At 41.2% G+C, this 57671-nt stretch carries 52 protein-coding genes and 1 other annotated feature (2 of these 53 cut by a window edge); of the genes, 13 read left to right on the top strand and 39 right to left on the bottom strand.

The window, feature by feature from the left end; genetic code table 11:
• The 10 genes from coaE to citZ form a co-directional block, all read right to left on the bottom strand.
• Positions 1 to 125, bottom strand: the start of a protein-coding gene (gene coaE, locus B5354_RS19740) for a dephospho-CoA kinase (RefSeq protein WP_079530493.1). It extends 478 nt beyond the left edge of the window; the window shows 125 of its 603 coding nt (coding positions 1–125); its start codon is at positions 123 to 125; its stop codon lies off the left edge, out of view.
• Positions 126 to 138: 13 nt separating this feature from the next.
• A complete protein-coding gene (locus B5354_RS19745) occupies positions 139 to 741 on the bottom strand; it encodes a manganese efflux pump (RefSeq protein ID WP_079530494.1) in 603 nt (200 codons plus the stop codon).
• Positions 742 to 802: 61 nt separating this feature from the next.
• Entirely contained in the window at positions 803 to 1627 is an 825-nt protein-coding gene (gene mutM, locus B5354_RS19750; protein WP_079530495.1) for a DNA-formamidopyrimidine glycosylase, read from the bottom strand.
• A 14-nt stretch (positions 1628 to 1641) separates the two neighbouring features.
• Complete coding sequence (polA, locus tag B5354_RS19755; RefSeq protein ID WP_079530496.1) at positions 1642 to 4290, bottom strand: DNA polymerase I; 2649 nt, start codon at positions 4288 to 4290, stop codon at positions 1642 to 1644.
• 228 nt (positions 4291 to 4518) lie between these two features.
• The gene (gene pnpS / locus B5354_RS19760) at positions 4519 to 6273 is read right to left on the bottom strand and encodes a two-component system histidine kinase PnpS (RefSeq protein ID WP_079530497.1); all 1755 of its coding nucleotides are present in this window, start codon (positions 6271 to 6273) and stop codon (positions 4519 to 4521) included.
• The gene (locus B5354_RS19765) at positions 6274 to 6969 is read right to left on the bottom strand and encodes a response regulator transcription factor (RefSeq protein WP_079530498.1); all 696 of its coding nucleotides are present in this window, start codon (positions 6967 to 6969) and stop codon (positions 6274 to 6276) included. It abuts the gene before it with no gap.
• A 183-nt stretch (positions 6970 to 7152) separates the two neighbouring features.
• On the bottom strand, positions 7153 to 7629 hold the full coding sequence (locus B5354_RS19770; protein ID WP_079530499.1) for a MaoC family dehydratase: 477 nt from the start codon (positions 7627 to 7629) through the stop codon (positions 7153 to 7155).
• A 75-nt stretch (positions 7630 to 7704) separates the two neighbouring features.
• A complete protein-coding gene (mdh, locus tag B5354_RS19775) occupies positions 7705 to 8643 on the bottom strand; it encodes a malate dehydrogenase (RefSeq protein ID WP_079530500.1) in 939 nt (312 codons plus the stop codon).
• Between the two features lie 14 nt (positions 8644 to 8657).
• A complete protein-coding gene (gene icd, locus B5354_RS19780; RefSeq protein ID WP_079530501.1) occupies positions 8658 to 9932 on the bottom strand; it encodes an NADP-dependent isocitrate dehydrogenase in 1275 nt (424 codons plus the stop codon).
• Positions 9933 to 10156: 224 nt separating this feature from the next.
• Positions 10157 to 11272, bottom strand: coding sequence for a citrate synthase (gene citZ / locus B5354_RS19785; protein ID WP_079530502.1), 1116 nt, complete (start codon positions 11270 to 11272; stop codon positions 10157 to 10159).
• A 237-nt stretch (positions 11273 to 11509) separates the two neighbouring features.
• Here citZ and ytvI point away from each other — a divergent pair, with 237 nt between their 5' ends.
• Entirely contained in the window at positions 11510 to 12622 is a 1113-nt protein-coding gene (ytvI, locus tag B5354_RS19790; RefSeq protein WP_176142541.1) for a sporulation integral membrane protein YtvI, read from the top strand.
• 37 nt (positions 12623 to 12659) lie between these two features.
• On the opposite strand, the gene B5354_RS19795 is transcribed toward ytvI, so the two are convergent.
• The 8 genes from B5354_RS19795 to dnaE form a co-directional block, all read right to left on the bottom strand.
• Entirely contained in the window at positions 12660 to 13052 is a 393-nt protein-coding gene (locus tag B5354_RS19795; protein ID WP_079530504.1) for an FxsA family protein, read from the bottom strand.
• Between the two features lie 102 nt (positions 13053 to 13154).
• On the bottom strand, positions 13155 to 14915 hold the full coding sequence (pyk, locus tag B5354_RS19800) for a pyruvate kinase (protein ID WP_176142555.1): 1761 nt from the start codon (positions 14913 to 14915) through the stop codon (positions 13155 to 13157).
• A 36-nt stretch (positions 14916 to 14951) separates the two neighbouring features.
• Positions 14952 to 15911, bottom strand: a complete 960-nt coding sequence (gene pfkA, locus B5354_RS19805) for a 6-phosphofructokinase (RefSeq protein WP_079530506.1) — start codon at positions 15909 to 15911, stop codon at positions 14952 to 14954.
• 243 nt (positions 15912 to 16154) lie between these two features.
• Complete coding sequence (gene accA / locus B5354_RS19810) at positions 16155 to 17117, bottom strand: acetyl-CoA carboxylase carboxyl transferase subunit alpha (RefSeq protein ID WP_079530507.1); 963 nt, start codon at positions 17115 to 17117, stop codon at positions 16155 to 16157.
• Positions 17114 to 17974: an acetyl-CoA carboxylase, carboxyltransferase subunit beta gene (gene accD, locus B5354_RS19815; RefSeq protein WP_079530508.1), complete on the bottom strand. Its 861-nt coding sequence runs from the start codon at positions 17972 to 17974 to the stop codon at positions 17114 to 17116. Before accD ends, accA begins: the two co-directional genes overlap by 4 nt.
• Before the next feature lie 96 nt (positions 17975 to 18070).
• On the bottom strand, positions 18071 to 18673 hold the full coding sequence (locus tag B5354_RS19820; protein WP_079530509.1) for a FadR/GntR family transcriptional regulator: 603 nt from the start codon (positions 18671 to 18673) through the stop codon (positions 18071 to 18073).
• A gap of 128 nt (positions 18674 to 18801) precedes the next feature.
• Positions 18802 to 20040, bottom strand: coding sequence for an NADP-dependent malic enzyme (gene ystJ, locus B5354_RS19825; RefSeq protein WP_079530510.1), 1239 nt, complete (start codon positions 20038 to 20040; stop codon positions 18802 to 18804).
• 188 nt (positions 20041 to 20228) lie between these two features.
• Positions 20229 to 23558, bottom strand: coding sequence for a DNA polymerase III subunit alpha (gene dnaE, locus B5354_RS19830; protein WP_079530511.1), 3330 nt, complete (start codon positions 23556 to 23558; stop codon positions 20229 to 20231).
• A gap of 522 nt (positions 23559 to 24080) precedes the next feature.
• Here dnaE and ytrH point away from each other — a divergent pair.
• Together ytrH and ytrI are read left to right on the top strand one after the other, a co-directional pair.
• Complete coding sequence (gene ytrH / locus B5354_RS19835; RefSeq protein WP_079530512.1) at positions 24081 to 24416, top strand: sporulation membrane protein YtrH; 336 nt, start codon at positions 24081 to 24083, stop codon at positions 24414 to 24416.
• Positions 24416 to 24919 (top strand): sporulation membrane protein YtrI, encoded by a 504-nt coding sequence (gene ytrI / locus B5354_RS19840; RefSeq protein WP_079530513.1) that lies wholly within the window; start codon positions 24416 to 24418, stop codon positions 24917 to 24919. Before ytrH ends, ytrI begins: the two co-directional genes overlap by 1 nt.
• A gap of 34 nt (positions 24920 to 24953) precedes the next feature.
• Here the strand turns inward: ytrI and B5354_RS19845 are convergent, their stop codons facing one another.
• Positions 24954 to 25904: a DHH family phosphoesterase gene (locus B5354_RS19845; RefSeq protein WP_079530650.1), complete on the bottom strand. Its 951-nt coding sequence runs from the start codon at positions 25902 to 25904 to the stop codon at positions 24954 to 24956.
• 127 nt (positions 25905 to 26031) lie between these two features.
• Here B5354_RS19845 and B5354_RS19850 point away from each other — a divergent pair, with 127 nt between their 5' ends.
• Complete coding sequence (locus B5354_RS19850; RefSeq protein ID WP_079530514.1) at positions 26032 to 26328, top strand: YtpI family protein; 297 nt, start codon at positions 26032 to 26034, stop codon at positions 26326 to 26328.
• A 70-nt stretch (positions 26329 to 26398) separates the two neighbouring features.
• On the opposite strand, the gene B5354_RS19855 is transcribed toward B5354_RS19850, so the two are convergent.
• From B5354_RS19855 to B5354_RS19895, 9 genes are all read right to left on the bottom strand, one after another.
• The gene (locus tag B5354_RS19855) at positions 26399 to 27712 is read right to left on the bottom strand and encodes a DRTGG domain-containing protein (protein WP_079530515.1); all 1314 of its coding nucleotides are present in this window, start codon (positions 27710 to 27712) and stop codon (positions 26399 to 26401) included.
• 220 nt (positions 27713 to 27932) lie between these two features.
• Positions 27933 to 28613 carry a metal-dependent hydrolase gene (locus B5354_RS19860; RefSeq protein ID WP_079530516.1) on the bottom strand — a complete coding sequence of 227 codons (681 nt, stop codon included), beginning with the start codon at positions 28611 to 28613 and terminating at the stop codon, positions 27933 to 27935.
• A gap of 30 nt (positions 28614 to 28643) precedes the next feature.
• Positions 28644 to 30194, bottom strand: coding sequence for a polyamine aminopropyltransferase (locus B5354_RS19865; protein WP_079530517.1), 1551 nt, complete (start codon positions 30192 to 30194; stop codon positions 28644 to 28646).
• Positions 30195 to 30306: 112 nt separating this feature from the next.
• Complete coding sequence (locus B5354_RS19870; protein WP_079530518.1) at positions 30307 to 30702, bottom strand: DUF350 domain-containing protein; 396 nt, start codon at positions 30700 to 30702, stop codon at positions 30307 to 30309.
• A 12-nt stretch (positions 30703 to 30714) separates the two neighbouring features.
• Positions 30715 to 31386 (bottom strand): DUF4247 domain-containing protein, encoded by a 672-nt coding sequence (locus B5354_RS19875; protein WP_079530519.1) that lies wholly within the window; start codon positions 31384 to 31386, stop codon positions 30715 to 30717.
• Positions 31387 to 31459: 73 nt separating this feature from the next.
• Entirely contained in the window at positions 31460 to 32131 is a 672-nt protein-coding gene (locus B5354_RS19880; protein ID WP_079530520.1) for a PspA/IM30 family protein, read from the bottom strand.
• Between the two features lie 15 nt (positions 32132 to 32146).
• A complete protein-coding gene (locus B5354_RS19885) occupies positions 32147 to 32656 on the bottom strand; it encodes a DUF4178 domain-containing protein (protein ID WP_079530521.1) in 510 nt (169 codons plus the stop codon).
• 127 nt (positions 32657 to 32783) lie between these two features.
• Positions 32784 to 33902, bottom strand: coding sequence for an alanine dehydrogenase (ald, locus tag B5354_RS19890; RefSeq protein WP_079530522.1), 1119 nt, complete (start codon positions 33900 to 33902; stop codon positions 32784 to 32786).
• A 167-nt stretch (positions 33903 to 34069) separates the two neighbouring features.
• Positions 34070 to 34828 (bottom strand): SDR family oxidoreductase, encoded by a 759-nt coding sequence (locus B5354_RS19895; protein ID WP_079530523.1) that lies wholly within the window; start codon positions 34826 to 34828, stop codon positions 34070 to 34072.
• Between the two features lie 283 nt (positions 34829 to 35111).
• Between B5354_RS19895 and B5354_RS19900 the strand changes: the two genes are divergently transcribed.
• Complete coding sequence (locus B5354_RS19900; RefSeq protein WP_079530524.1) at positions 35112 to 35567, top strand: universal stress protein; 456 nt, start codon at positions 35112 to 35114, stop codon at positions 35565 to 35567.
• A gap of 105 nt (positions 35568 to 35672) precedes the next feature.
• On the opposite strand, the gene B5354_RS19905 is transcribed toward B5354_RS19900, so the two are convergent.
• From B5354_RS19905 to B5354_RS19920, 4 genes are all read right to left on the bottom strand, one after another.
• Entirely contained in the window at positions 35673 to 36185 is a 513-nt protein-coding gene (locus tag B5354_RS19905; protein WP_079530525.1) for a MogA/MoaB family molybdenum cofactor biosynthesis protein, read from the bottom strand.
• Positions 36186 to 36188: 3 nt separating this feature from the next.
• Positions 36189 to 37013, bottom strand: coding sequence for an EcsC family protein (locus B5354_RS19910; RefSeq protein ID WP_245804829.1), 825 nt, complete (start codon positions 37011 to 37013; stop codon positions 36189 to 36191).
• A 209-nt stretch (positions 37014 to 37222) separates the two neighbouring features.
• A complete protein-coding gene (locus B5354_RS19915; protein ID WP_079530527.1) occupies positions 37223 to 38410 on the bottom strand; it encodes an acetate kinase in 1188 nt (395 codons plus the stop codon).
• 122 nt (positions 38411 to 38532) lie between these two features.
• A complete protein-coding gene (locus tag B5354_RS19920; RefSeq protein ID WP_079530528.1) occupies positions 38533 to 39525 on the bottom strand; it encodes a class I SAM-dependent methyltransferase in 993 nt (330 codons plus the stop codon).
• A gap of 242 nt (positions 39526 to 39767) precedes the next feature.
• Between B5354_RS19920 and B5354_RS19925 the strand changes: the two genes are divergently transcribed.
• Positions 39768 to 40571 carry an NAD kinase gene (locus B5354_RS19925; protein WP_079530529.1) on the top strand — a complete coding sequence of 268 codons (804 nt, stop codon included), beginning with the start codon at positions 39768 to 39770 and terminating at the stop codon, positions 40569 to 40571.
• Between the two features lie 171 nt (positions 40572 to 40742).
• Here B5354_RS19925 and B5354_RS19930 read toward each other — a convergent pair whose 3' ends face one another.
• From B5354_RS19930 to ezrA, 4 genes are all read right to left on the bottom strand, one after another.
• Positions 40743 to 42332, bottom strand: a complete 1590-nt coding sequence (locus B5354_RS19930; RefSeq protein ID WP_079530530.1) for an amidohydrolase — start codon at positions 42330 to 42332, stop codon at positions 40743 to 40745.
• 165 nt (positions 42333 to 42497) lie between these two features.
• The gene (gene thiI, locus B5354_RS19935) at positions 42498 to 43700 is read right to left on the bottom strand and encodes a tRNA uracil 4-sulfurtransferase ThiI (protein ID WP_079530531.1); all 1203 of its coding nucleotides are present in this window, start codon (positions 43698 to 43700) and stop codon (positions 42498 to 42500) included.
• Between the two features lie 2 nt (positions 43701 to 43702).
• Positions 43703 to 44845 carry a cysteine desulfurase family protein gene (locus B5354_RS19940; RefSeq protein WP_079530532.1) on the bottom strand — a complete coding sequence of 381 codons (1143 nt, stop codon included), beginning with the start codon at positions 44843 to 44845 and terminating at the stop codon, positions 43703 to 43705.
• 133 nt (positions 44846 to 44978) lie between these two features.
• Positions 44979 to 46670: a septation ring formation regulator EzrA gene (gene ezrA, locus B5354_RS19945; protein ID WP_079530533.1), complete on the bottom strand. Its 1692-nt coding sequence runs from the start codon at positions 46668 to 46670 to the stop codon at positions 44979 to 44981.
• Positions 46671 to 46828: 158 nt separating this feature from the next.
• On the opposite strand from ezrA, the gene hisJ reads away from it, so the two are divergent.
• Positions 46829 to 47629, top strand: a complete 801-nt coding sequence (hisJ, locus tag B5354_RS19950) for a histidinol-phosphatase HisJ (RefSeq protein WP_079530534.1) — start codon at positions 46829 to 46831, stop codon at positions 47627 to 47629.
• Here the strand turns inward: hisJ and refZ are convergent.
• The gene (gene refZ / locus B5354_RS19955) at positions 47619 to 48227 is read right to left on the bottom strand and encodes a forespore capture DNA-binding protein RefZ (protein WP_245804830.1); all 609 of its coding nucleotides are present in this window, start codon (positions 48225 to 48227) and stop codon (positions 47619 to 47621) included. The genes hisJ and refZ overlap by 11 nt on opposite strands.
• Before the next feature lie 121 nt (positions 48228 to 48348).
• Here refZ and B5354_RS19960 point away from each other — a divergent pair, with 121 nt between their 5' ends.
• Positions 48349 to 48828, top strand: coding sequence for a GAF domain-containing protein (locus tag B5354_RS19960; protein WP_079530535.1), 480 nt, complete (start codon positions 48349 to 48351; stop codon positions 48826 to 48828).
• Positions 48829 to 49160: 332 nt separating this feature from the next.
• The gene (rpsD, locus tag B5354_RS19970; protein ID WP_079530536.1) at positions 49161 to 49763 is read left to right on the top strand and encodes a 30S ribosomal protein S4; all 603 of its coding nucleotides are present in this window, start codon (positions 49161 to 49163) and stop codon (positions 49761 to 49763) included.
• A gap of 173 nt (positions 49764 to 49936) precedes the next feature.
• Here rpsD and tyrS read toward each other — a convergent pair whose 3' ends face one another.
• Complete coding sequence (tyrS, locus tag B5354_RS19975; protein ID WP_079530537.1) at positions 49937 to 51205, bottom strand: tyrosine--tRNA ligase; 1269 nt, start codon at positions 51203 to 51205, stop codon at positions 49937 to 49939.
• Between the two features lie 57 nt (positions 51206 to 51262).
• Positions 51263 to 51470 (bottom strand) — a binding site (T-box leader).
• 125 nt (positions 51471 to 51595) lie between these two features.
• Between tyrS and B5354_RS19980 the strand changes: the two genes are divergently transcribed.
• From B5354_RS19980 to B5354_RS19995, 4 genes are all read left to right on the top strand, one after another.
• Positions 51596 to 54601: a transglycosylase domain-containing protein gene (locus B5354_RS19980; RefSeq protein WP_079530538.1), complete on the top strand. Its 3006-nt coding sequence runs from the start codon at positions 51596 to 51598 to the stop codon at positions 54599 to 54601.
• 133 nt (positions 54602 to 54734) lie between these two features.
• Complete coding sequence (locus B5354_RS19985; protein ID WP_079530539.1) at positions 54735 to 55385, top strand: GNAT family N-acetyltransferase; 651 nt, start codon at positions 54735 to 54737, stop codon at positions 55383 to 55385.
• Between the two features lie 2 nt (positions 55386 to 55387).
• The gene (locus B5354_RS19990) at positions 55388 to 56035 is read left to right on the top strand and encodes an acetoin utilization AcuB family protein (RefSeq protein ID WP_079530540.1); all 648 of its coding nucleotides are present in this window, start codon (positions 55388 to 55390) and stop codon (positions 56033 to 56035) included.
• Positions 56032 to 57201, top strand: coding sequence for an acetoin utilization protein AcuC (locus B5354_RS19995; RefSeq protein WP_079530541.1), 1170 nt, complete (start codon positions 56032 to 56034; stop codon positions 57199 to 57201). Before B5354_RS19990 ends, B5354_RS19995 begins: the two co-directional genes overlap by 4 nt.
• A 26-nt stretch (positions 57202 to 57227) precedes the next feature.
• Here B5354_RS19995 and motS read toward each other — a convergent pair whose 3' ends face one another.
• Positions 57228 to 57671 carry the 3' portion of a flagellar motor protein MotS gene (gene motS / locus B5354_RS20000; protein WP_079530542.1) on the bottom strand. Its footprint extends 273 nt past the window's final position, so 444 of the gene's 717 nt are visible here — the last part of the coding sequence; its start codon lies off the right edge, out of view; it ends in the stop codon at positions 57228 to 57230.

A 57671-nucleotide genomic window follows, 5' to 3' on the forward strand; every position in this document is an offset into this window, starting at 1 on the left:
GGATCAACTACTTCTCTGGAAATGATATCTGCATCTACTACAGGGATCTTGAAGTTATGAAACATTTCAGAAATTGTACTTTTACCACTGGCTATACTTCCAGTTAATCCAATTACAACTGTCATATAGTACCCCTCCTCACACAAGCTTAATCAGTCCAATAATGATGAGCAGCATTCCTGGAAGCATTGAAATATTGTTGATCTTCTTGCTAAGTTTCGCTCCACTCTTCACACCTGCTAACAACATAAAGATCGTCATGATAACGATCAAGCATGCCGTTAAGATAGGATTTATTCCTATGAATGAACCACTGAACCCTGCTGCAAAAGTATCTAATGAGAGGGCAAGACTAAGAAGCAAAAGCTCCCTGCCTTTTATTTGACCTGACCTGTCTAGATCGGCAGCTTCAGGTGATTGTAAAACCTTTGCGGGCTGTGCCCAGACATTAACCTCTTGATTTGGTTTCTCAGGCTTTCTTAAACAATGGAAAAGAAAAAACAGCCCAATTACGATCAGTGCTATGGCCCCAAGTCTTTCAGCGTAAGCTTGATCCATGAACGGTTTGATCCACTCCCCTAAGGAGGCAGACAACAGATAGCAGCATCCTGATAATAAGGCAATGGCACAAATTCCTTTTTTCGAAATACCAATTCTTTTTAAACCAATCATACAGCCGATCCCAAAGCTATCCACGGTAACAGCCAGGCCGAAAAGAAAAGTGAATAGAACGATGCCCAATACGGTTCACCTCTTAAACATCAAATGTGTGACATAGTATATGGACTCTCATTACGACCTGTTACTTCTGACAAGCTGGGCAGACATGGGTGCCTCGACCACTTACTTTTAACTTCACAATTGGAGAACCACAGCGCAGGCAATCCGTATCCTGCTTTCCGTAAACTCGTAATTTCTGCTGAAACATCCCCATCTGTCCCTGACTGTTCAGGTAAGACCGTATGGTCGTGCCTCCCTGTTCTACTGCTTCTGTGATGGTCTCAATACTTGCCTGCCTCACCCGTGCAGCTTCCTCTTTAGAAAGCTGGTTCGCTAATCGTTCGGGATGAATACCGCTGCGATAAAGTGCCTCATCTACATAAATATTGCCTAATCCTGCTACGATCGTCTGGTCCAGCAGCACAGCTTTCATATTTCGCATTGTTTTATTAATTCTTTCGTAAAAATATTCGATTGTAAAAGCGGGATCGAATGGATCAGGACCCAATTGATTAAGCGGCTTCTGATCCCATTCTGTTCCTTTTTCAAACAAATGCATCGTGCCAAATTTTCGAACATCGTTATACCGGAGTTCAGTTCCATCAGTAAAGTGAAAAATGACATGGGTATGTTTCGGCTTCTCGACCGAAGCATCGTACATACCAAACTTTCCTTCCATTCGCAAGTGGGAGACCATTGAAATATCATCCATTTTGAAAATGAGGAACTTCCCTTTTCTTTCAATATCACGAATCGTTTGAAACTGCAACCATTGCTTAAAATCATTTGGATCTTGCGGGCGTTTAATAATATTTCCCCAATATATTGAAACGTCTTCAATTTTCTTATTTAAAACGAGCTGCTTTAATGTTTGTCTGGCCGTTTCCACTTCAGGTAGTTCCGGCATGTTGTTCCCCTCACTTACTTCGCGTCATACCAAGTTGGTCCATAAGAATAATCCACCTCTAGAGGCACTTCTAATTGCACTGTATTCTCCATGACCTCTGCTACAACATCTTTTAATTTTTCGATTTCGTCTTCTGGTACTTCTAAGATCAGTTCATCGTGTACTTGAAGTAACATTCGGGCCTTGTAACCATCTGTCTTCAAACGATTAAATAAATCGATCATTGCCTTTTTAATAATATCTGCTGCGCTTCCTTGAATAGGTGTGTTCATAGCTGTACGTTCAGCAAAACTTCGCTTATTAAAGTTACGGCTCGTTATATCAGGCAAGTATCTTCGACGTTGCATAAATGTCGTCACATAGCCTAACTGTTTCGCTTCTCGAACAGACTCGTCCATGTATTCTTTTACGCCAGGATAACTATTTAAATATTTCTCAATAAAGGTCTTTGCTTCTTTACGGGAGATCCCTAAACTCTGAGATAAACCGTAATCACTAATGCCATACACGATCCCGAAATTGACCGCCTTAGCTTGACGTCTCATTTCGCTTGTAACTTCATTACCGGGCACATCAAATACTTCACTGGCTGTCTGAGTATGAATATCTTTTCCTTCCCTAAAAGCCGTGATTAACTTTTCATCTTGAGCAATATGAGCTAAAACTCGCAGTTCGATTTGAGAATAATCACTTGAAAACATAAGCCAACCTTCTTCAGACGGTACAAAAGCCTGTCTGATCTTTCTTCCCTCTTCTAGACGAATAGGTATGTTTTGCAAGTTAGGCTCAATGGAACTTAAACGCCCTGTTTGAGCAAGTGCCTGATTAAAACGCGTATGAATCATATTAGTCGAGCCATCCACGACCTTCAGTAATCCTTCGAGATAAGTAGATTGAAGCTTACTCAACTGCCTGTACAACAGAATCTTTGGAATGATCGGATGCTGATCTTCAAGTTGTTCCAGGATGTCTGCTGACGTTGAATAACCTGTTTTTGTCTTTTTAATGACTGGTAGTTGAAGATCTTCAAACAGCACTGGTCCAAGTTGTTTAGGGGAATTCAAATTAAACGATTTCCCTGCCAATTCATAGATTTCTGCTTTGAGTGTTTCAAGCCTTTCTTCAAGCTCACCTCTCATCTGCTGAAGGCGTTCCACATCAACCTTTACCCCCTGATGCTCCATTTCTGCTAAAATCAAAGCTAATGGCATCTCTAGGTTTTTATATAAGTCCACCTGTTCGTTTTGTTCTAATTTATCTTCCATAAGATCTTTAAGTTTATATAACATAGTTGCTTTACGGACAAGATGCTTATGGAAAACCTCCTCAGAATCCGGGAGTTTCACTTTAGCTCCCTTTCCATAAACTTCCTCATCATACTGCACTGCATTTTCATTCATTCGATGACTAATTGATGGGATATCATGATTATTCTCCGAAGGATTAAGTAAATAAGAGGCGAGCAGTAAATCAAAACTAATACCTTTCACTTCAATTCCGTGGCGTTTTAAAGCCACTACTGTTTGCTTTGCATCAAAGACCCATTTTTCTTTCGTTTCATCCATCATCCATGCTTTAAAACCTGCGGACTTTTCAGCATCATCCATCGAAATAAAGTAATGATTGTGCTCATTAACAAAAGCAATCCCTTCAACCGGAGCTTGGTGATAGTTATCCGAAAGCATTTCGACAATTAAAGCTTCTTGTCCAGATAACAATTCCTCGTCAACTTCTGTTATGACCGTAACCTTTATTTCCGGCCAGTCTTCATTTTGTTCGATCGGTGTAGAAGTTCCCTCAGGTGAAGCTACACGATCCATAAGCGACTGAAAGCCGAGGTTGCGGAACAAAGCACTTACATTGTTACTTTCATATCCCCCATAACGGATGTCTTCAAGACTGATTTCAATAGGGGCGTTTCTCTCAATGGTAACAAGCTGTTTACTCATAAACGCTTCTTCCTTATTAAGCTCCAGCTTTTCTTTCAACTTTTTCCCGCTAACTTCTCCCAAGTTGTCATACACATTCTCAAGTTTATCGAACTGATTTAGAAGTTTCACAGCAGTCTTCTCGCCCACGCCCGGAACACCTGGGATATTATCTGAACTGTCTCCCATCAGCGCCTTTAGGTCGATGATTTGATCTGGACGAACCCCCATTTTTTCTTGCATAAAAGCGGGATCATAAGCATCAACAGTTGTAATCCCTTTCTTAGTCAGGCTAACTTGAATACGATCTGAAACAAGCTGCAATAAATCCTTGTCTCCTGAAATAACTTTCACTTCAAGGTTGCCTTCGCCAGCTTGAGTGGCTAGTGTTCCGATGATGTCATCAGCCTCATAATTTTCAAGCTGGTAATATGGAATAGCAAACGCGTCTAATAGTTCTTTGATAACTGGAAACTGTTCAGACAGTTCAGAAGGCGTCTTTTGCCTGCCGCCTTTATAATCCGAATACGTCTTGTGACGAAATGTAGTTTTACCAGCATCAAATGCGACCAATAAACGATCGGGCTTATCCTCTTCTAAGATTCTTAGCAGCATTGTCGTAAAACCATAAACTGCGTTCGTATAAACTCCCTTATCGTTATTCAATAGAGGCAGCGCAAAAAATGCTCGATACGCTATACTGTTTCCATCTATTAGTACGACCTTTTCCGCCATTCGCTCAACTCCTCAAGTATATGTACGTCTTTGCTCTATTCTACCACGTTTACTGTCAGGAATAAAAAAACAAAAGCGTAAGCAGACACGACAGCGGAAGTTCGGTTAAGAACGTAAAAAAAGAGCAGAAGCACGGATCGCTTCTGCCCAATAAGAGAAAACACCTTGGATGAAAGGGTTTCATTGGTAATCGTACCAAAACTTTATAAAGGATACTTTAAAAAAATATTAATCATTTGTAAATTTCTTCGGCAAAGTAATAGCAAAGGTTGTACCTTCGTTCACTTCACTTTCAACCTTTATAGATCCATGGTGAGCTTCAACAATGTGCTTTACAATCGCAAGACCGAGCCCAGTGCCCCCTGAATTACGACTTCGCGCCTTGTCCACTCTGTAAAATCTCTCAAATATCCTGGAGATTTCTTCTTCAGGAATTCCTACCCCATTGTCATTGATGGAAATTGTTACGGAATCTCCATGATCTTGCAGAGATACTTGCACCAACCCTGTTTCCCCTGTATAGTTAACAGCATTTGTAAGCAAGTTAAGAAACACTTGCTTTAACCTGCTTACATCCCCTTGAATTTTAGCTTCCACGTCAATGGACGTTTCAAGACGAATGGATTTTTGATCTGCCTGATGTTCGATTAACGGGAACAGCTCTTTTAGAAGGTTCCGCAGTTCGATCTCTTCAAGAAATAATTTAAAATCATCTCTTTCTACCTTTGAGAGCTCCAGCAAATCTTCAATAAGCGATTGTAGACGTCCACTCTCCTTCAGGATAATCTGCATAAACTGCTCCATCATTGCTTCGTCTTTCATCGCGCCGTCCAGCAGCGTCTCTGAAAATCCTCTGATTGAAGTAATAGGTGTTTTCAGTTCATGTGATACATTGGCTACGAAGTCTTTACGCATTTGTTCAAGCTTTTTCATCTCAGTAATGTCATGAAAAACAAGGACAATCCCTTTCCATTTATTGTTACTGCTAAAAATAGGCGCCCCCGTCACTTCAAAATGCCTCCGGTCAATATGGACCGGGAGAGCAAATTTTTCACTAATTGTTTCTTCAAACATAAAGATCGTCTGTACTGTTTCATGAATGGCTGGATAAGGGATAGCATCATGGTAAAGGTAACCTATGTATTTTTTTTGAATGCCGCCAAAACTTTCAAGAAAGGCTTTATTCACAAGAAGAATATAGCCCTTTTCATCTATTAATATCAGACCATTTCCCATATTATTAATAACTGCCTCTAACTGAGTTTCCTGCATTCCCTTGGTACTCATCATATCCTGAAGGTTCCTGGCAAGAACATTAATAGATCGACTCAATTGACCCGCTTCACCAAAATGACCCTCATAGGTACGAGCATTGTAGTTTCCTTCAGCTAACTCTGTAGCCGCCTTTGAAGCAGAACGAATTGGCCGAATGTACTTAGAAAAGATATTAAATACGACTAAAAAAATAGCAATAATCCCAAGCAGCAAAGTAAACCCAATGAGCAGCCAAATGTTTTTCGTAATATCTGCTAATGACTGAACTGGCGAGAATACGACGAGTGTGCCAGTAACACCTTCTAAGTTCATTTGAACTGGATAGTAGAAAACAGCCTCTCCTACTTGACCCGCACTCATAGGAAACTGGTTCATTTGGATATTTGTTATAATTGTTTGCTTTGAATCACTTGGAATCATCGGCAGTGTCTCAAGTGTATCTATAATTACCTCACCTTGACTGGAGACCAATAAGATTCCCGTATTTAGCTGTCTGCTAAAATCATTAAGAGAATCAGTAGTAAGCTGACCATTTCCTGAAAGTTCCTTAAGATAACTGGTAACGTATTCACTTTCCACGGAAATGCGCTCTTCAAAGACATCAATAAAGTAACTTCTTGTAAGCTGAACTAATAAAATTCCTAATCCGACCATGACGATAATGACAACAATCATATAGGTCAGAAGCGGTCTTTTATTGATTTTCATTTACTTTGGCTCCTCCATCTTATAGCCCAATCCACGAATCGTTTTAATATAGACAGGCTTTTTGGTGTCTGGTTCTATCTTTTCACGCAAATGGCTGACGTGAACATCAACAATTCTAGTATCTCCAACGAAGTCATAATTCCACACAGCGCTTAGCAATTGATCCCTGGATAAAACCCGTCCAATATTTTGAGCCAGATAATGAAGCAGTTCGAATTCCTTCGGAGTAAATAATAATGAATCCCCTTTAATTGTCGCTTCATACTGTTCTGGATAAATGATTAAATCAGCTATTTCAATGAACCGTGAATCATGTGCCATCGGCTCACGTATCATTCTACGTAAAATTGCCTTAATGCGGGCTACTACTTCACGCGGGCTGAAAGGTTTGGTTAAATAGTCGTCCGCCCCTAATTCCAACCCTAATACTTTGTCGAACTCATCATCTTTAGCTGTAAGCATTAGAATAGGGGTTTCCACTTGATTCTGACGGAGCCGTTTACATACTTCCATACCATCCATTCCTGGGAGCATGACGTCTAGTACAATCATGTCATAAGTCGTGGCTAGTGCTTTCTCAAGAGCTTCTGTGCCGGTATAAGCGACATCAGTCTCATACCCCGCCTGATCGATATTGTATTTTAACAACATAACTATAGATTCTTCATCATCAACTATGAGTATTCTTTGCGACACTTCAATCACCTCAATCTACAAGATACGTTCATGTTCATCATACAATGAAGTTTACACGGTGAACACGTATCTTTACAACTTTTACTTAAACTTTACATTTCTGACAGCTGCTGAAGTGATCACATTCTAATCAATAAAGGTGTCCACGAAAAAAAGCCAGCTTCTGCCGGCTTTCTTTGAACCCTAAGAAAAGTTTTCCAAAGAACTCGCGTTCATAGATTTGGGTTCGAATGGAGGCTGGACAGCTAACGTCCCTTCCACAACAACATCTCCTTCTTCGTCATATCCGACAACTTCCATGTCAGCAATGTGTTCTTCTTTATGGATGGATTTCACTTCAAGCCTTAGACGGACTTCACTATAATGATAAACAGGCTTTGGATAGGAGAGTTGTTGTCTTGTAATATGACTTCCTGGACCGGGTAAATGCATGGAAACCATAGATGATATCATTCCAAATACCATAACGGTAGGGACAACAGGACGTTTAAATGGTGTCCCGGATGCATAGTCATGCTGAATGTATAATGGGTTAGCATCGTCAGTTAAACCAAGATACATTAGCAATTCTCGATCTTCTATGGTAGAAGTTGTCTTAAACGTTTCCCCGACTTTTAAGTCATTGATTTTTTTACCCAGTTTTCTTTTTTTACCAAGCATACTTGCACCTCTTTTGAAAGCGTTTTCTTAATATTTTTGAAAAAGGTTCGAGGCATGCCCCCGAACCTTTTTCTTTTAGTTTAGTACACTGAGAACGTTTTTAACAGAATCAGCAGACTGATCTAATTGTTGTTTCTCTTCTTCTGTTAGTTCAAGCTGTATCACTTCTTCAATTCCGTTGCCACCTAAAATTGTAGGTACCCCGAGGTAAATGCCATCATAACCATATTCACCTTCAAGGTAGGCAATCGCTGGAAGGATTCTTCTCTGATCTTTAAGAATCGCTTCAGCCATTTGTACTAATGAAGCGGCTGGAGCATAGTAGGCACTTCCATTTCCAAGTAGACCTACAATTTCTCCCCCACCTTTACGTGTTCGCTCCACGATCTCATCCAGACGCTCTTTGGAAATAAGTTTTTCTAATGGGATGCCGCCAGCAAATGAGTATCGTACTAGTGGAACCATGTCATCCCCATGTCCGCCTAATACGAAGCCAGTAACATCTTTAATGGATACGTTGAGCTCTTCTGCAACAAATGTGCGAAAACGAGAAGTATCCAGTACACCAGACTGTCCAATTACCCGGTTCTTGGGAAGACCAGCTTCTTGGAACACAGAATAAGTCATCGCGTCAACCGGATTGGTTAACACAATTATATAGCAGTCAGGTGAATACTTAACAATTTCTTTTGTTACGCTTTTCATAATCTTGGAGTTTGTACTGACGAGGTCGTCACGGCTCATTCCTGGCTTTCGGGCAATACCTGCTGTAATAATTACTAGGTCAGAGTCTTTTGTATCCTCATAGTTTGATGTGCCTTTTATGTTTGCATCGAATCCTTGTACAGGACTTGCTTCAAGCATGTCTAAGGCTTTTCCTTTTGTCGGATCTTCCATATCGGGAATATCTACTAATACAACATCGCCTAGTTCTTTCTGAGCTGCCATTAGTGCAGTTGTAGCACCAGTAAAGCCGCTGCCAATTACAGAAATTTTATTTCTACGAATTGCCATTATGATCCCCTTCCTTAGTCCATGTTTTTAATTAAAGCGTCACCAAACTCAGAACATTTCACTTCAGTAGCACCGTCCATCATCCGTGCAAAGTCATACGTCACAACTTTGCTTCCGATTGTTTTGTCCATAGCTTTAGAAATAAGCTCTCCTGCTTCTCTCCAACCTAAATGGTCAAGCATAAGAACACCGGAAAGAATAACAGAAGATGGGTTTACTTTATCCATTCCTGCATATTTAGGTGCTGTGCCGTGTGTAGCTTCGAAAATAGCATGTCCTGTTTCAAAGTTGATGTTGGCTCCCGGTGCGATACCAATTCCACCAACTTGTGCAGCAAGTGCATCAGAAATATAATCCCCATTCAAATTCATTGTCGCCACAACGTCAAATTCTTTTGGACGAGTCAGGATTTGCTGTAAGAAGATATCTGCAATTGCATCTTTAACAATCATTTTCCCTTCAGCTTCTGCTTTATCTTGTGCTGCATTGGCAGCATCTTTGCCTTCTTTTTCTACGATGCGATCATACTCAGCCCATGTGAATACTTTATCACCATATTCTTCTTCTGCCACTTCGTAGCCCCAATTTTTGAAAGAACCTTCTGTGAACTTCATAATGTTGCCTTTATGGACAAGAGTGACATTTTTACGTCCTTCATTAAATGCATAGTCGATAGCCGCGCGTACAAGACGTTTTGTACCTTCTTTAGAAACAGGCTTAACACCAATACCTGAAGTTTCAGGAAAACGTATATTATGTACACCCATTTCGTTTTGAAGGAAATCAATGACCTTCTTCACTTCAGGTGAACCTTCCTGCCATTCGATTCCTGCATAAATATCTTCTGTATTTTCACGGAAAATAGCCATATCTGTGTCTTCCGGACGTTTAACTGGAGATGGCACACCTTCAAAGTAACGTACAGGACGAAGACAAGTAAACAAGTCAAGCTCTTGTCTAAGTGCCACATTTAATGAACGAATTCCGCCACCGATTGGAGTAGTTAGAGGTCCTTTAATCGCAATTTTATAATCGCGAATGGTATCAAGTGTTTCACTTGGGAGCCATTCACCTGTTTGGTCATACGCCTTTTGACCAGCAAGTACTTCTTTCCACTCGATAGATTTCTTACCGTTATAAGCTTTATCAACAGCAGCTTCGATAACCTTGCTGGCTGCTGCCCAAATATCTGGTCCAATTCCGTCACCTTCGATGAACGGGATAACCGGACGGTCTGGTACGTTCAAATTACCATTCTGTTCTACTGAGATTTTCTGTGATTGTGTCAAAATAAACCCTCCTGAAAATTAGTATCTGGGATAAAGCATCCTTTTCAATCATACGTTAAAATAACCCGAATAAAAAGTCCAGTGATAAAAGCTAACCATTAAAACACCATAACCCTGGTATCTATTCAGATTTTCTTTGAAAGATGGAGCGTTCGATCATCTCTAGAAGAATCTCGCGATCGCCCATCAACAAGTTGTGCTTTTCATTTAAATAATGCTCTATTTTAGCGCTCATCGATCGGCTTATACGTTTGCCCTTTAGGTCCTACGTACTCAGCTCTTGGACGAATCAAACGATTATCTGCATACTGCTCTAATATATGTGCAAGCCAGCCAGAAACACGGCTTACCGCAAAGATCGGCGTAAAGATATCGTGATCGATTCCAAGGCTGTGATAAACGGATGCAGAATAAAAATCTACATTGGCAGGCAAGCCTTTATTTTCTTTAATGAAATCTTCAATTTTAATAGACATATCATAGTATTTAGAATGCCCGGTAAGTTCTGTTAGTTCGCGGGACATTTCACGCAAGTGCTTGGCACGCGGATCTCCATTGCGATATACACGGTGGCCCATCCCCATAATTTTCTCTTTGTTTTCAAGTTTTTTCTCAATTGCTGGAATTGCCTGATCTACCGAACCAATTTCTGTAAGCATCTTCATAACTCGTTCGTTCGCACCACCGTGAAGCGGCCCTTTAAGTGCACTGATCGCAGCGGTTACACCTGAATAAACATCAGAAAGTGTAGCTACACAAACTCGTGCAGTAAATGTTGATGCATTTAATTCGTGGTCCGCATGAAGTACTAATGCCTTGTTAAAAGCTTCTACTTCGATATCTTCCGGATCCTTCCCGTTCATCATGTATAAGAAGTTCGCTGCAAAGCTAAGATCTCTCTTAGGTTCTACAGGGTCTTTGCCATTACGAATGCGGGCAAAAGCTGTAACGACTGTCGGTATTTTTGCTTGTAAACGAAGTGCTTTACGTTTATTTGCTTCTTCTTCCATAACATCTGATTCTGGATCGAAAAGACCAAGCATGGACACCGCTGTTCGCAGTGCAGCCATTGGGTGAACAGTAGAAAGATCATACGACTTCAAGTGATCCACTACTTCACTTGGAATATCCATATTCGAAATAAGCTCGGTTTTAAACTGATTCAATTCGTCCAAAGTCGGAAGTTTTTGATTCCAGAGCAAATAAACAACTTCTTCAAAACTAGAGTTGTTTGCTAAATCATCGATATCATATCCAACATAGGTTAATTTGTCATTGATAATTGAACTGATCGTTGATTCTGTAGCTGTAATTCCTTCTAAGCCTTTTGTTGATGCCATACAATCTCTCCTTTTTAATATGTTCCATTGTTTCATTATCGGTGAGATACACACTTGATAATCGACCTATAAATGGATTTGAAATTCATCCCCACGGCTAATTATAAAGGATTCTGAGTTGAATGTGAATTGAAACCGTTTAATTTACGATATTTTATAGACTGTTGACGATTTTTGCAAAAATTGAAATCCCTGTAGGTCTGCTTACACGAGTTTACAATGTTAGGTGGGACAAGCATGAATAAGTTTCGCACTCAGCAAATTATTCGTTTTTTTATCGTTTGCGCTGGCACGGTGACCTGTATTATTCTTTCCCTTACATTGTGGGAATATTTGTATCCATTTATTGTTGCCTTTATCATTTCGTGGGCGTTACAGCCTTTTATAAGGATTTTTGAAAAGCGGCTTCGTTTACCGAGAACGCTTTCCATTCTACTTTTACTCCTATCAATTGCTGTATTGACGCTTGGTTTGTTAACCTTAATCGTCGCTGAACTTATTGACCAGATGCAAGGATTATTGTCAGGCGGTGCCCAACACTACTTACAAATCATTAACACTTTACACGATCAGCTTCTGCAAATGATTCAGCCCCCGCTTAATTATATTGATCGCTGGCTGGGGATGATCGATTCTTCCTGGCAGCAGTCCATTTATCATTCAGCAGATATGTTTCGTGAAAAGCTAAGTGTAACCGGGATGGAATGGATGAACAATATTTTACAATTTCTCAGCAGCGGGCTAGCGGGAGTCCCTGAATTTACAATGACTTTAGTCGTCGGTATTCTTTCTACCTTTTTCATTAGTAAAGATTGGGACAAGATTCATGATTATCTTACAAAAAGAATGGCTCTTTCTCTCCAACACCATACATCAGCTGTGTTTTCAGATTTTAAACACACCGTCAGCGGTATTATAAGGGCACAAATTATTTTGATGAGCATCTCTGTTGCAATGATTTACGCAGGCCTGGTTATCTTGGACATACCTAACGCCTTGACCATTGCCCTTATATCAGGAGCTGTGGATTTTATCCCTTACATTGGAACAGGTATTATTTTTATTCCCTGGATCATCTATCAATTTTTAATGGGGCAGTTTGAAATGACAATCGGGCTGGCTGTTCTCTACATGTTGATCATCATTACAAGGCAACTGCTGGAACCTAAAATCTTAGCTTCTCACTTCGGTGTCCACCCGCTTATTCTTTTGACAGGTCTGTTTGTAGGTTTTCAACTGGTCGGTATGTATGCTGTCATTGTGAGCCCGATTATTATAGCTTTTATCAAGACTCTTCATACGACAGGTGTCACATTGCAAGCATGGCACTTCATTAAAGGCCATGAATAAGCAGCTGTTCCTTCTGTCAACAAGGAACAGCTGCTAGTTATCTCCGATAAATCGTAATAGTATTCCGGTCCACCAGTTTCATAATAACCCTTCGAATAAACGATTTAATCGGGGGTCTAGTCACAGGAAGCAGTAAAAGGAGTCCGGTAGCATCTGTGATAAAGCCTGGAGTCAACAGTAAAGTACCACCTATTAAAATACAAGCACCGTCCAGTAAAGCGTCCGCTGGTTCCTGACCAACTCCGACAGAGGACTGTACCTTGCGAATTGTTTCCAGCCCTTGCTGTTTAGCTAGCCATGCCCCAATGACCCCTGTGGATATAATCAGCAAGATCACCCACCATGCTCCGATTATTTGGCCTGCCCAAATAAACAGAGCAATTTCTAATGCCGGTACAATAAGAATGAGTAGAAATAACCAGCGAAACATTAAGATCGTCCTTTCTGATCCTTTTCCTTTATTATATGACAGAATCAGATTCCTACCAAAGGAAAAGGCAGAGCCTGTATTGACTCTGCCTTATAATGTTTATTAAAGAACACTTGCATGCCCTTCATAAATATCCCCACGAGAACTATCCATCGTGATATCTGATCCATCAGTGATTTTGGAAAGCGCACCTTCTACACCTACAATGACTGGAATCCCAAGGCTCAATCCTACAACTGCTGCATGTGAAGTTAATCCGCCTTCCTGTGTAATTAATCCAGCAGCTTTTTCAATAGCTGGCATCATGTCACGATCAGTACCATATGTGACAAGAATGTCCCCATCGTCGACTCTGTTCATCGCATCTTTTGCATCTTTAGCCACTACAACACGACCATAGGCACTTTTACGTCCTACTCCTTGTCCTTTTACGAGGACATCCCCAATGACATGAACCTTCATTAAGTTTGTCGTACCACTTTCACCTACAGGGACACCTGCTGTAATAATGACGCGATCCCCGCGTGTCACCACTCCTGATGCCAGTCCGCGATCGACTGCAACATCCAGCATATCATCTGTAGAATGTGCATGTGGACCCATCACAGCATGTACACCCCATACAAGGGACAGCTTACGATTTACCCGTTCACTTGAAGTGATAGCAACGATTGGCGCAAATGGACGATATTTAGAAATCATCCTTGCTGTGTGACCACTTTCTGTTGGTGTGATGACCGCATTGACTGCAAGGTTAATGGCGGTATGGGTAACAGATTGACTGATGCCATCCGTAATCGTCATATCACTGTGTTTAGAACGCTCATTTAGAATCGCTTTATAATTTAATCCCGTTTCTGTTTTCCTTGCAATATTATGCATGGTGCGAACCGCTTCTTCAGGATAGTCTCCTGCAGCTGTTTCCCCTGAAAGCATGATCGCATCTGTTCCGTCAAAAATAGCATTGGCCACATCGGAAGCTTCTGCCCTTGTTGGACGAGGATTGCGCTGCATGGAATCAAGCATTTGTGTAGCTGTAATAACAGGTTTCCCAGCTTTATTACATTTGCGAATTAATTCCTTTTGTACAAGCGGAACATCTTCAGCAGGAATTTCAACACCCAAGTCACCTCGAGCTACCATAAGTCCATCACTTACTTCTAAAATTTCCTCAATATTGTCGACACCTTCCTGGTTTTCAATCTTCGGAATGATTTGAATGTGTGTCGCATCATGTTTTTCTAGAAGCTCTTTAATTTCAAGTACATCTGAAGCTCGGCGCACGAAAGAAGCAGCAATAAAATCAACATCCTGCTCAATGCCAAACTCAATATCTTTTGCATCCTTATCCGTAATCCCAGGAAGATTCACACTGACATTTGGAACGTTCACGCCTTTTTTATTTTTTAGTAAACCATTGTTCAAAACGGTTGTTTTAATTTCATTTTGTTCTGGGAGAATTTCTTCTACCAGAAGCTCGACCAAACCGTCATCGAGTAGAATTTTTGAACCTTTATGAACATCGTTAATTAATCCAGGATAAGTTATGGAGAAACGCTCTGCATCGCCTTCAATTTCGTCCATGGATACATAGACAGTAGACCCTTTTTCCAGCTGAGCTTCTCCACCTTTAAGTGTACCTGTCCTGATTTCAGGTCCTTTTGTATCCAATAGGACGGCAACTGTTTTTCCTGTTGCTTCCGCCGCTTGACGAATATTTTTAATACGTGCTCCATGTTCTTCAAAGTCACCATGTGAAAAATTCAAACGAGTGACGTTCATTCCTGCTTCTATTAACTTAGTTAACATCTCTACAGATTCGGATGCTGGTCCTATGGTACTTACGATTTTAGTTTTTCTAATCATGTTATTTCCTCCTCAAAACATCTATTCAATGATTTAGATCGATAACTCTTTTGACAGACGATAGAGACCTAAGTCTACTGAATGTTTGGCATTTAGGATTTCCAGTATATCATGGTCAACCAGTTCATTTTTTTCTATACCGACCATACGCCCTGCCTTCCCTGCGATAAGCAAGTCAACAGCATAGGCTCCAAGTCGACTTGCTAAAACGCGGTCAGCAGCTGATGGCGAACCACCACGCTGGGTATGTCCTAAAACCGTTACACGTGTTTCCAAATCGGTCGCTTCTTTAATTTTCTTACTAAATTCAAACCCGCTTCCCATTCCTTCTGCCAGAATGATAATACTATGTTTCTTTCCACGATCGTGTCCCCGCTTAAGACGGTCGATCACATCATCAAAGTCATCTTTTACTTCAGGAATCAGAATACTTTCTGCTCCATCGGCAAGACCTGCCCAGAGGGCTAAATCTCCAGCATCCCTACCCATTACTTCAATTACATACGTCCGTTCATGGGACGTGGCAGTATCACGAATTTTATCGATGGCGTCAATAATTGTATTTAAAGCCGTGTCAAATCCAATGGTAAAATCAGTACCAGGAATGTCATTATCAATGGTTCCAGGCACCCCAATACATGGGTAGCCCTGCTCGGTTAGTTTCTTAGCTCCCATAAATGTTCCATCTCCACCGATAACAATTAACCCTTCGATGCCATTCTTTTGTAGTTGGTCAATTCCTTTCTGCTGACCTTCCGCTGTTTTGAATTCTTCACAGCGTGCTGAATAAAGCTTCGTACCTCCACGTTGAATGATATCTCCTACTGAACCCAACTCCAGTTTTTCAATGGCACCGTCAATCAGTCCCTGGTAACCGTGCTGGATTCCATAAACCTCAATGTCATGGTAAATTGCTTTTCGAACAACTGCGCGTATAGCAGCATTCATGCCCGGAGCATCTCCACCACTTGTTAATACACCTATTTTTTTCATCCTCAATCACCTCAAAAAGTTATACGTATTAATCTGTCTCCCCATTCAAATGTAATGTGAAACCTCGACTATATCAACTATCAGCCAAAGCTTTAACTATTTCATTCTTATTTATAGACATAAACTAGAGTAAGAATACTAGCTCTAAACCTTAATGATAGCGTTACCATTCTGTAAAGATGACAAAAGTCGCACCTGGATCATGTGCGACTTCCCAATTTAAGCTGTATTTTTACCCTACCATTATATATCAAGCTGTGTGTAATCACCAATTTTTTTATATTTATTAAATCGATTTTCTAATAGATCAGACTCACTGTTCAAATCCAATTCTTTCAAAGCCCCGTCTAGCAGATCTCTTATTTTGTCTGATTGAGCTTTAATATCACGATGAGCTCCGCCTCGAATTTCTGGAATGACTTCATCAATAACATGAAGAGCTTTTAAATCATGGGCCGTAATCTTCATCGATTCAGCCGCTTGCTGAGCTAAACCTGAATCCTTCCACAAGATCGACGCAGCCCCTTCCGGTGAAATAACGGAATAGGTCGAATTCTCGAGCATAAAAATGCGATCTCCAATCCCTAGACCTAAAGCACCTCCGCTTCCTCCTTCACCAATTACAATACAAACAATTGGAACAGTAAGCCCAGCCATTTCCATTAAATTCCTGGCAATGGCTTCACTTTGCCCGCGTTCTTCTGCTGCTCGGCCCGGATAAGCACCCTTAGTATCAATAAACGTGACAATAGGGCGTTTAAACTTCTCAGCCTGTTTCATTAGGCGTAACGCTTTTCGGTAACCTTCCGGGTGAGGCATACCGAAGTTCCGCTTAATATTTTCTTTCGTATCTTTTCCACGTTGGTGACCTATTACAGTTATCGGACGTTCCTCAAACTTCGCAATACCTGATACAATAGCTTCATCATCGCCGTACAAACGATCACCGTGGAGTTCTAGAAAATCTGTAAATAGTTCCTCAATGTAATCAAGAGTCGTAGGACGCTCAGGGTGTCGTGCCATTTGGACTCTATCCCAAGGTTTCATTCGATCGTACACATCTTTCTCAAGCTTCTCCAATCGATTTTCTAAAGTGACGATTTCATCACTTAAGTCCATTTCGCTCTCTTCTGTTAAACGTTTTAGTTCAGCTATTTTCTCCCGAAGTTCTACTACTGGTTTTTCAAACTCTAATACATGCTTCATGTGACTTCGCCTCCCGTCTGATGCAGCTCGAGCACCGTAGTCAGTGTTGCTTTCATGTCATGACGGTGGATGACTCGGTCCAATTGACCGTGTTCGAGCAAGAACTCAGCGGTTTGGAAGTCATCTGGAAGTTTCTCTCGTATCGTCTGTTCTATAATCCTTCGCCCTGCAAAACCAATTAAAGCACCAGGCTCTGCAAAGTTATAATCCCCTAAAGAAGCAAAACTAGCTGAAACGCCTCCCGTTGTTGGATGAGTCATGATCGAAATAAACAACCCTTGTTCCTGGTGCAGACGCTGCAGGGCAATAGATGTTTTCCCCATTTGCATGAGACTTAGCACACCTTCTTGCATCCGAGCCCCGCCGGAGGCCGTAAAGATAATAAACGGAATTTTTTCCTTTCTGGCCTGTTCGATGGCATTAGTAATTTTCTCTCCTACAACCGACCCCATACTACCCATACGAAAACGAGCATCCATAACAGCTAATGCTGCAGGGATACCATTCAATGCTGCTTTTCCAGTCACAACAGCTTCATTTAAGTCGGATTTCTTACGATCTTTCTCCAGTTTTTCTTCATAATCCGGAAACTCCAGCGGATTATTTGAAATCATGTACTTGTCCCATTCTTCAAAAGAGTCACCATCAAACAAATGCTCTATTCTTTCATAAGCATTTAGCCTGTGATGATGACCACAATGCGGGCACACATTTTGGTTTCTATTTAATTCTTTTCTATAAAATATCTTTTGACAATTTGGGCACTTTTGCATCAGACCCTCAGGTACATCCTGCTTTGCTTCCTGACTAGGAATGGATGCATACCTTTTTTTCTTGCTGAAAAAATCTCTAAGCAAGCTGATCCCTCCTTTAGGACAAAGGTTTCTACTATTACTATACATTAATGCGCTCAGATAATATCACTTAATATGTCGAGACGTAAGTCGTCAGAATTACTCAAAGTTGAACAATGTGGTGACCCGTGTAACAGAGCCTTTTCTGATCACCGAATCTAATTCATCATACCATGAGGCATGATAAGTGATATCATGGACTGTATGAGTGAATCCAGTTATAAATTGCCACATTGATAATAGCAGAGGATGATCGCTTTGTTCAAATAAATAGTAAAAAAGACGCTGGTGCCTCTCGCAGGAATGTTCTTCTTGCAGCAAAGAGGAAATAAATTCCGTCTGTTGTTTTGATAACCTTCCAACTGACAGAAATAATATCTCCTTCTCTAGCATCTGCTTCGCTGTTAGCAGTTCTTCCCTGGTTCGTGAGTTATTAAGTAAAAATTTTGATAATAATTCCACCATGTGATAAGGACGATAAGTTCTCATATATGTTCCCTCACCACGACGAGTCTCAATCAACCCTAATAATTCCAGTGCTCGTAAAGCCTCACGAATGGAAGATCTTCCCACTTTAAGTCGTTCGCTCAATTCTCGTTCAGAAGGGAGTTTATCACCAGGTTTTACCTCGTTAGCTTCAATATATGACTTTATTTGTTCCAGGACCCCTTCATACACTTTTTCATTTAAAGATCGGGACACACCTAAAGCCCCCTCCTTCACACATTCATATGTAAGAACAAAAGCGCAAGCGCCCTGGGAGACGCGCCAAGCATATCATTTCAAAAACCACCAGAGAAAAGCTGGAGGGCTTTTCTCTGGTGTAACCTTCACTCTTCATCAATAAGAGTAAGTTGTCTGGTTTTCTCCGCAACTTCTTCAGGATCTACGTGATGTCTAGCTACACCTGATTCCATAGCAGCCTGTGCTACACTGGCTGCTACAGCAGGGGCTACTCTTGGATCAAACGGTGCTGGAATCACATAATCCTCATGAAGTTCCTCGTCACTCACTAAAGAAGCTATGGCTTCCACTGCAGCAATCTTCATCTTTTCGTTAATCCGTGTTGCTCGTACGTCAAGAGCACCACGGAAAATTCCCGGGAACGCCAGCACGTTGTTCACCTGATTAGGGAAATCAGAGCGGCCTGTCCCAATCACGCGTGCGCCAGATTCTTTCGCATCCTCAGGCATAATTTCTGGTTCAGGGTTCGCCATGGCAAAGATAATGGAATCTTCATTCATTTTAGAAACCATTTCTTTAGAAAGGAGCCCTCCAACCGAAACTCCAATGAAGACGTCTGCATCTTCCATTACTTCTTCTAAACTACCACTTAATTTATCCTTATTCGTAATTTTTGCTACTTCATCTTTTACATCATTCATTCCGTTCGGGCGGCCTTCATAAATTGCCCCCTTTGAGTCACACATTATAATGTCGCGAGCGCCAAAATGGTAAAGCAATTTAATAATGGCAATTCCAGCTGCTCCTGCTCCGTTAGCCACTACTTTGATTTCAGAGAAAGACTTCCCGGTAATTTTCAATGCATTCACTAATCCAGCTAACGTTACGATCGCTGTCCCATGCTGGTCGTCATGAAAAATCGGAATATTTGTTTCCTTTTTCAATCGGTCTTCAATGATAAAACAATTAGGGGCCGCAATATCTTCAAGGTTTACGCCGCCAAAAGTAGGCTCCATCAGTTTAACTGTTTGAACAATCTCATCTATGTCTCTAGTATTTAAGCAAATCGGAAACGCATCTACACCGGCAAAACTTTTAAAGAGGGCTGCTTTCCCTTCCATTACAGGCAGGGAGGCTTCAGGCCCAATATTTCCTAAACCTAACACGGCAGATCCATCACTAACGACTGCCACCATGTTCCCTTTCATTGTATAGTCATATACTGATTCTTTATGATCATAAATCTCTTTACATGGTTCGGCAACGCCGGGAGAATAGGCAAGGCTCAAATCTTTTGAATTTCTAACAGGAACCTTTGAATTAGTTTCTAGTTTTCCTTTATTAGCACGATGTATGTGCAGTGCTTCATCACGCAAATTTGACACGAGTACACGCTCCTTTATAACAGATAGAATAAAGCCGATTTTGGTGGTCAGACCACTATTAACCTCTCCATTATAACAGATCGATATGGGCTGTAAAGAATATGCACTAAAGCTTTTCTTTGCTGAACAGGGCTATAATAAGGGATTAACTAATTTTTACATGGGTATAAAAAAGACCTTATTGCTTATTATCGTAAGGCAACGGAAGATGGCCCGAAAAACTCATGTAGTTTTCGTAAGCATTCTTCAGAAACAGTTAAAGAATAAGATTCACTTAACTGATACGTTTTGCGATCCTCAGACCGAAAGAGCAGTACTGGTGTTTCTCCTGGAAAGTAGGTCGATAATTTATTTAATCTTGCCAATGTCTGTTTTTCTTCAGATAGGCTCGTTTTTATAAACAATCGTTGCCCGGAACGATCCGTTTCCTCCTCACCACCTAAGCGAGAAATTGAAGTAATCACCCATTGTTTTCGCCCGTTTCGTTCTTCGACCTTCCCTTCTATGACGACTAACATTTGTTCCGAGACCCATTGTTTCGCGCTTCGATAGAGCTCCGGAAAAAGCACAGCGTCCATTTCTGTCGTTTCATCACTAATTGTTAAGAACGACATTGGGTCCCCGCGCTTCGTTCTAATCTCCTTAAGCTGTTCAATGACGACAGCTGATTTAACAGATTTTGCATCTTTTTTGCGAAGAACCTCTTTCAATAAACTAATGTTCTGGTGAGTAAGCTGCTGACGGTGAACTTCAAGCGGATGTTCGGATAAATAGGTGCCTAATACTTCTTTCTCCATTGAAAGCTGCTGCAACACAGGAAAAGGGTCGACTTTCAACATTTGCCTCCCCAGATCCAAATCTGAACTAAACATTCCGGCCTGGTCTTGAAACTCTTTAAACAACTCCCCTTGCTCTAAAGCTTGATCAATACTGGCGAGCAGACTTGCTCGGTTTTGCTGTAAGGCATCAAACGCGCCTGCCATGATCAAGGATTCAATCACAGACCTTGTAACTTCTTTATTCCGCACTCTTAGACAAAAGTCATTTAAATCTTTAAACGGGGCAGCTTTTCTGGCATTTAAGATTGCCTGAGATGCCTGAAACCCAACTCCTTTAATAGATAAAAAGCCTAACCGGATTGATCCATGCTCATCACGAGCATAGATGTGACTTTTGTTGATGGATGGGCCTTTTAATGACGCCCCTAATTCTTTTGCCTCTCGCAAGTATATCGATAACTTATCCCGGTCCCCTATTGTTGAATTAATGAGTTCCGCTAAAAAATGAGAAGGGTAATGTGCTTTCAGGAAAGCCAGCTGATAAGAAATCTTACTATAGGCCACAGCATGACTGCGATTAAAGCCGTAATTTGAAAACTTGACAATCCAGTCAAACAACTCATTCGCCACATACTCGGCATAACCTATGTCTACCGCTCTCGCGACGAATTGCTCCCGCTGCCTTACAAGAACCTCACGTTGTTTCTTACTTACTGCCCGCCTTAATAGATCAGCTTCTCCTAGTGAGTACCCTGCCATTTTCTTAGCGACTTGCATAATTTGCTCTTGGTATACAAGCACTCCAAAAGTGGACTGTAAAATGGGCCGCAAATCTGGGTGAGGATAATCAACTCGCTCTACTCCATGCTTTCTATTGATATACACTGGGATATATTCCATTGGACCAGGGCGATAAAGAGCGTTAACGGCAACAACATCTTCAAAATGACTTGGTTTTAATCGACGAAGGACATCCTTCATCCCTTGAGACTCCAGCTGGAACACGCCATTTGTTTTTCCGTGCTGTAGCAGTTCAAACGTTTCATTATCATCGAGCGGGATATCTTTAATGGAAAAATCCGCATCTCTGTAATGCTGAATTTTACTTTCAATTTTTCTCATCAGCGTGAGGTTTCGAAGTCCAAGGAAGTCCATTTTTAACAGGCCGACAGCTTCGATCTCCCCCATAGCAAATTGAGTAAGCTGAACATTGCTTTGCCCTTGCATCAGTGCAGTATAACGTACAAGCGGCTGCTCACTGATCACCACCCCCGCCGCATGGGTTGAAACATGGCGAGGCAGTCCTTCCAGCTTACTCGCTAACTGGAACACCTTTTGTAAATGAGGAGACGAGCGAATGTATTCCTTCAGAGCAGCAGATTTCTGTACTTGCTGCCTTAATTTACTGGAAGAACCTCCTTTAATATGATTCAAGATAAAAGAAGCATCTCTGTGATCTACATTCATCGTTTTAAACAGTTCTCGCAATACACTCCTTGAAGCAAATGTACCAAACGTACAAATTTGAGCGACATGCTCCCTGCCATATTTATTTGCTACGTATTCAATTACTTCATCACGTCTGTCATCTGGAAAATCAATATCGATATCAGGCATACTCAACCGCTCGGGGTTTAAAAACCGTTCAAAAAAAAGTTGATATTCCAAGGGGTCAACCTGTGTTATGCCTAACAAATAACTAACGATCGACCCAGCAGCTGAGCCTCTCCCTGGGCCCGCTTCCATCCCAGCCTTCCTTGCATAGTCGATAAAATCCCAAACAATTAGAAAATAATCACTGAAATTCATAGACGTTATAACTTCCAGCTCGTGCTCCAATCTCTTTTTGGCATTCTGTTGGTTCTCCGGATACTTATTATCTAATTCACTTTCACAAAGAAAGCGCAAATATTGAGCAGAGGATTTCTCGTCCGGTACAGGGAATGAAGGGATAAGCTGCTGGTCAAGTTCAATTTGGACGTTACAGGACTCTACAATAGCCTGGTTCGCTTCCAGAACTTCTGGCCACCAATCTTTATAATAATTTTCTACTTCTTCGGAAGGTTTTAAGTATTGATGGGGACTGCTGAACTCATCAGGCGTAAATATTTTATCACGATCAATGGCTCGCAAACATTCGTATGCCTCAGCGTCATCTCTATCAAGATACCGTACTTCATTCATCGCTGTCACAGGAATACCACTTTCATTTGACAACTCTTTCAATGGCTGATGAAGCTGCCTTTCTATGTGAACTCCATAATCTTTTACACCAATAAATACTTCATCAAAGCACAACTGCCAGTTTGTCAAGTCATCCTTAACGCTGTTAGTCATGCCATTTAGTATTGCAGATCCCCAAGAAGTTTCAGAAACAGCAATAATTGCAATAAGATGCGCGGGAGACAACGATATATCCTCCAAGGATACCTCTTCAGACTTTTGCTTCAGTGAACTTATAGACAGCAGCTCTTGATAACCCTGTTTACTTTTCGCAAGTAATACGACAGGGAAGAGTTCTCCCTTATACAGTAGATGGATTCTCATTCCTAATATTGGCTTTATCCCAGCTTCAAGACAAGCCTTGTAAAAAGCAATGGCACCACTCATTACATTGTCATCCGTGAGCGCAAGGGAAGTGAACCCGAGTTCTTTCGCTTTTTTTACAAGGGAAGGGATTTGGATCGTGCTGTTCATTAGGCTGTATCCGCTATGTACATGTAAGTGTGTAAATGACATCAGGGCCACCTTCTTTCTATCTTATATTATATGGAAGTTAGTCCACCTAAGAAAGCCTCCTGCATAATTCCCTAAAGCAAAGAATATTTTGAGTAATAAGTAGATCTTTACTTACGAGAACCAATTTCACTCCTGCTGTTTTTAAAACGCCATAGCCTGACAGAATATAATACTCTCTTCGAAAAGGTTAAAAATGGGTTCTTACCTAGCATGTTTTAGGTCTTATTTTAAATAGGAGAATGGGGGTGGGGAAGGGGGAGACTCCTGTGGGACTAAAGTACAGGGTGAGATCCCGCAAGGCGGCAGCCTAAGGGAGCTCACCGTACTCCCACGGAAAGCGACCTCTTCCCCACCTCTCCTTCTCCATTCAGACATTCGGAATCAAGTTTTTCAAGATACTGGTCTTAACCGGTGATTATGGAGCAATAGGAATAGAAAGTGATTTATCAGTCTTTATTTTGTCAAGGAGCCATTATGAATTTGAAATTACGAAAATAAATTTTTATAAGAAAGAGGGACAAGATGGAAGAGGAAAGGCTTATCGTATCAATGATCCAATGCTTTTTTATTGCTTTTGGTGTGATAATGGGCGGAACATTAATCGGCAGTATCGGCAGTTTCCTCACCGGCGAAGCTCCTCTGACTTCGATGTATAGAATTGCAAAAGCACTAAGGATCTGGGCAATAGTAGCTGCAATTGGAGGAACTTTTGATGCCATCAGCAATTTTGAAAGAGGTATTTTTGACGGTTCCACGTTTGACTTGTTTAAACAAGTAATGATTATCGTCTCAGCGATGGGAGGAGTCCAAGCTGCCCTTCTACTATTCGAATTTTTGCTTGGCGAGGAGGTTACTTAATGTACATTCCTCCACAGGTTAGAAGCACCGAGTGGCGACGCTTCTACGCTGGTATGGTATTTGGGATCATTATCGGATATTTACTGTTCGTGTTTATCAATGGTCAGTTACAGGAACAATTGGTGGAAGAAAATATTGAACTATCCACGAAGCTTAAGGATGCAGAAGCTAAATATGAAAATCTGCTTAACGCCGAAGAAGAGGAGGAGGAAGAACATAAAGAAGGACTGACCATACAGGAAATTACTGTTGAATTTCAGAATGCCAAGGAGTTGGAAGTGGATAAACTCACACAGCACCAGCTCTCCTCTATGGTGAAAGATCAATTAACATCTGTCACGGGCAGCAAAATTGAAGAAGTTTCCCGACAAAGAGAAATAGTAATCTCAGCGATAGAAAACAAGCAGTTCAAGGTCGACGATTTCATCTACCACTTAACCGTTGAACAACTAGTTATTGCAAATGAGCTGCTGATCAGCTTATCCATTGCGATCGAACATTAAAGTGTCAGCAGGCTAAATGGCTCCTGCTGACCTTTTATGATGAACGAAACGCCCTACACACAGCCTCTAATTCTTTTGCGATTTCGTCTGTTTCCTCCCACGAGTATGCGGAAGCTCCTGCCGCCATCGGGTGACCGCCTCCATTATGATTGGCGGCAATTGTATTCACAACAGGTCCTTTGGAACGCAGCCGCACTCGAATTACGTCTTCTTCCTCCACAAAAAATGCCCAAGCGAGAATTCCTTCAATATCACCAAGCAGCCCTACGAGAGCACTTGTTTCTGTTGGCGTCACGTTGTGCCTTTCAAGTATTTCCCTTGGGAGACGCACTGTACTATACCCTGATTCGTTTAAGGTAAAGTTTTGAAGTACATATCCTTTCAATTTAGCCACATTTATAGAGGTTTTGTACATATTGTTATACAACTCAGGTCGATCAAACGTATAGTTAACAAGCTCAGCAGCTGATGTTAACGTATGGTTCGTTGTACTAGGGAAAAGAAAACGTCCAGTATCACCGACTATCCCGGCATACACTAACCTCGCAGCTTGATCATTAAATGTAAATCCTAAATCGGATGTCTCCTTATAAAACGTGTAAATCATTTCAGATGTTGAGCTGGAATCTGTGTTGACCCAACTCCTGTCACCATAATCATCGACGACCGGGTGATGATCAATTTTAATTAGTTTATCGCCTTTCTTATACCTCTGATCATCAATGCGTGCTTGGTTCGCAGTATCACAAACAATCACAAGCGCTCCCTCATAGTCCTCATCTGAGACCTCATCCATTTCCGCTAAAAACTGAAGGGAAGGCTCACTCTCACCTGTGATCATCACTTTCTTCGAAGGAAAACTATGCTGAATCATTTCTGCCAGTCCCGCCTGAGAACCAATTGCATCCGGATCAGGACGCACGTGGCGATGTATGATAATTGTTTCATAATTCAGTATAGCTTCAGCAATCTCTCTTATTAACATCATTTCAACCCTCTCTCTATTATCCCTGTTTTAATTAAAACACAAAAGTAAGTGTGATAGGTAGCAAAACCATGAGAAACAAGCTACAATTAATGAGTAACTATTTATCATCAGGAGTCGATTTAGATTGATCATTTTCCCAATTATTATCCTTATCTCATTTGTGCTTTATATTTACTATAAAGTGATGCTTGTAAAGTCTCGCGATCGTTTAGAACAATCTTATATGAACAGTAAAGCGAAGGTATTCCTTGGAATCTTTGTTTTTTTCTTCGGGATCAACCAATACCTTTATTATGAAACTCAACTTTCGTTATTTATTGGTATTCTATTCCTTGTAATAGGTGGTTTCCAATTTCGCCTTGGCGTGAAAATGACTCGCCATTACCGGAATGAATATAGAAAACACCGTGTTTCAACCTAACTTTACTAATCTTGTCGAGAAACAGCTGGCCACATAGATACGGATGGCGATCCGTTTTGAGCCAGCTGTTTTATCTATCTATAAGCTGAGCCATTAATAATGCTTTACCGACGATAGACTGATCATGGTGCACCTCTACATCCACTTTGGCAAACTTCCTGCCCACTTCTAATATCTCAGGTTTGATCTCAATTTCACTTTCTAATTGGACGGGCTTTATGAAAAAGACAGATATGTTTTCAACTACCAAATCTCCTTTTTTATGCTTAGTCAGCAACCTACTGGTAGATTCGGTAATGAGCGAGGTAAACACCCCGTAGGACATAGTCCCAAGCTGATTGGTCATTTGTGGAGTCACTTTTGTTTTTAACGAGTACTCCCCATTTTCCGCTTCCCCTAACTCAAGCTGGCTTGTGATGAGATCGTCAATGGTTTCTCCCACTTGAGGCTGGCGCTGAATTTGCTGCAGGGCTTTTAATACATCCTGTCTTGAGATGATTCCTTGAAGCTTATGTGCCGGGTCAACGACAGGCATAAGTTCAATCCCTTCCCAGACCATCATATGGGCTGCATTAGCTAAAGACGTCTTCGTATGAACGATCATCGGATTCTTCGTCATGACCTTATCTATTCTAATCTGCTTTTCCTTTCCAATCACGTCCTTAGACGTAATCATCCCCACAACCCGATTCTTTAAATCCACTACAGGGTATCGGCTGTGCAATGTTTCTTCATTCAACCGATGCCAGTCTTGCACACAATCTTTCGTTGTTAAAAATTTGGCTTCATCGAAGGGTGTGTAGATGTCATTGACTAGCACAATTTCTTTTTTAATAAGCTGGTCATAAATGGCACGATTGATCATGGCAGCAACCGTAAATGTATCATAACTCGTTGAAATTACAGGCAGTTTCTTTTCATCTGCAAGCCGTTTAACGGCATCTGTGGTATCAAAACCGCCAGTAACCAACACCGCCGCTCCTTCTTTTACTGCGAGCTCATGGGCATTCGTCCGGTTCCCAACAATCAGTAGCGAGCCGGCTTCCGTGTAGCGCATCATGGCATCCAGCTTCATGGCTCCGATGACAAATTTACTTAACGTTTTGTATAACCCTTCCCTCCCTCCAAGCACTTGACCGTCTACTATGTTAATGATTTCAGCAAAGGTTAATCTTTCAATGTTTTCTCTTTTCTTTTTCTCAATCCGGATCGTCCCTACGCGTTCAATCGTACTGACAAGATCCTGATTTTCTGCTTCCTTAATCGCACGGTATGCAGTTCCTTCACTTACATTTAGAGCTTTTGCAATTCCCCTCACTGAGATTTTACTCCCAACTGAGAGGGAGTCTATATGGTCCAGAATCTGCTCATGTTTGGTAGCCATTTTTCCTCACCAATCTTTCTAACTGTACTAGTAAATTAATTGCTGATTGTTATTATACTAGTGATACAGTTTAACCGCAATTTTACAACATAAACAGGGAATACCTTCTCAACCATACTTTTATAGAAAAATCACAGTAGCTAATTGGGAAAATCGTCTGCATTTATTAGCTGAAAACCCACAAAAAGACCCGCGGAATCTCCGCGGGCCCTCCTATCCTTTAAACCTCAATTGTATCGCCTGGCTGTAAAGCTTTTCCTTTACCCGGTTTCACTTTCGAAGCAAAAGCTTCTCCGTCCTGATTAATTAAATCGAAGGTGTTGTAGTGAATCGGAACTACCTGTTTCGCATTGAGCCACTCTGCAGCAGTTAATGCATCATCAGGTCCCATTGTAAAGTTATCTCCAATTGGAAGGAATGCCAGATCAATATCATTTCGTTCGCCAATCATCTTCATATCTGTAAACAATCCGGTATCCCCCGCATGGAAAATCGTTTTTCCATCAATGGTTAATAAAATTCCGGTGGGCATTCCTGTGTAAATAATCGTGCCGTCCTCTTCAGTATAAGAGGAACCATGGAATGCCTGGGTGAATTTCACTTCCCCAAAGTCAAATTGCTTACTGCCTCCTATATACATTGGATGAGCATTTAGCCCTTTACTCCCTAAATAGGAGGCTAACTCAAACGGTGCAATGATTTGTGCCTCACAGCGATTTGCAATCGAGAAAGTGTCCCCCACGTGATCATTGTGACCATGTGTTAATAAAATGACATCGGCTTGTACATCCTCAGCATTTAAATCCGTATTGCCATTGTCAGAAATATGGGGATCAAACAAGATTGTTTTCCCATGAGTTTCAACTTTTACAACAGAATGTCCATGATAAGATACTTTCACACTTACACTCCTTTTTACCTTTTACCCTCATCAATAGTATTGCCATGCATGCTCATATTTCTGAATGAGGTTAGGATCAATTAATGTATTAGGTTCTAATGAGACGATTTCCCCGTCCTTGTTTACAATTTCCCGATCTTCATCCTTTCCAAACACGGTCAGGGATTTTAGTAAGTCACTTGTTAGAAATTCTGTTTCTTTCGTTATCTCAAGCTGACTTACATCAATAGGTTCACGACTTGCCATCACAAATCCCCAATCCCCGAAACTAGGAATCCCTACATGAAAGTTTTCAATATGCAGTCCCGTAGCAGCTACTGTCTCACTAATTGTCCAATAAACTTCTGTGGCAAACACGGGGCTCGTTGCTTGAATCATGGTTGCTCCACCCGGTTTTAAGTGATTTCTAACTAGTGAATAGAATTCTCTTGTATATAGCTTATTGAGACTTTCGTTGTTTGGATCGGGTAAATCAATAATAATCACATTATAAAACTGATCTGCTTGTTCAAGAAACTGAAACGCATCTTTATTATGAACAGAAACTCTCTCATCGAGAAGTGACCCCTCATTTAATTTAAGTAAATGGTGATTTGTCTTGGCCAGATTTGTAACAGCAGGATCGAGATCCACGAGGGTAATCTCTTCTACATCCGAATACTCTAACAGCTCGCGGGCGGCTAATCCATCACCTCCTCCAAGAACGAGCACCTCTTTATGGCTTTCCGCTTGTGCCATCGGAAGATGAACGAGCGTTTCGTGATAACGGTGTTCATCAGAAGAACTAAACTGAAGCGACCCATTTAAATATAGTCGGGTATCACCCTGTTCTTTAGTTAGAACGATCTTTTGGTAGGAACTTTCTTCCATATAAATAATCGGGTCTTGGTAAAGTTTTTGTTCGAAGGAAAAAGCCATTTCTTCTCCGAAAAATAACCCTCCGACTAATAATACCCCTATCACCACAGCCGCTGTGACATGGATAGCCATTTTCTTTATTTCATAGCGAAACAGGTACAGGACAATAACAGCCACTCCAAGATTAATGCAAGCGACGAAGAAAGCACTCTTCACCATCCCCATTTGCGGCCGCAAATAAAAAGCGAACAACAATCCGCCAATTAAGCCTCCCGCATAATCTGAGAATAGAACTCGTGCCGTACTCCTGCTTAATTCCACACCGATTTCATTGGCTTTTCGAATTAAAATCGGCAATTCTACTCCGGTAAGTGCACCGACCGTGAAGGTGATTAAATATAAAAATAAGGCATCCGAACCTGCAGGAGCAAATGCAGTCATGCCAAACATCATAAAGCTTGAAAACCCACCGATTAAGGCAACCATAAATTCGATCCATACAAATGTGATGATCAATCGTTTCATCACTTTTTCACTAAGACTGGCCCCAATTCCCATACCAGTTAAAAATAAACTTATTGTCAACGTATACTGTTTTACACCATCTCCAAGTATGTATGACCCCAACGCTCCGAACAGCACTTCAAAAATAATGCCACAGATCGAGACAATTCCAGAAGCCCAATAAATTACCCTGCTCTTTCTTACGGCTTCATTATTCATTGTTTTTCACTCCTACATCAAACAATCACCTTTAAAAAGCCACTATGAATCAGTACTCCATAGCGGCTTAATAAACATTCTTTTTTGGTTAAAAAAGTTACGCTTGTGCTGCTTATGTAATGGAGGCACCAATTACAAAAGCCAGCCCGATGGATACACCCATAGAAACAATTCCAACAGCTGTATTATTTTCCTTAAGTTTGGTTTCTACAGAAAACTTCCTCATGAATAGTTCAAATAATAAATAAGTAACCATTTGCAATACGACACCCACAGCTCCCCAAATCAAGGTATCCCATAGCGTAAAGCTGTGATAAATGGCAAAAGATAAAATAATACAAATTCCGATAACTTTCCCTGAAATCGACATAGCGACAGCTTGATTTCCGTTACTTATTTCATCCCAATCCTTATATTGTCTCGTAAGCCACTCAAATAAAAATAATCCAATCACAACAACCACAACGCCTAGAGCAAAATATCCTAATGTAGCTATAAATGGTCCCATTCTTTTCCCTCCTTATTTTCCTGCACCAGGTCCGCCCCCGCGGTTTGAAGAGCCGCGAAATGATCCGGGTGTTCCTGAGTTGTATCCTCCGTACATGCTATAACCACCGTAACAATTACCTGTAGACTTACAGGTTGTTGCACGTTTCCTTGCCCAATCATCAGAATCGAGCATTCGATTCAATAAAGAATATGCTAATAACCCTTGGAAAAAGCTCGGCGAATAATGGTGTCGCACAAATTCATCGCTGGATAATTCAATTATGACAAGACCAGGTTCCGCATCACTTTCCTGTAAAATCACAAAGTTTTCAGGATAAACAAGTACTTGTTTCCCATTGTTTCGTTTGCTCACTTCTTCAGGTGGAATATTCTTTTGAAGGAGTTCAGCGACTTTTTGCATCGTAAGCTCCTGTGTCATATAAATTTCAGAAATTCCTCTATCCGTCTTGACTGTATCAAGTAAAGGAAAACCCTGTCTGATTAATTCTTCAATGGATGATGAATTAGAGTTATTGATTTTATCAATAATTTCACTACGGGATGGTTCGTCAGGCAGCTCTTCGTATGTATCTTCTGTAAAAGAGCCGGAAATCCCTCTAGAACCACCATTATTTCCAAACATGTTCATACCTAATACCACTGCAATGATCACTACAATTATGACCCCGCCAAAACTTCTCACGTGCAACCCCTCCCTTCATCAAAAAAATACACGTGCCCGACGTAAAGTCAGGCACGATTCAACTTCCTGCCATTTACTCTTTATTCATTTTCTTTTTAAGGGCAGCTAATTCATCGTCTACACTATTCTTATCATCTAAAGCATCAAATTCATCATCGAGGGAACGATTAGATTTGGAAAGATCCTCACTGGTCTCAGCTTCTGCTTCATACTGCATGACTTTCTCTTCCATTCTCTCAAACCCTTGACGTGACTCATCGCCGCCAATGCCTGACATGGTCCGATTCATCTTTGTACGTGTTTTGGCTGATTCCGCTCTTGCTTTAAGCGAATCCTTTTTCAACTTCATTTCCTGATATTCTTTCTTCATTTCATCAAGTTTTTTACGAAGATTATTAGAATCCTGCTCAGCACGTTCATGGGAAGCTTTAAATTGGTCAGCCTGTTCCTGATGATTATTTTTATCTTCAAGTGCTCGGCGGGCTAGATCTTCGTTACCTGCTTCAATAGCTTTCTCAGCTTGCTTCATACGTTTATCACTTAATGCCTGTGAGTCATCATACTTACGTTTTAACATTTTTTCATTAGCGATTTGCTTTGCCACTGCACTTTCAGCCTCACGGATATCACTTTCCATATCTCTCATGAACTGTTCCAGCATTTTGACTGGATCTTCAGCTTTATCTAACATAGAATTTAGCTCAGCACCAACAACTGTTTTGACACGACTAAAAAGTTTAAACATTTCATTTCCTCCTTATTATTTAGAACCAGCTATGATTTTTATTTCATAGGCTTCGATATCATATCCATAGCTAACTTCAACTTCACTGCCCCACGATTCTAAAGACAGGTATGTTTCCTCATCCTCAGAAATGTACTCAGCATAACGAGTAGTCCGGCCATTTATATTCTTACTCCGGCCTTCCCCCGTCACATAGGCTTCACCTTCCTCATCTTTATGGTAAATGGTGCCTTCATATTCAATTTGCTTCGGAAAGGAATCCTGAGGAAGCTTAATTGTCTCATATATACCAAGTTCCAGTTCATCATCCATCTCAGCAGAAAGCCACTTTATGTTAGTACCTTCCAGCAGCTGATAGGAATACCATTCATAAGACCCATCACGGTAGGTAATTTTGCCAACCACTTCATAATCCACAAGGTCAAACGTAATGATATCTCCTACCTGAATAGTAAGAACAGTTCTTTCCTTCACTTCAGGAGTTTCTGTTTTTTTATTGGAAAACAATCTTGAAAATAACCCCAAGTGCTCACCTCTCTTCAACTAAGACCTCGTACCTGTATGTACGGGATGAACCCGTACTTGGTTTCATTTTATTATAACTTTTTATAAAAAAACAGTAGAACGAAGGGAAGTCCTACTGTTTGTCAAGTTATGCTTTTAATAATTCATTCGCACTAGCATAATCAAGGCTATGGGCTTCAGCTACTGCCTGGTAGGTTACATAGCCATCGAGAGTATTTATTCCTTTAATAAGTGCTTCATTGTCCTTACAAGCCTGTTTATATCCTTTGTTGGCAAGCTGCAGAGCGTACGGAACCGTCACGTTTGTCAAACCGATCGTTGATGTTCGCGGAACTGCTCCCGGCATATTGGCTACAGCATAATGTAAGACACCATGTTTTTGATATGTTGGGTCATCGTGGGTGGTAATTCGATCAGTTGTTTCAAAAATCCCCCCCTGATCAATGGCAACATCCACAATGACTGAACCTTCCGGTATCGATTTCACCATATCTTCTGTTACAAGCTTCGGCGCCTTCGCTCCCGGAATAAGAACAGCCCCGACAACTAAATCAGACTCTTCCAGTGCTTCTTGTATATTTAATGGATTGGACATCAAAGTATTAATGTCTGAACCGAAAATATCATCAAGCTGACGCAAACGTTCAGGGTTCAGATCGATGATCGTAACATCAGCCCCAAGTCCCATTGCAATTTTGGCTGCATTTGTTCCTACTACACCGCCGCCTATTATGGTTACTCTTCCTCTTCTCACTCCAGGAATCCCCCCGAGAAGGACACCTCTGCCGCCGTGAGACTTCTCTAAAAATTGTGCTCCGATTTGGGAAGCCATTCGTCCTGCCACTTCACTCATCGGCGTGAGCAAAGGAAGTGAACCATTGGCTAGCTGTACCGTTTCGTAAGCAATAGCGACTACTTTACGATCGATCAAAGCTTTTGTTAATTCAGGTTCAGGAGCTAAGTGTAAATAAGTAAATAAGATAAGTCCTTCATAAAAGAAATCATATTCTTCAGGAAGCGGTTCTTTCACTTTCATAACCATTTCCTGTCCCCATGCCTCTTTTGCAGTTGATACGATTGTAGCACCAGCTTCTTTGTATTGTTCATCTGTAAAACTCGAACCAACGCCTGCATTGGTTTCCACAAAAACCTGGTGGCCTGAATTTAATAAAGTGACCACTCCAGCTGGTGTCATGGCGACACGGTTTTCGTTGTTTTTCACTTCTCTGGGTACACCTATTTTCACGAATACTCGACCTCCTACTTCGATTCGATCCAGGAGCATCCTTCCTGTCGAATTCAGCTATAACTTCATTTTTTACAAGTGAACAGAAGACTATTCTGTAAGCCCTTTCATTGTATCAAATACGCAGAAGAAACTATAGTCATTATCAATAAAGTGAAGTATTTCTTTCAGCGATATCGATTAATGACATCTAATCCACCCGTGACTTCATAGATGGTCCCTGTTATCATATCGGACTGCTCTTCACATAGGAAACCGATAGTCCGAGCTATATCCTCACCGGTTCCAGGTCTACCGATCGGTGTTTTATCATCCCTCATTTTCTTGCCTTGTTCGATAGACGCTTCTTTCATGTCCCCGGTAATATTGCCTGGACACACCATGTTCGATGTAATGCCATTTTCAGCTTCTTCAAAGGCGATCGTTTTCGTTAAAGACACTAAACCAACTTTGGCAGCAGCAAAGGCCGAGCGATAGATCCATCCTGACGATGATCCCGCTCCTTGAAAACCATAGTTTATAATTCGTCCAAACGATTGTGTCCTCATAATCGGAATAATCTGTTTCAGCAAATAAAACGCAGCGTCCAGATTCCCCCTGATCATAGCGTTCCATTCGTCATCACTATAATCGGCCAATTTTTTCCTTTCAAAAATATAAGGTCCTGCATTATTGATTAGAAAATCTATCCGTCCAAAGCGGCTTACTGTTGAATTAACTAGTTGTTGTAGATCAGATTGAGAGGTAACATCTACTTGGACCAATTGGATCCTATCTGTTATCTTGCTATATTGTTCCAAAAGATCTTTAGCTTTTCTTTCATCGGTTCGATAGGTAACGGTAACCGAATGTCCTGCTTTGAGAAATTGCTCGGTTACTTTCTTCCCCAACCCCTTCGTCCCTGCAGTAATGATTGCGTGGCGCATATGTATTCTCCCTTCATTTGTCGGGTAATTATGGTCAATTTTTGATGATGATAGGCTTCGTATGAGAAACTCAAATCTGATGTTGTCCTAGTTGTGAATTCTGACTGTTTATACATATACTGTACTATAAACAAAGATGATCATTCAGCTAAAATGCCTCTATATGTATATTTTGGGAATTTTCCTAATATGTAAAAAAATTATTAAACGCTTTCATAAGTAAGCACTACCACAACTTTTGTCATGTTATAATAAAGGTAATTAAAGGAAGGGAGAGTTCATGATGACATTTGAGTACAAAGATATCGTCGTTGCCGTTGACGGGTCTGAAACTGCAGAGGTAGCCTTTAATAAGGCCATCGATATCGCTAATCGGAATCAATCAAAGATAATTCTTGCCCACATTGTTGACACCCGTGCGTTTTCAACTGTAGAGGCCTACGACCGTTCGCTTGCTATTCGTGCCGAGAAATACGCTACGGAGTTACTTGAAGATTACCGAAGCAAGGCAGAAGCCGCAGGTGTAACCAATGTAGTGATTGATATTGATTACGGCTCCCCTAAGGTGAAAATTGCAAAAGATGTCGCTCCTAAGCATCAAGCCGATTTAATCATTTGTGGGGCTACCGGCTTAAACGTCATGGAGCGCTTCTTTATCGGCAGTGTATCCGAACATATAATAAGATATGCAAGCTGCGATGTACTCGTTGTACGTGAAGATGACCCAGATGAGAACTAATTAGAAAATCACTGATTTCAGCTTTTTATAGGTCTCACTGAACAGAGGATGTTCGTTTTTTAGTCGATCATCCTCTGTTCTTTCTGGGAATACGTTGATCTTTGTTCAGTTATCTTTCTGGACTTCCCTTACCACATGAGTAATTTCAGGTAAAATCAGACGATCCATAGCTAGTTTTACTGCACCGCTCGAACCGGGAGTGGAAAAAACAGCTGTTCTATGAGTTACTCCGGCCGCTGCTCGGGATAAAAGGGCGGCCGAACCGATGTCCTCAGTATAGCTGAGCATACGAAATAACTCACCGAAGCCAGGAATTTCTTTATCAAACATGGACGTCACAGTTTCAATCGTGACATCTCTCTTCGCTATTCCCGTGCCCCCATTCGTTAACACGACATCAATTTCTTCATCCGTCACCCCCTGTTGCACTGCACTCCTTATAGCGTTTATCTCATCTTTTACTATTCGATAATCATGTATTTGGTGGTCCTCAGCTTCGAGTTTTTCTATCATTAATCGTCCGCTCTTATCCGTATTCATCGTTCTCGTATCACTAATGGTAAGGACCATGCAGCGAACTGTATGAGGGGCGTTTTGTTTGTGCTGCTCCACACCCATTCTTTATACCTCCTTTTCACTTAATAAATGCCGATATTGGTAAAATTTCATAGCAAATTCGGTCATTTGCTTCGTCAATTGGTAGTTAGAATAAGCCCCCACCGCTACACTAATAAGAGGGATGCCCTGGGTTAGTTTTCTTTTGAACATGAGGATAAACAATGACTTGAACGCCTGCTTCATCGGCTGTTCAAACCACGTTTCGTCCGTAAGTTTGTCATCACCTTCATACACATAGGGGTGCTGAGTCAGCTTAACTTCCTCTATTAACTGATCCCATGCAGCCGCCTGAAGTCGCTTAGGAAGCATAGATGCATGAAATACTTTAAACGAAATCATCATCTCATAAGGATGATTCATTTCATGGCCAAATGTTAAACCAATTAACTGAACAGCCCGCAAGTTCAATATGGTCATCAGCGGGAAGTCTATCCCGAGCAGCAGCCAGCCTCCCGTGCCAGTTAACCCGCCTTGGGCAAAAGAATACAAACGGCCTCTCGCTACCTGCTGATCTGCTATGTACGTTAACTTATTGACGTCCAGCTGCTTCATATCTTCAATGTGAGTAATATCGGATTGAAAAATCCGTCCGACCGTTAATATGCGTTCTCGTGCATCGTTTTGGAAGGCAGAACCCTGAAGGAAAGCGTGGGTATGGAATAACCAGCCATCCAGTTTTGAAAAGAACTTTTGTTTTATATCTGGATTGATGCGGCTAAAAGATTCACGGATCCAATCATCATACATCATCTCAAAGTCATTGGCTTGATAACTTGATTGGTGCTCTCGCCATGTCTCAATACCTTTTAACACCCGTTGCTTTGTCAAAAACACCACTCCTTCAAAACCTTTCATTAGCTTAATTGTAGCTCGAATGGAAGAAAAAGAAAATGATTTGGAAGGGGTTGTTTACACAAAAAAAGAGTTAGACACAGGATGCCTAACTCACAAGCTGTCGAAAAAGCCTCGCCAGCTTTCTTTTTAATAGTGTTTTCCAAAATTAGAGAGGAAGTTTTTTACATCTCAACTTTCTCAATTTATAACCCTTTTTCAACTGTATCTCGAGCAATCATAACTTCCTCATTCGTTGGAATAATCATTACTTTAACAGGAGAATGCGGATAATTGACAAACGCTTCTTTCCCACGCACCTGGTTAAGAGAAGGATCCCAATACACACCCATAAACTCGAGACCTCGTAGAACGCGTTCACGAATGGATGTACTATTTTCCCCCACACCTGCTGTGAAAATAATTCCATCGATCCCATGCATACGAGAGGCGTATGAACCGATGTACTTATGAATACGGTTAGCAAAAACCTCCAGCGCAAGTTCAGCACGCTCATCACCTGCTGAAGCCTTTTCCTCAATGTCACGTAAATCACTTGAGAATCCGGATAAAGCAAGCATTCCGCTCTCTTTATTTAATACATTCATGACTTCGTTTGCTGATTTCCCCGTTTTATCCATAATAAATGGAATTAAAGCTGGGTCAATATTTCCTGAACGAGTTCCCATCGTTACGCCGGCAAGCGGAGTAAACCCCATGGAAGTATCAATGGATTTGCCGCCTTCAATCGCTGCAATACTCGCTCCATTTCCAAGGTGACAGGAAAGCAGGCGAAGCTGCTCTACAGGGCGTCCCAGCATTTCCGCTGCACGCTCAGAAACATACTTATGCGATGTACCATGAAAGCCATACTTACGAATTCCATACTGCTCATAATATTCATAAGGCAAGCTATACAAGTACGATTGTTCCGGCATCGTCTGATGAAACGCTGTATCAAATACAGCTACGTGAGGAACATTCGGCATAATTTCCTTGAATGCTTGAATTCCGGTTAGGTTAGCAGGATTGTGCAACGGAGCGAGATCAGATACATCTTCAATTTCCCGAATGACTTCATCCGTGATCAAGACAGAATCACTAAACCGCTCGCCACCATGTACGACTCGGTGTCCTACCCCATCAATCTCATCAAGTGATTGGATGATCCCGAACCCTGTCAACTTAGCTAAAAGTAAAGACACTGCCTTACTGTGGTCAGGAATTTCTGTTACGGTTTTATCTTTCTCACCATTATACTCTATTGTAAAAACAGCGTCATCTAGCCCGATTCGCTCTATAAGTCCCTTTGTCACGACAGTTTCATCAGGCATTTCAATCAATTGAAACTTTAAAGAAGAACTGCCCGCATTGATCGCAAGAATATTATTCAACGTTGTTCATCCCCTTAAATATAGGTTCGTATCTTTCTGCCACTACCATTTAACCACCAGCCAGACTCGTTTTCAAGGACTAAGGAATATGATAACGTTTACTTGATATATTTCTTATTTTCTCACTTTTCCATCGTTTTATAATCTTGAAACCACTGATTCATTTGAGCCAGAATATCCGCCATTGCATCCGGGTTTTTAAAGGACGGAAGTTTTACGAGCAAAGCTTGCTTAGGCGGAGTTGTGCTCTCACCCTTCTTTTGCAAAATTAAGATGCTTTTCCCGTGCTTCTCATCTTTAAAAAGAGAGTCTGATAGCTGCAGCATCCCCACGATATGAGCCTCTTCTCTAAGAAACTCGTTTAGCAGCTTAGATTGATCACTATCAAAGAGAAAGTTCGGAACGATAAACATTAAATAACCGCCGTCTTTTGTATAGTTTAACCCTTGTTCAATAAATAAATGATGTGCATACGAATGGTCCTCTTCCGCCTTAAGTTGATACTGCTTAGCCTGGGCATCATCTGGATAATAGCCGACAGGAAGATCTGCAAAAACAAAATCTACCGGTTCCATTAAGAATGGCCGCAGACTATCTTGATGGAAAAACTCGACATGATTTTGTTGCAAGTTGGCATTAGCTAAAGCCAGCTGAATCAGGGTCTGGTCTACTTCACTACCGTAAGCTGTAATCTCCATGTCAAGTTGATTGAGTACAGCTGTCAATAAGTTTCCTGTCCCGGCCGCAGGATCAAAAACTTTCAACTGCTCTTCACCTTCAAATAACTTAGAAGCTATATACCCCATGAACATAGCAACGGAGTCAGGTGTAATAAGATGCTGCTGTTGTGTAGCATCTTTCATTCCTTTTAATATAGCAAGTTGAACAGCTTTACGTATTTCCTCTTTACTATACTCATCACTCTTAATTTTCACCAGCTGATTCGTTAGCTTAGTCGAGAGCTGATCATCTATATCCTCAAAAGGCTGTCCATTAAACAACGTATCCAATGTTTCGGCAACTGCTTCTAAATACGTTACATTCAAATCCATTTCAATGATTGTTGCTGTCTCATCGATCCAAACATATAAACTCTCTACCTTTTCTTGTTTCATTATGATCCCTCTGCTTCCTTCAAAACTAATTTCATACGAAAGGAACGCATTGCGCTCCGCAAATTATGCGTTCCTCAAACGTGCTTAATTCTATTTCTAACCATAACGGAAATAAGCACGTACTTCAACATCAGTCCCTCTCTATTACATGATTTCACCAGGTCATGTGAACAGAGTATCTGTCCATTTATTTGCCAAAATGGTAAAATACATGATAGACGATATGAAGGAGGCTTTCTCACATGGATAATCAACGCAGAAATCTCTATTTTTATTACCATCCAGACCCTGAGCTGGAAGAAAAACTGACACCATTATACCAGCTGGCCAATGAAAATGGTTTTACGATAGTGGACAAAGCACAAGATGCAAATATCATAGTAGCGGTGGGTGGAGACGGTACTTTCCTCCAGGCAGTAAGAAAAACCGGTTTTCGACAGGATTGTTTGTACGTTGGCGTTAGAACGAAAGATGAAGCCGGGCTGTATTGTGATTTCAACCTTGATAATTATAATGAAATGGTTCATTCTATGCTGCATGCCGAACTTGAAGTCAGACGTTTCCCTGTTGTCGAATCTACAGTGAATGAGGAGTCAAGCTACCTTTGTCTAAATGAATGCAGCGTCCGTTCTACATTGATTAAATCAATCGTTATCGATGTTTATATTGATGAGATTTATTTCGAGACTTTTAGAGGCGATGGCCTGATTGTAGCCACTCCAACAGGCAGTACTGGCTATAATAAATCAACCAAAGGGGCAGTAGTGGATCCTAAACTTCCGTGCTTCCAGGTCAGTGAACTTGCCTCATTAAATAATAATCGTTACCGAACTCTTGGATCATCATTTATTTTAAGTTCTGAACGTTCTCTCCGATTGAGCGTTCGGCAAGACGGCAATGATTACCCGATCATCGGCATGGATAATGAAGCTTTTTCGATCAGAAATATTCAAGATATCACTGTGAAATTAAGTGATAAAGTTATTAAAACAGTCAAATTGAAAAATAACTCTTATTGGGAACGAGTACAACGCACCTTTTTATAAACCGAATCATTGAAAAAGAGGTTGGGACAAAAGTATTTTTATCAATTGAAAATCCGAACTTAAGTAAAACTGTAATTGGTGCATATAACCGCTACGAAAATATACTTCGCTTAAACAGCACTTCGTTCGTTTTTTTACTTTAGATATTTACTCATGTCCCAGCCTCTATACTTAGACGCGCTGATACATAATTTCACCATCTACCACGGTCATCATAACCGTGGCATCCGTTAATTCATGTGGCTTAAGAGCAAATAAGTCGCGATCTAAAACGGTAAAATCGGCGACATAATTCTTTTCAAGAAGGCCATGAGAATCTTCTTTGCCCATCGCATAGGCACTCCCCTTCGTATATAAAGAAACAGCTTCATAAACCGTCAAGCGCTCCTCGACCTGATAGACTTCATTGTCATAGGTAGACCTGCGATCAACTGCAGCCCTAATTCCAAGCAATGGATCGATCTCTTCAATAGGTGCATCAGAGCCACCCGCACAAACAATCCCTTCATCCAGCAAAGTTTTCCAGGAGTAAGAGGTTTTTAGTCGAACTAGACCGAGTCGATCCATCACCCATGGAAAGTCTGAAGCAACGAAGGTCGGCTGAATATCAAGAATGACATTAAGCTGTTGAAGTTTGTTTATAAGAGCTGGGCTTAAAATTTGCGCATGAATAATCCGGTCTCTTTCTCCCGTTTGAAGAGGGTGTTCTTTAATCACATCAACTATCGCCTCTACTGCAGCATCTCCGATTGCATGCACAGCAACAGGCATTTGTCTTTGCCGTGCTTTTAAAACTAGCTCTTTCATTTGTTCATGCGTATAAATAGCCACACCTTGATTCCCCGCATCGTCGGCGTAATCCTTCGTGAGCCAGGCAGTCCGTCCTCCAAGCGCTCCATCCGCGAATATTTTCATAGCGCCAAGTTCGACAAAGTCCGTACCTTTTTTAAAACCTAAGCCCTCAGCATCCATATCTTCAATCACTCCATGATGCACGAGCAAATGTGCCCTGAATTTCACATCTTGCCCGTTAATCACATCGGTAAAGGCACCAAACGTCTTCTTAAACCCTCCATAATAATTCAGATCCTCACTATGACCGCCCACCAGTCCGTGTGCATGCATGTCATTGACGGCAAGCTCTGTTGCTTTTCTTAAATACTGTGGAGTTACCTCAGGTGTTGCCTTTTTAATTAAATCCTGTGCCTGGTCATGAAAATACCCTGTTGGTTCAAGGTGTTCATCACGCACAATCACTCCGCCCTGAGGATCTGGTGTCCGCTCTGTAACACCCGCAAGCTCCATTGCTTTTGAATTAGCTAGTAAGGCATGACGGCAGACTCGCGTAAGCATCATGGGATGGTCCTTAGTGAGTTCATCTAACTCCTTTTTATGTATAATCCGCTTATCTTCCCACTGATTCTCATTCCAGCCTTCCCCAATAATCCATTTCCCTTTTTCAAGCTGTTCAGCATGAAGACTTAAGGCTTGTTTGACTTCCTCTGCTGATTTCATGAAAGACAAATCAAGACGCATTAATCGTTCACCATGGCCAATGATATGAAGGTGGCTATCCGTAAATCCAGGGTACATTACAGCACCTTTTAAATCGATTTCTTCTGTTATCGCCTCTTGGTACGCCGTGTAAAGATCCTGGGTGTGCCCTGTCGCCACAATCGTCCCTTTATCAGAAATAACAGCCTCTACCCAGTCGCCTTCTTTTTTCATCGTATATATTTTCCCGCCATACCATAACTTCATTTGTTTGCCCCTTCCCAGCTATTTTTATATTCACCATACAGAATTCCCTTCAAATTGTAAATTAAAAGGAGCAAAGCAATTTCTGCCTGCAGAACCTTATCAACTAGACCGTCGTAACCAAAGAAAGCTCACCATGCTAAGTGCATAGTGAGCTGTTTCCTTTTCTTAAAGCAATTCATCAAACTTATCCAGTTCTTTTTGATTCTGGTCCATTTCAACCACGACGGACTTGTCAATCGCCTCTGCAATATCCTGGCTGAAATCAACTTTTGATTCATAATAGTTCGCTTTTTCTCTCTTTGGCTTCGTTTTGGGAGCTTTCGGTACAAATATGGTACAGCAGTCTTCATATGGCAGCACGGATACTTCATAAGTGCCGATCTTTCTAGATATATCGATAATTTCAAGCTTATCCATCGCAGCCAGCGGGCGAATGATTGGCAAGTTGGTTACTTCATTAATCGTATGCATGCTTTCCATTGTCTGGCTGGCAACTTGGCCGAGACTTTCCCCAGTAGTTAGGGATAGAATTTCTTCCCGATTCGCTAGTTGTTCACTAATCCTCATCATCATTCGCCTCATGATCGTCATACTGTATCCTTCCGGCATTTCCCGGTGTATCTTTTGTTGGATCTTCGTAAAGGGAACGATATGCACTTTTACCTTTTTGCCATAATTGGAAAGTTCAGCGGCGAGGTCCAGGACCTTTTGTTTAGCTCGCTCACTCGTATAAGGAGGGGAATGAAAATGAATCGCCTCCAGTTCAACCCCTCGCTTCATCGTTAAATAACCTGCCACCGGACTATCTATGCCTCCTGATAGAAGCAAGAGAGACTTGCCTGATGTTCCAACAGGGAGTCCGCCAGCCCCTGGGTAATCCTTTGCAGTAATATAAGCGGCTCCATTCCTCAATTCTACTTTTAACTCAACATCTGGATTATGGACATCCACCGTGATCCCTTCTGTATTTGAAAGCACATAACCCCCAATTACATGATTCAGTTCTTGTGAACGAATTGGGAAATTCTTGTCCGCTCGTTTAGATGAAACTTTAAAGGTCCGTGCTTCAGGTGAATCGCTTAGGGCGAATAATGCAGCCTGTTTAATTTCTTCCTCACTCATATTAACTTTAACAGCAAAGCTTAACGTGTGAATACCGAATACCTGCTGACACTTTTTCATAACAGAGTGAGGGTCTGCTCCATTCAACAGCACATACATTCGTTCTCTTTTTTTAGAAACCCGAACATCCGGAAACTCTCTTAATTTTTTAATAAGGTTACTTTGCAGTTTACTTTCGAATTTTTTCCTGTTTTTCCCTTTTATAAACATTTCACCATAGCGAATTAATATATGGTCAAATTCCATAGTTACCTCCTCATCGATCTCGTTAAATGAACGATTGCACTTTTTAATGCTTGAACAAACTGATCGATTTCAGTTTTTGTATTTTGATAAGATAGGCTTATTCTCAGAGAAGACGTAGTTCGGTCAGTTGTTAACTGACACGCCTCTAACACAGCACTAATATCTGACTGCTTAGAAGAACAAGCTGATTTAGTAGAAATATAAATTTCGCTATCGGCTAGTTTATGAATGAGTACTTCCGGTTTAAAGCCAGGCAGCGAAATGTTAATGATATGCGGTGCACTGTTTTCAGGAGAATTTATCACCAGACCATCTATTTGAAGGAGCTGGTGTCTTAAATCACTTTGCAACGCTATTAACTCCTGCAACTGATTCTTCTCCTTCAGCTTGATTAACCTTATAGCTTTAGCTAATGCCACGATACCCGGAAGGTTCTCTGTACCAGCCCTCATCTTTTGTTCTTGATTTCCACCATGTAATAACGGAAACAAGGATACATTTTTTCGAACAAAAAGGGCTCCTGTTCCTTTTAAACCATGGATTTTATGACCTGATACTGAACACAAATCAATATTCGAACTCTTTATATGAAGGGGAATTTTCCCTAAGCCTTGTACATGGTCGACATGGAAGAACAACTTGGGATACTTTTTAGTAATCCTCCCGATAGCTTCGATCGGCTGAACCGTTCCGATTTCATTGTTTACAGACATAACACTGACTAAGATCGTATCCTTACGAATAGCGTTATCAATTTCATCCGGATCCACACGCCCGGTTTCATCTACATTCACATACGTGACCTCAAAACCGATTGATTCTAATGAGCGAAAAGCTTCCAGAACCGATGGATGCTCTATCGTAGTCGTTACCATGTGTTTCCCTCTGTATTGGTGTTTGAAAGCAATTCCTTTTATAGCCAAATTGTTGGACTCTGTCCCTCCTGAAGTAAACAACACTTCATTGGCCTCAATCCCTATCAGATCAGCTATAAGTGTCCGGGACTTTGTAAGCAGCCTTTCAGCATCACTACCTAACTGATGAACGGAAGATGGGTTAGCATAAAAGGTTTCAGCAGATTTCCTAAAGCTTTCAAGAACTTCTGGTAAAGGCTTAGTTGTTGCACTATTATCTAAATATATCAAAAGGAAACACCTCTCTCCTATTTCGCAGTACATTATCGTACCATAACAAGCAGGCAAATTAAATATTTATACTCAAAGTTAAAAGCTAGCATCCTTTAAAGGATGCTAGCTCCACTCACATTCCTATTTTATTTTAAACAGGTACTTGATCTCCTTCTTTGATCCGGCTAAGTGCCTGCGGATCCACTTTATTTAAGGCCGAGCTAGCCCTATCCAGCGCTTCCTCATAACGATAGGATCTGAACTCATTTTCCGCTTCAAGTAATTCTGCTGCGAGCAGCGGATATTGACTGCGATACCGATTTCCATACTGAATTAATCGTTCCACAAGTTGAGCTTGTGTAATGACAACCTCTGATTCTTTATTTATCGCTTCCGTCTCCTCAATAGCTTTTTCAAGTTTTTGATTTACTTCTGCCATATCAAGCGGCTGAGTCTCCAAACTTCGGAATACCTCATCTATATCCTCGCTGGCCCTCTGCATTCCTTCAAAGAAATAGACCGGAATGCCTGGAAGATTACTTCTTTTCAGTCTGCGATGGGTGTCGAGAATCCGCTGCTCCATTTCAGCCAGTCGGTTCTTAGCCTCCATTTCATCTTTTCGGAGCGTTTGAATTTGCTCATTGAAAGTACTATGTTTCTCTTTCAATTCTTCGAGCTGTTCCTGTGCTTCTTCAAGTTCTTGGCGCAGCTCTGTAAAAGATGTTTTTCCATCTTCAAGTTTTTTCTCAAAGTTCAAATACCTCTTCTTTAATAAGGTCATAGATTGTTCAATGGTTCTGTGTGACTCAACGTCATCCATTTCCATTTGATAAGTTATTTGTAACCCGGCTAATTCCTGTTTTGTCTCTTCGAGTATGGATTCTAATTTCTCAAGAGAGATCTGAAAAGAAGGGTGGTGCTGCCCTACAAATGAATGGGCAAGTGCCTCTTGTTCCAATGTCTGATAAATTTCCTGTATTCGAACTTCAATCTCATCGATAAGAGCTTGTACGTCTTCTTGATCTCCCTTTTCTAAACGGTCCACTGCTTTTTTTAATTGTTCTTGATAATTTTGCACTTCTGGTTCTAAACTTAGGTGAGCGACACGATACCCATCTTCTTCCATATCCTTAACCCCGGCTAAGAGCTCAGTCAACTGTTCCGGCAATTCCGTTTGACTCTTCTTCAATCGGTCAGGGAACACATCCGCTTCCTCAGATAAAAGGCTAAGCTTCTCATGAATCAAGTGCACAAGATCATTTGCCTCTAAATAGTTCCCTTGCTCGATTTCCTCTTCGTACTGCTTTAATTCAGTCTCAAGTTCTTCTATTCTTGATTCAAAAACTTCCACTGCTTTACCGTATTGATAACGGTTATGTATCAGTTTCTTCTTTAGTTCCTTCAGGTCAGGAGCCAGAGATTCAAGTTCGAGACGGCTGCTTTCCTCCGAATCGAGTAGCATTTCCAATTCATTAAACATTTCTTCAATATCGCGTTCCACCGATTGCAATTCATTCTCAGTGTGGCTTAAGGCTTTTCTAACTCGCTTAAATCGGTAACGGTCAGCAGCCTCTTCCGCATCAAACAAATGTTCCTCTAAATCAGGAAGCTCTCTAGTAAGAATTTGATCCCAACGGTTACGCCACGTCTCGAACCGCTCCTGAGTTTGCCCCGAGAGATTCAGCGATTTCACACGGGATAGTTCCTCTGTCACATTCCGATTCATGATATCCATCTTCCATCCCTCTAAACGGTCGACTTCATCATACACTTTTTTTCGCCAGATCAACCCAATGATGATCAGTGCGATCAGTACTAAAATGCCCCCAATGAAGTACCTCATAAACAGCCTCCTTACAAAATACACGTTCATAGATCATACGATCATAATAATAAAATTTAGATACTTCTTATGATACCATGTTAGTAGTCATTTTGGCTAAAATATTTCAAATTTATTAACATATTGACAATTAATGCAAGGGAAGCAGGTGCAAAATTATGATTGACGGCCACGTACACTCTCCTTATTGTCCGCACGGAACTTCAGATTCTCTTGATTCATACGTGGAAAAGGCCATTGAACTTGGGTATACTTCACTGACTTTTACAGAACATGCCCCATTACCGCCTTCCTTCACTGATCCTGTTCCGTTAAAAGACAGTGGGATGAATCCACGTTTACTAGAATCGTATATTAAGGATATAGAAGAAGTGAAGAAAGCTTATGCTTCTGATATCAATGTGCAGGCAGGGCTCGAAGTTGATTTTATAAGAGGATTTGAAAAAGAAACCGAGGAATTGTTAAATGAATACGGTCCTTCCCTTGACGACAGCATCTTATCTGTCCATTTTCTCCCTATTTATAATAAATGGTACTGCATAGATTATAGTCCGGACATGTTTAAAAGTGCTTTAATGGCGGTTGGTGGTCTGTATCAACTCTATCAGTTGTACTTTGATATGCTTCGCGAATCAGTTCTGGCTGATTTAGGCGCCTTCAAACCGAACAGAATCGGCCATATGACGCTTGTTAGAAAGTTCCAGCTGTTACATGAGCCGCCTGCTGGATGGGAACAGATCGCAGAATCCTTTCTTGAATTTATTAAAGACAGAGCGGTAACCCTTGATTATAATGGTGCAGGTATAAAAAAAGAACATTGCAAAGAAGCCTATCCGCCACTGAACATAGCTCGAAAGGCTTCAGCAAAAGGGATTTCGCTTATATATGGTTCGGATGCACACAACAGTTCTTCATTAAAGCAAGGCTATTCAGCTATTGATGCTTCTCTTATACGCTAAAGACTCGCTTTGACTTCAACGCTTTTCGCTCCATCATAAGGGAACTGTACACATCGATAAAGTGAGCAACGGAAGATTCCGTTAAAAGAGACTCCTGAAATTCAAGCGGCATTACAAATGGAGCATTTAACAATCCTTTTAGTTGGACCAGGCATAGTTTTTCTTTATAAGTAATCTCTAGTTTGCTCGATTTATTAAATAAAAGTTGTGTAAGTAAGTGATTCTCTTTAGCTAAATAGGTGACTAGCATTTCTCTGGCAAAAACAGTATTTAACGTCAATTCACGATTTACCAAACAGGAGAGTTGATAATGTTCCTGCTTATATTGTAAAATTCTTTTCACTAATGATTCTAAATTTTGCTCCAAATTTGCATTTGCTTCGTTCTCAATCATCTCAAGATATGGTTCAAAGTAATGCACAGCTAAGGATTCGAACAACCCTTGCTTACTTTTAAAGTAGTAATGAATCAATGACACGTTAACCTGTGCACGGTTAGCAATATCCCGGACAGATGTTCCGTTAAACCCCTGGCTATAGAAAAGTTGGCTGGCGACATCTAACACCTTTTGTCTTGTTGTATTTTGACGGTTCATCATTGAATTCCTCCTTACTAGAGGAGTTCCCCATTATCACTTAAAATCCTTTAAGAATCGTACATCAATTCCCGACAATCCAGCAGGAATTCTGTCGAACAAATATTTTATAGGAGGTTTTATCATGTTTCAGACCGCACAATATAGAGGTACAAAACAAGAACAATATCAACTGCTAATCAAGCAACTGGACGCTCTGCTCGAAGGAGAACCTGATCAAATTGCCAACCTGGCAAATGCATCTTCATTGCTTAACCAATTTCTTGAAAATGTGAACTGGGTCGGCTTTTATGTGTGGCGGGAGAATGAGCTGGTTTTAGGACCATTCCAGGGGCTCCCTGCATGTGTGCGGATCCCTGCCGGAAAAGGGGTTTGTGGAACAGCTGTTTCTGAAGGTACCTCTCAACGAGTTCATGATGTAAATGCTTTTCCAGGACATATTGCCTGTGACGCAGCCAGTCAATCCGAAGTTGTCGTCCCCATCTTCAAAGACGGTGCCATATACGGCGTCCTCGACATTGACAGCCCATCTGTAGGCAGATTTGATGGGACAGATGAAGAATGTCTATCATTATTCGTTAAAACCCTTGAAAAACATCTTTAATCGTATATTTTATCCTTTTGGCAACTATTAAACCGCTCTGTATATAGGAGCGGTTTTCTATTTCTCATTTGAGAACATTTGAAAGTAGCTAAAAGACTGACACGATTCTTTCTTGACTTATATCTATAAAAATTCTATAATAGCCTTTGTGTAAAATAAATGGCAGCCTATGTGAATCCGGCGACTGTCTTCATTTTGTTCCTCATTAAAGAGGTGCATCGCGTAACTCTCTGCTGCTGGAGCGATGGTGCATGAAAACAAAATGTACAGCGTTACAAGGAACACACTGTTTTTATTTTATGCAAAATAAAATAAAAGAGGAGGAAATACCAATGGCACGTTATACAGGATCAACCTGGAAAAAATCACGTCGTTATGGCATTTCTTTAAGCGGAACTGGTAAGGAACTAGAAAAGCGTCCTTACGCTCCTGGACAGCATGGTCCAAATCAACGCAGAAAACAATCTGAATACGGACTTCAGCTTCAAGAGAAGCAGAAGCTACGTTTCATGTACGGCTTAACTGAGCGTCAATTCCGTCGCATGTTCGAAGAAGCTGGTAACATGAAAGGAATTCACGGTGAGAACTTCATGATTCTCCTTGAATCTCGTTTAGATAATCTTGTGTACCGTCTAGGTCTAGCTCGTACTCGCCCACAGGCTCGTCAGCTAGTTAACCACGGACACGTAACTGTGGATGGCGGCCGCGTAGATATCCCATCTTACCGCGTTGCTCCCGGCCAAGTAATTGGTCTTCGTGAGAAATCACAGAACCTAAACATTGTACAGGAAGCTGTTGAAGTGAACAACTTTGTACCAGAGTATCTTTCATTTGATGCTGATAAGGCAGAAGGATCATACTCTCGTTACCCTGAGCGTTCTGAACTTCCAGCTGAAATTAACGAAGCTCTTATCGTTGAGTTCTACTCTCGTTAATAGCTATTTTATGAAAACCACCCCATCCCAGGGTGGTTTTCTTTTATGTATGAACCAGAAAATTTTACCACCTCAGGTCATCCAAAAAATGGATGACCTGAGGTGGTAAAGTATAGTAATTGATATTCATAACTAAAGGGAGCCTCCCTTTACAATTGGAGACTCCTCTTTCTTTATACATATCGAATTAAGTAGTATTTTTTCTTTCCTCTGCGAATGATCGTAAACCGGTCTTCAATCCGGTCAGTATTGTTAATAGTGTGCGATAGTTCTTGATTTCGTTCCCCATTAATATAAACGGCTCCATTTTTAATATCCTCTCGTGCCTGCCGCTTGGAAGAAGAAATTCCAGCTGCCACTAACAATTCAACCATTGCCGGCTCTTTATCTTTAGAGTGGTAGGCAGGTACATCTTTAAAGCCCTGCTCTATCTCAGACCCGGAAAGAGATTTTACATCTCCACTAAACAAAGCTTCACTAATGCGTTCCGCTTGTTTCAAGGCTTCCTCATCATGCACAAGACGAGTCATCTCTTCGGCAAGACGTCTCTGAGCTACCCGTTTCTCAGGTTGTGTCTCTACTTCTTTTTCAAGTTCAGCGATTTCATCATGACCCAAGAATGTGAAATACTTCAAAAACTTCACTACATCACGATCATCAGCATTTATCCAAAACTGATAAAACTCGTATGGAGTTGTTTTCTCAGGATCCAGCCAAATTGCTCCGCCAGCTGTTTTACCAAATTTAGAACCATCCGCTTTCGAAATTAAAGGCATCGTCAATCCAAAAGCTTCTGTTTCTTTTTCCCCGGCCGCCGATCTGCGAATGTATTCAAGTCCTGCGGTTATGTTGCCCCACTGGTCGCTGCCGCCAATTTGAAGTGTGCAATTTTCTTTTTCATTTAATTGTTGAAAGTCAAGAGCTTGCAGAATCATGTAACTGAATTCTGTGAAGCTTATGCCGCTTTCAATACGAGATTCAACAGAATCTTTCGCCAGCATGTAATTGATGCCAAAATGTTTTCCCGTATCACGAAGGAAATCAATTATAGTCATTTGCGAAAGCCATTCATGGTTATTTCTAGCAACAGCTGCGTTCTCTTCTTTATCAAAATCAAGCAGTTTAGCAAGCTGCTGGCTCAGTTTTTCACTATATCCAAGCACAACCTCAGCCGAATTTAATTGACGCTCTGAAGAACGCCCACTGGGATCGCCTATCATTCCCGTGCCGCCGCCAACTAAAGCAATCGGCCTATGCCCAGCCTCCTGAAAACGTTTCAATAACAAGGCCGGGACCAAGTGTCCAATATGAAGACTGTCGCCTGTTGGGTCAAACCCACAGTACAACGTTACCTGATTTTCATTTAAATGTTTACGTAATCCTTCTTCATCAGTTACCTGATTAACTAACCCTCGTTTCTCCAAATCCGTTAAGATATCCAATCTTCCAACACCTCTATTTTTTGAATTTTTGAAAACAAAAAAGACCTCCTCCCTAATAAAAGGGACGAGGTCTTTTCGCGGTACCACCCTTGTTGCACATAGCATGCCACTCCATTGATAACGGTTGAACAATCAACCGTCTTCTGACCATGCCAGAAGACTGCTCCAGACCGTAATTCAAGAGTAAGTATATACTGACTTTCAGCAACCGTCAGCTCTCTGAAAAAGGGATTCACTCTTTACTTCAGTCATTCATCGCACGAATAATTAAACTGTATTCCATTATTATCATAACTTGATTAAAAAGGCAACAGTAAATTCTTGACGAACGGTGTCTTATAACGACTGATATGTTATAATATAGTGTGGAATTTAGGAGGGTTTTTATATATGGGGAACAATAAAAAGTTTGATTTTCAGTCTCTTAAGTCTCTTTGGGAGAGAGGGATCATTCAGAAGAATACTCGCATCAGCTACGATGTGGCCTGGAATATTATATTGTTTTTTATCATTCTTGGAGTAGTCGGTTTATTCTTCGCCGGAGGAGTTGGAGCTGGATATTTTGCCTCTCTCGTAAAGGACGAGCCGATGAGAAGTGAGGCAGAGATGCGCGAGAGTATATATAACTATGAAGAAACATCGGAAATTTATTTTGACGATGAAAATTACTTAGGAAAAATTCAATCAGATATATATCGTGAGGAAGTTCCATTAGATCAAATGAGTAAGCATCTTAGAAATGCAGTCATTGCAACAGAGGATGCCTATTTTAAAACACATAACGGAGTTGTCCCTAAAGCTGTCATGCGTGCCGTAATGCAGGAGGTAACGAACGCAGCAGTTAAAACGGGTGGTAGTACACTAACACAGCAGCTTGTAAAAAACCAAATCTTAACAAATGAAGTATCTTTTGAACGAAAAGCAAAAGAAATGCTAATCGCCCTTAGGGTCGAGCGTTTTTTTGAGAAAGAAGAAATTCTAGAAGCCTACTTAAATATTGTTCCCTTCGGCCGTAATGCAAACGGTCAAAACATAGCTGGCGTTCAATCTGCTGCTGAAGGAATATTTGGTGTAAGTGCGAAGGATTTATCCATCCCTCAAGCTGCTTTTATCGCAGGACTTCCACAAAGTCCCTTTGCGTATACGCCATTTAAAAATAATGGTGAAGTAAAGAGTGAAGAAGCGCTTCAGCCAGGAATTAATCGTATGAAAGAAGTATTACAGAGGATGTATGAAACAGATTCCATTACGAAGGAACAATACAAGAAAGCACTGGACTTTAATCTAGTCGAAAATCTAGCAGAACCTACAAATTCATCGTATGAGAAGTACCCATTCTTAACCGATGAAATTCATAGACGTGCGAAAGATATTGTGATCAAACAGTTAGTTAAGAAGAACGGTGATACAATGGAAGACCTGGCTGACAATGACGAGCTGGCAGAGGAATACAATATTTTGGCAGAACGCAAATTGAGTACAGGCGGCTTCAAGATTCACACAACGATAGATCAAGAGATTTATGATGTGCTTCAAAAAGTTAAAAATAATTATGAACGGTATCCTCGCAATAAAACGATCACGGTGACAGATCCTGAAACGGGAGATCCAGTCCAAAAAGTAATCCCTGCTCAAGTTGCAAGTACAGTTATTGAAAATTCAACCGGTAAAATTAAAGGTTTTATAGCTGGTCGCGATTTCGAACAACAACAAGTGAACCATGCAACCCAAACTGTACGATCAAATGGCAGTACGATGAAACCATTGGCTGTTTATGGACCTGCCTTCGATATGGGACGGCTTCAGCCTGGGTCAGTGCTTGCGGATGTACCTTATCAATACCCTGGTACGACTGATGATGTAACTAACTACGGCATGGGATATCACGGACTCGTATCAGCAAGATATGCATTAGCCAAATCCTATAACGTGCCCGCAGTTAAAGCCTATATGAAAATTGTTGACGAAAACCCTGCTAAACATTATTTAGAAAAAATGGGTATTACAACATTGAGTGGAGACCTTTACACGAACCCTTCCCTGGCCTTAGGCTCGGCGCCCATTATAAACGCGGAAAACACGAATGCTTATGCTACTTTTGGAAACATGGGAAAATTTGTAGATGCCTATATGATAGACAAGATTGTAACGAAAGATGGAGAAGTTTTCTATCAGCATGAAGCAAAACCCACAGAGGTCTTCAGTCCCCAAGCAGCTTACCTGACGATTGATATAATGCGCGATGTCTTGCAATACGGTACAGCAGCAGGATTAAAGGGGCAGCTTACAAATCCAGGTGTAGACTGGGCTGGAAAAACAGGAACCTCTCAAGGCAAAAAAGATACATGGTTTGTGGCCACAAATCCAAATGTTACGGTCAGCATGTGGATGGGGTATGACCAAAAAGAAAACTTACAAGATGTGTCAAACTATAGCGGAAGAAATACAGCATTATGGGCTGATGTTGTTAATGCACTCTCAGAGGTCCGACCAGAACTGATGGTTCCAGACAGTGGATTCCAGCGTCCTAACGGGATCGTGTCACGTTCTTATTGTGCGACATCAGGCTTATTAGCTTCTGAGCTATGTTCTTCAGTAGGATTAGCTAAAAGTGACCTCTATATCGCTAAATATGCTCCAACAAAAGTGGATGACAGCTTAATTAGTGGTAATTTTGTTAGAGTGAAAGACAAACTAGTGGCTGCCGGAGGTAATACTCCAAGTGAATTTGTGATAGACGAAGGCGGCGTCACGCTAAGTCCAGAGTTCATTAAAGAGAATAACTATGATTCGCAATCGACGTTAAAATATCTGATTCCGAATAGAGGTGCCTGGGAGAATGTTGCCCTTCCTTCCTCTGGTTCGTTATCAACGTCATCATCTATCGAAAATGATGGGAAGAGTCCTGCAGCCCCGGCCTCTGTTTCAGTAAGCTCTTCCACCATTTCCTGGTCCGCCTCATCAAGTAATGATGTTGTTGGCTACAGGATATATAAGGCTCCTGAACCCGGAGGATCATTCTCAGTAATAGGAAGTACAACTGAGACTTCCTTTAACTTCTCTGGCGGAGATGGTATTTATGCAGTCAGAGCCGTGGACTATTTCGGTCAATCTTCAGGAAACTCATCTACTGTCAAAGTCGGTGATCCTGGAAAACCAGCATCGAAACCAAAGAAAAAGGAAAAACAAGAACCTAGCCCAGATCAAGAGTCTGAATCACAATCAGAGCAGTCCGAAACTGACGAGCAGACTTCATCAGATGAAGAATCTGGAAACACTAATGAATCAGAAGAGGAGAATAATTCCAATGAAGAAACCTCCTCTGAGCAAGAAGCAGCCGAAGGTGAAAACTCTTCCAATACCAACAATCAAAATCAAGATGAACCGGCAGAATAGGTCAATCAATTCTTACTATACTCCAGTCCTGTGCTAGGACTGGAGTTTTCTTATGCAGATGATTTAAAATAGCAATCAATCATGTATAATGTGAAGAGTAGACAGAAAACCCTCAGAGCTAGGTGGTGATGCAATGGAACATACAAAAACCCAATACTCAGAAACCTTTGATAGTAAATATGGACCCATTATAGTAGAAGGACCGCTCCTGCCAGATCAACTATCTCGTTATACATTTGACGAAGGATTAAATGCCTTCCGCCCTCCGGCTAAGCAGTTTGAAGCACTTCAGAGTATTGCTGCTTTTGAAGAAGGACGAATTATTATCGCTCGCAATCAAGAAAATATTATTGGTTATGTTACGTATCTTCACCCTGATCCATTAGAACGTTGGTCGGAAGGTAATATGGAAGATCTCATTGAACTGGGAGCCATAGAGGTAGTTCCTAAGTTTCGCGGCTTTCGTGTAGGTTCACGCTTGCTTCAAATATCTATGCAAGACGAATACATGGAAAACTACATCATTATTTCTAATGAGTACTATTGGCATTGGGACCTTAAAGGAACACGCCTTTCCATTTGGGATTATCGAAAAGTTATGGAAAAGATGATGGCTGCCGGCGGGCTGACACCGGCACCAACAGATGACCCTGAAATTATATCCCATCCAGCAAATTGCTTAATGGTAAGAATCGGGAAAAATGTCCCACAGGAATCTGTTGAACAATTTGATCATTTACGGTTTCTCACCCGCCATCAATATCGTAAAGCAAGGGGCGAATGAGTATGTTAGTCGAAGAAATTATGAATAAAGATGTCATCACTATGTCTCCTGAAGATTGCATTGAAACAGCGTTAAAGCTATTAAACGCACATAGAATTCGGCACATTCCTATAGTTGATCAGCAAAACTGTGTGATCGGAATAGTCTCCGACCGGGATGTCCGTGACGCAAGTCCGTCCATTTTTGACGATCCTGAACATTCTGACCAACTAAACCACCCGATTCAATCGATCATGACAACACCGGTTACAACCGTCCACCCACTTGATTTTGTTGAAGAAGTAGCAGGCATTTTTTATGAACAGGAAATTGCCTGTGTCCCCGTTACACGAAATGATGAACTTATCGGAATCATTACAGAAAAGGATATGCTGCACACACTCATCCAGCTGACTGGAACGAATGTGCAAAGCTCTCAAATCGAAATAAAAGTGATCAACAAACCTGGGATTCTCCCACAGGTCACACAGGTTTTCGGAAAGCGAAAAGTAAACATCAGTTCTGTCCTCATCTATCCATACAAGCCTGATCAAAATTATAAAATTATAGTTGTTCGAATACAAACGATGAACCCACTTCCAACCATCAATGACTTAAAAGTTGAGGGTTATGAAGTCCTTTGGCCGAATTTACCGGGGATGACATCATGACCTGTTCATCAAGTTTCGTTTTTTCAGAAGAGTTTACTCGCTATCGCTTCCGGGAAGATCATCCTTTTAATCAGCAACGAGTAATAATGGCAAAGGATTTACTTGAAAAAGAGCACGCCCTTACTGATACTCAGATTATCCCACCCCGCGTGGCTACGGAACAAGAACTAAAACTCGTCCATCATCCTAAATACATTAATGCTGTAAAACGGGGTGGTGAAGGACTGCTGACAGAAAGTGAAGGGCTGGAATATGGAATTGGGACAGAGGATACGCCAATATTTTCAGGTATGCATGAAGCTTCTTCCCTCCTCGTTGGCAGTACACTTGCCGCTATCGATTCCGTTCTTCAAGGGAAGGCAAAACATTCGATCAATCTAGGCGGTGGACTTCACCACGGATTTGAGCGAAAAGCGTCTGGATTTTGTATTTATAACGATGGAGCTGTTGGTATAAAATATATCCGGCAACATACCGATTACAAAGTGCTCTATGTGGATACAGACGCCCATCATGGTGATGGGGTGCAATGGGCCTTTTATGACGACCCGAATGTTTGTACCTTCTCTATTCATGAAACAGGACGCTATCTTTTTCCCGGGACCGGCAATGTTAATGAACGCGGCCTCAAAGAAGGGTATGGCTACTCGTTTAATTTGCCTATAGATGCCTTTACTGAAGACGAATCGTTTATACAATTGTATGAATACGCTTTCAGGCAAATTGTAGACTATTTCAAACCAGACATTATTATTACCCAAAACGGTGCAGACGCTCATTTCCTGGACCCGCTTACCCATTTATGTGGAACTATGAAATTATATGAAAAAATTCCAGTGCTTGCTCATCAGCTTGCCCATGAGTATTGTGAAGGAAGGTGGATCGCACTGGGAGGTGGAGGTTATGATATTTGGCGAGTGGTCCCAAGGGCATGGGCACAGCTTTGGAAGATCATGTCAACTGGAACCCCTTTTACAGGTCCTTTACCAACTTTATGGAGAGACCATTGGCAATCCAAATCCCCAGTAGAATTGCCTTTGTGCTGGGATGACCCGCCAGGAGCTTACAAGGAAATCCCGAGAAAGCAGGAAATATCTGAAAAAAACCAAAAGATATTGGAAAAATCCATGCAGTTCATACTGAACCAGAAAAAATTTAACCCATAAAAAAAGACCTGTTATCAGGTCTTTTTTTATGAAGGATAATCAGAATCTAAAATAACAATCTCAACCCTGCGATTTTTACTCCAATTCTCTACCGAGTTGTTTGGTACCATTGGGCGCGTATCAGCATAGGCCGCAGCAGTGAACCGGCTTTGTTTTATGTCTTCTGTATTTGAAAGTAAGTATCTAATAACACTCCCCGCCCTGGCACCTGACAATTCCCAATTTGAGGGGTATTTAAAGGTAGAAATCGGACGATTATCCGTATGTCCTTCTACTTTTACATCATTCGGTATAGCAGCAAGCAATGTCCCCATTTTATTTAGAAAGGGCTTACCCGATTCCAGGATTGCAGCCTCACCACTGCTAAACAGCAGCTGTTCCTGTAGCACTAATACAATTCCCTCGTCTGTTCTGCTAGCTGAGATCGTGTCTTTCAGCTGATGACTTTCGAGATATTGGTTTACTTCCTT

The organism is Halobacillus hunanensis (genome assembly GCF_900166655.1).
In the GTDB taxonomy this organism is placed as follows: domain Bacteria; phylum Bacillota; class Bacilli; order Bacillales; family Halobacillaceae; genus Halobacillus_A; species Halobacillus_A hunanensis.

What these genes read in the sequence shown, in the direction of transcription:
- B5354_RS19865 (WP_079530517.1), bottom strand. Translation starts at nt 30,194, where the DNA reads ATGAATAATGAAGCCGTAAGAAAGAGCAGGGTAATTTATTGGGCTTCT.
- ytrH (WP_079530512.1), top strand. Translation starts at nt 24,081, where the DNA reads ATGGAAGAGGAAAGGCTTATCGTATCAATGATCCAATGCTTTTTTATT.
- B5354_RS19990 (WP_079530540.1), top strand. Translation starts at nt 55,388, where the DNA reads ATGTTAGTCGAAGAAATTATGAATAAAGATGTCATCACTATGTCTCCT.
- B5354_RS19995 (WP_079530541.1), top strand. Translation starts at nt 56,032, where the DNA reads ATGACCTGTTCATCAAGTTTCGTTTTTTCAGAAGAGTTTACTCGCTAT.
- pfkA (WP_079530506.1), bottom strand. Translation starts at nt 15,911, where the DNA reads ATGAAAAAAATAGGTGTATTAACAAGTGGTGGAGATGCTCCGGGCATG.
- ezrA (WP_079530533.1), bottom strand. Translation starts at nt 46,670, where the DNA reads ATGAGGTACTTCATTGGGGGCATTTTAGTACTGATCGCACTGATCATC.
- pnpS (WP_079530497.1), bottom strand. Translation starts at nt 6,273, where the DNA reads ATGAAAATCAATAAAAGACCGCTTCTGACCTATATGATTGTTGTCATT.
- B5354_RS19895 (WP_079530523.1), bottom strand. Translation starts at nt 34,828, where the DNA reads ATGCGCCACGCAATCATTACTGCAGGGACGAAGGGGTTGGGGAAGAAA.
- refZ (WP_245804830.1), bottom strand. Translation starts at nt 48,227, where the DNA reads ATGATGAACCGTCAAAATACAACAAGACAAAAGGTGTTAGATGTCGCC.
- accA (WP_079530507.1), bottom strand. Translation starts at nt 17,117, where the DNA reads ATGAAGCATGTATTAGAGTTTGAAAAACCAGTAGTAGAACTTCGGGAG.
- ytvI (WP_176142541.1), top strand. Translation starts at nt 11,510, where the DNA reads ATGAATAAGTTTCGCACTCAGCAAATTATTCGTTTTTTTATCGTTTGC.
- ytrI (WP_079530513.1), top strand. Translation starts at nt 24,416, where the DNA reads ATGTACATTCCTCCACAGGTTAGAAGCACCGAGTGGCGACGCTTCTAC.
- B5354_RS19880 (WP_079530520.1), bottom strand. Translation starts at nt 32,131, where the DNA reads ATGTTTAAACTTTTTAGTCGTGTCAAAACAGTTGTTGGTGCTGAGCTA.
- B5354_RS19930 (WP_079530530.1), bottom strand. Translation starts at nt 42,332, where the DNA reads ATGAAGTTATGGTATGGCGGGAAAATATATACGATGAAAAAAGAAGGC.
- citZ (WP_079530502.1), bottom strand. Translation starts at nt 11,272, where the DNA reads ATGGCATCAACAAAAGGCTTAGAAGGAATTACAGCTACAGAATCAACG.
- B5354_RS19920 (WP_079530528.1), bottom strand. Translation starts at nt 39,525, where the DNA reads ATGAAACAAGAAAAGGTAGAGAGTTTATATGTTTGGATCGATGAGACA.
- thiI (WP_079530531.1), bottom strand. Translation starts at nt 43,700, where the DNA reads ATGGAATTTGACCATATATTAATTCGCTATGGTGAAATGTTTATAAAA.
- B5354_RS19905 (WP_079530525.1), bottom strand. Translation starts at nt 36,185, where the DNA reads ATGGGTGTGGAGCAGCACAAACAAAACGCCCCTCATACAGTTCGCTGC.
- B5354_RS19770 (WP_079530499.1), bottom strand. Translation starts at nt 7,629, where the DNA reads ATGCTTGGTAAAAAAAGAAAACTGGGTAAAAAAATCAATGACTTAAAA.
- polA (WP_079530496.1), bottom strand. Translation starts at nt 4,290, where the DNA reads ATGGCGGAAAAGGTCGTACTAATAGATGGAAACAGTATAGCGTATCGA.
- B5354_RS19960 (WP_079530535.1), top strand. Translation starts at nt 48,349, where the DNA reads ATGTTTCAGACCGCACAATATAGAGGTACAAAACAAGAACAATATCAA.
- B5354_RS19985 (WP_079530539.1), top strand. Translation starts at nt 54,735, where the DNA reads ATGGAACATACAAAAACCCAATACTCAGAAACCTTTGATAGTAAATAT.
- B5354_RS19855 (WP_079530515.1), bottom strand. Translation starts at nt 27,712, where the DNA reads ATGGCTACCAAACATGAGCAGATTCTGGACCATATAGACTCCCTCTCA.
- B5354_RS19980 (WP_079530538.1), top strand. Translation starts at nt 51,596, where the DNA reads ATGGGGAACAATAAAAAGTTTGATTTTCAGTCTCTTAAGTCTCTTTGG.
- mdh (WP_079530500.1), bottom strand. Translation starts at nt 8,643, where the DNA reads ATGGCAATTCGTAGAAATAAAATTTCTGTAATTGGCAGCGGCTTTACT.
- B5354_RS19925 (WP_079530529.1), top strand. Translation starts at nt 39,768, where the DNA reads ATGGATAATCAACGCAGAAATCTCTATTTTTATTACCATCCAGACCCT.
- mutM (WP_079530495.1), bottom strand. Translation starts at nt 1,627, where the DNA reads ATGCCGGAACTACCTGAAGTGGAAACGGCCAGACAAACATTAAAGCAG.
- rpsD (WP_079530536.1), top strand. Translation starts at nt 49,161, where the DNA reads ATGGCACGTTATACAGGATCAACCTGGAAAAAATCACGTCGTTATGGC.
- B5354_RS19845 (WP_079530650.1), bottom strand. Translation starts at nt 25,904, where the DNA reads ATGTTAATAAGAGAGATTGCTGAAGCTATACTGAATTATGAAACAATT.
- B5354_RS19900 (WP_079530524.1), top strand. Translation starts at nt 35,112, where the DNA reads ATGACATTTGAGTACAAAGATATCGTCGTTGCCGTTGACGGGTCTGAA.
- B5354_RS19795 (WP_079530504.1), bottom strand. Translation starts at nt 13,052, where the DNA reads ATGTTTCGCTGGTTATTTCTACTCATTCTTATTGTACCGGCATTAGAA.
- hisJ (WP_079530534.1), top strand. Translation starts at nt 46,829, where the DNA reads ATGATTGACGGCCACGTACACTCTCCTTATTGTCCGCACGGAACTTCA.
- B5354_RS19870 (WP_079530518.1), bottom strand. Translation starts at nt 30,702, where the DNA reads ATGGGACCATTTATAGCTACATTAGGATATTTTGCTCTAGGCGTTGTG.
- dnaE (WP_079530511.1), bottom strand. Translation starts at nt 23,558, where the DNA reads ATGTCATTTACACACTTACATGTACATAGCGGATACAGCCTAATGAAC.